We start from the raw sequence: 56,011 nt of genomic DNA, 5'->3' as shown, positions 1-56,011 counted from the left end.
GCTGACTCTAGAGCTTTCCCTAACCCCTGACAGTCTAAAGCAGAATATCTTAAAGACGGTAAGTTCGCTCCATCTTGATAATGATTGACTCCAACTAAAAGAATCCACAGTTTTGCTGCTTTCGATTGGTGAATTGCTTTCGGAGTGCGAATTTTAGCGCGAGGACACATCTATTATTTATCAATCGATCTTGAATCAGTATATCTTTTGTATGTTTCTTCCCCGATGTTTATGCAACAAATTTAAAATACGTTGCTCGATAACTAAAAATTTATCGCATCTTTATTGACATTTATTAGCATCTACCAAGTATAATAAAATTCAAATTTAATAATTGCATTTCTTTCTCAATAAGCTTACAAGAGTTATTAAAGTTAAATTTGCAGAGAAAAACTAAAAACTGTAAAAATCAGGTAGAGTAGAATCAATGAATTATAGCGATCGCTTTCATCAAAATCAAACAAAACTCAACTTAAAGGCAAACGGAGAAAAAGCTTTAGAAGTCATCTGGACGCATAGATGGCAAATATTTCATCGTTTGCAGGCGTTAGAAATAACTTGTCATTGTGCTACCAATGAGCCTTTATGGGTACGATTGAATGATGTAAGAGCAGCTATTCAAATTTGGAGCGTTGTCAAACAGCACAGCGCACCACGTCACGAACTAGTTACCTGGTTAGATCGCTGTTGGCAAATAGAAAATTATCGCAATAATTCCTAAAAATATCGGCAGATATAATACACAGCAGGCAATGGGAAAAACTAAATACCGAGTTTCTGAATTCAACTTGATTGGAGAACTGCAAAAAACCTCGAAGAAAAAAGGAAAAATCAAATATCTCAAACTCGTTAGCGATCGAGGTGAATATTGGATTAAAGTAAGCAAGACAATTCGCAAAAATTTAGATAAAAATATCTCTAAAGGTTGTCGTTTAAAAGTATTAGGGCAACAGAAGCAAAATTTTAAGACAGGTAAAATTAAATTAAAAGCCAACTCGATCGATTTAGTTGCCTGTAATCTCAAGCCAGCAAATGTAAAAGTTAAAGAAAAAAAAGTTTCTCTAGCACCAATCTTCGATCGCCAGAAAAAAGTAAAAGCCAAAGTATTGATCTGTCAAAAAAACAACTGTTGGAAGCGCGGCGGTAAAATAATTCACGATAAACTTACGGAGATGTTTCGCAAAAGCGGCTTAGAAAATGAAATTGAAATTAAAAAAACTGGCTGTCTGAAAAAGTGCAAACAGGCTCCCAATATAGTAATGATGCCAGATAAAAGCCGCTATAGTAAAGTAAATCCCAAACAAGTTCCCGCACTAGTAGAAAAACACCTAATTGTTTGAAGAGTTACTAGTAGACTAGGGCATAAATAAAGCAACCGTTTAAAGCTTTTGACTTTTAACTTCTTGACGCAGTCGCTGCACGAGCAAGGCTCGAAGTCGCGTCTAGCGACGCTTGAAAGCTTTGCTTCCTGCGGGGAAACCCCCAAGACCGCGCTGCCTCGCTTTTAACTTTTGATTTCCGCGTAGCGGTACTAGTTCATCCCTACTTCTTCTTCCTCTATAACTTCTGGCTCTTTTACAGCAGCTTCGTACCACTGCTGGACATCGGAGTCTTGTAACACCGTTTGCATATACTCAGTTTCTAGGCGATCGCACTCGACTCCATAGGTATTAAACCGAAAAACTACTGGAGCAAACATCGCATCTGCCATACTAAAAGAACCAAACAGCCACGAACCTGCTGCGGCGTTGTCGTTTCTGCACTCAGTCCAGATAGCTCGAACGCGATCGATATCACTGGTTAATTCTGGAGTAAGTTCCACTCTGCGATCTGTGGCACGGCAATTCATAGGCATATTTTCTCTTAAGGCAAAAAAACCAGAGTGCATTTCTGCTGAAATAGAACGTGCTCTAGCACGCTGCTTAGTGTCCCTTGGTAATAGTTGGGGATATTTTTCTGCCAGGTATTCTGCGATCGCGATCGTATCCCAAATTACCAGATCGTCTTCTAGATAAACAGGTACTTTGCCTGTAGGAGAATAGCTAAGTAGCCGTTCCTTAGATCCTGCTGTAGATAATGGCACCAGCACTTCTTCAAATATCTCTAACTTGGACAGCATCAGCCAAGCTCTTAAAGACCATGATGAATAGTTCTTATTGCCAATAACTAATTTGGGTATTGCCATTCTGCTTGCTGGAAGAGTTTATTGGTTGATTTTTAATTTAATACAGATCCCATAACTCGCTCATGGAAACGACACGGTAATTTTTCTTTGCTAATTCGTCCAAAATCATCTCTAACGCTGTAGCAGTCTGTCGAGCAACTTTTGCCGAACCTGCATGAAATACTAAAATTGCTCCAGGAAAAACTAACTGTCTGACATACCAAGCAGTCAGTCGAGGATGATTGGCTAAATCGTAAGTATCTACGGGAATCATCGAAGCCAATACCAATTTCATATCATAGTCTTCTTGTTCTGTCAGATGCTCGACCGCTTTTAACATTTGGCGATTGTAGATACCCCTACCAGGACGATACCATCTGATACGACTCTTCCCCGTTAGAGCCAGCAATTTTTCTTGCGCTTCTTTAAGTTGCTTTTCAAACTCTAAAGTAGTCAACCAGGCATGAGTGCTATCAGCGATACCATGATTGCCAACTTCATGACCGCAATCGATAATTTTTTGCAAAATATCAGAGTGGTCTTCAATGTGGTTGCTAATAATAAAAAAAGTAGCTCTAACCTGTTGAGAGGGACTAAGCTGAGAGTTATGTCTGGCGATCGCATCTAATATTAGTTGAGTAGCAAGATCGTCGGGATCGTCATAGCTAGGTGCATCATCTATAGTCAGAGCAACCACTTTTTCGGTAGTTTTTTTATAGAAAATCGCATCGGGAAATAGTCTGGAAACTGTTTCTACTAATCCCTGTGAGAAATTTATCATTAATTAATTCACTGCGTATATTTTCAAACTGGCTACTTGCTACTTTAGTTGCGATCGCCTCACATTTTCAAACAGAAAACAACTCAGAAACTGCTTGTTCTATAGCGTCTTGTTTGACTAAAGATTCGCCAATCAAAACGGCTTTTGCTCCTGCTTTTGTAACCGTGTTTAAGTCTTCTGGCGTATGCAAACCAGATTCGCTGACTATTAATATATCTCTGGCAATTAATTTTTCTCGTCTGGCTTGTAGTAGATCTTGAGTAGTCTGCAAACTAACCGAAAAATCTTCCAGGTTGCGGTTATTAATTCCAATTAACTCTACGTCGTCGATCGCCAGTACCCGATCTAATTCTGCTAGAGTATGAACCTCAATCAAAGGTGTCATACCTAGAGATTTTGTAATTTTGACAAAATAATTTAGGTCGCGATCGTTTAAAATCGCCGCAATCAATAAAACTGCATCAGCACCCTTAGCACGGGCAAAAAAGATCTGGTAGGGATAGATGATAAATTCTTTGCACAATAGAGGTAAGTCTACCGACTTTCTAACCAAGCTAAGGTTATCAAAGCTACCCTGAAAAAACTTTTTGTCGGTCAATACCGAAAGACAACTCGCGCCTCCTCGTTCGTATGCCTGAGCGATCGCTACAGGATTGAAGTCTTCTCTAATTACCCCTTTAGATGGCGAAGCTTTTTTGACTTCTGCTATTAAAGCAGGATTGGTTTTGCCTTGTCGCAAAGCAGCGAGAAAATCTTTTGCTGGAGGTACATCGGCAACCTGTTGGCGTAACTTTTGCAACGGCAGGCGATCGCGCATTCTATCTACTTCGGTTTCTTTGTACCAGACAATTTCTTCTAAAATATGCTGTGGCTCGGTATTGGGAATTTTTGACTTATAGATTACTTCCCCTGTGTTGACTTGAGGATTGGGATTTCTGCGTCTAATTTGCATTTTTAAATTATCTAAAACCAGCAATTTTTATTGTAGGGACTTTTACATCCCTACCTGTGAGAAAAGATCGAATTAAACGCCAACTACTTGAGCGCGTTTGTAAGCCTCATCGAGAACTTCAGAAAGGGTAGGATGGGTGTGAATGTTAAACGATAGGTTTTGTACCGATTCTCTGCGGGCGATCGCATTGGCGGCTTCTTGAATCAAGTCGGAAGCGTGGATACCGATAATATGAACTCCCAATAGTTCTCCAGTATCCTTACGGTACACTACCTTTGCCATACCGTCAGTTTCTCCTTCAGCCAAGGCTTTAGAATTGCCTTTATAGTAAGTTTTGACGGTAGCTGCTTCCCAGCCTTCTTTTTCGCCCAATTCTTTTGCCTGTGCCTCGGTTAAGCCTACATAGCTAATTTCGGGGTGGGTAAACGCAGCAGCGGGAATACTGCGATAGTCGATTTCTTTTTCCTGTCCGCAAATATTTTCTACTGCTACTACTCCCTGCCCAGAAGCAGCATGAGCCAACATTAATTTACCCGTAGCATCTCCCACAGCCCAAAGATGGGGTACTGGTTCGCCATCGCGTAGTACCTGCATTTTATCGTTAACGGGAATAAAGCCTCGCTTGTCGGTACTGACGGCTAATCTTTCCAAACCAAGCTTTTTAGTGGCGGGGATCCGTCCAGTTGCTACCAGACAGGCATCTACTTCTAATACATTTACTACTTCTTTAGTCTTAGCATCAGTTAATTCGATAACCACTGGTGTGCCAGGGGTAACTTTAGTAGCGAACACACCTTGATAGGTTTCAATATCGCGAGGAGCGATCAAAACTCTCTGGGCGATTTTGGCAATGTCGGGATCGAAACCAGGCATTAAGTTATCTAAAGCTTCAATCATGGTTACTTCGCAGCCCAAAGCCGTATAAACATCAGAAAATTCCAAACCGATGTAGCCACTACCAATGATGGCGATCCAGTCGGGAAGTGATTCCAGTCTTACTGCACTATCGCTAGTAAATACGGTTTTGTCGTCTACTTCTATACCAGGAGGAACAAAGGGAATCGAACCAGGACAGAGCATAATATCTTTAGCAGTAAAAGTTTTTTCCCCCTCGGCTGTCTCTACTGTTACTTTTTGCTTGCCCGCCACTTGTCCCCAACCGCGAATGATATCTACCTTGAGACGTTTGAGACTATTAGTTAGATCTCCCTGAATTTTTTCGACCAAATCTGTAGCATGAGCGGCGATCGCGCTACGATCGAATTGTACTCCACCACCAAACCTAATCCCCATATCCTCTAAGTGATGGGTGTTAGTCAACTCTCTGACCCTACCAGAAGCCGCAAGTAATGCTTTAGAAGGAATACAGCCGCGATTGACGCAAGTTCCGCCCATATCTCCCGCTTCGACAATTGCGGTTTTCAAGCCACACTTAACTGCGTGTAGTGCCGCACCGTGTCCGCCTACACCCGCACCAATAATAATTAAATCGTAATCAAATTCGCTCATTACTCTTGCTTTTATATTTCCTGAAATTTTTATTGTAAAGTTTATTGCAGTCTTAAAAAGTTTGGAAACTGAATACCTTATTCAATTAATTTAATTAACGCTGGATTTTGGCTTACGTCCAAAGGTATAAAAAACAGTGGCATCGTTCCAAATACCTCGTTTGGTATTTAGCTGCTCTAATTCGGCATCAAATTCATTTTTAGCCTTTAGCAATTGCTCGGATGAAAGTTTTGACAAAGGATTGGGATACTGTCCTGGTGTGGGCAACGAGCTAAGATTGAGCCACATTTGTTTGGCTTTCTCTAGACTGATGTAGCTACCATCTGTTTCTGTTTTGATGTTAATTTCATCAAAACCCGCTTGCTGCAACAAATTATGACATTTTTCTACCGTTCCCGTTGGCTTATTAAGTAACAGAGAAACACCATATTTTTTTAGTACGTTCTGTGCCACAACTCCTGGTATAAAAGCTGTTTCGGCAAAGGCATGGAAGCCGAGTAATCCTTCTGGCTTTAGCAACTGATGCCAAAGCCGTAAGGCAGCAATTAAATCGGACATCCAAATAAAAGCTGACGAACAAAAAATGCGAGCGCAACTGTTGTCTGGTAAATTTAAAGCTTCGGCATCTGCAAGTAGAAACTCAAGGTTATTCAAACCGAGCGATCGAGCTTTTTGCTTTGCTTTATCTAGCATTCCTGCTGAGATATAAATCCCAATTACCCGTCCCGAAGTGCCGACAATTTGAGCGGCTTCGATAGCAACCATACCCGTTCCAGTAGCAAGATCTAAAACGTGTTGTCCTGAGTTAAGTTCTGCGTATTCGACAAGACGGCGTGCAATTCGTGGATGCCAATCGCCGCGATCGTAATTAGCACTGCGATCGCTATAGAGATTTGCTATTTGCTGTTTGTAATCATTTAACTTTATCGAGGAATTCACTTTAGTCTCAACCTTTGCTACTAATCGGGGTTCTCCGCTTATTTCTCCCTATGCCTCCCCTGCTTCCCCTGCTCCCTCTGCTTCCCCTGCTTTTTCTTACTGTCCGCTCAAGCGCAGCACTGCCATAAATGCCTCTTGGGGAACATCTACAGAACCGATCGCTTTGAGGCGTTTTTTACCTTTAGCTTGCTTTTGCAGTAATTTTTTCTTACGAGATATATCACCGCCATAACACTTGGCGAGTACATCTTTACGCAATGGAGGAATGTGTTCGCTAGCGATTACCTTTGAGCCAATACTCGCCTGGATTGGTACTTTAAACTGATGGCGGGGAATTAATTCTTTGAGTTTTTCGGTTAAAGCCCGACCGACATAGTAAGCCTTATCGCGATGAACGATGGTAGAAAGAGCGTCTACAGGCTCTTTATTAACCAAAATGTCTAATTTAACCAAATTATCGGCGCGATAGCCCAATAACTGATATTCCATGCTGGCATAACCGCGAGAACGAGACTTTAACTGGTCGAAAAAGTCAGTGACAACTTCAGCTAGAGGCAGTTCGTAAATCAAACAGGTACGATTTTGGGCGAAGTACTTCATATCTTTAAAGATACCCCGTCGAGTTTGACACAAGTCCATCAAAGTGCCAACAAAATTTTCAGGAGTAATCATCTCGACTTTAATGTAAGGTTCTTCGATCTTTTCGCGTTTTTGCGGATCGGGCAGCAAAGAAGGGTTATCAATTTCTAACACTTCTCCTTCAACTGTAGTAACGCGATAGATTACCGAAGGTGCGGTGGTAATGAGGTCTAGATCGTATTCTCGTTCCAGTCTTTCCTGCACGATTTCCATGTGCAGCAAGCCCAAAAAGCCGCAGCGAAAGCCAAAACCCATTGCTGTCGAGGTTTCGGGTTCGTAAGATAGTGCTGCATCGTTGAGCTTGAGCCGATCTAAAGCCTCTCGCAAATCTTCATACTGGTCGGCATCGGTAGGAAATAAACCACAGAAAACCATTGGTTTGGCTTCGGTGTACCCTGGTAAAGGTTTGTTAGCGGGAGTTTCCACTAAAGTTATCGTATCGCCAACGCGAGCATCTTCTACTGCTTTAATTGCCGCTGCAAAATAACCCACCTCTCCTGCATGAAGTTCATCTACCTGAATTTGGTTGGGAGAAAGTACGCCAAGTTCATCAATTTCGTATTCTTTACCCGATGCCATCAGCCGAACGTTATCACCTTTTTTGACTTTGCCATCCATAACCCGAAAATAAACGATAACTCCTCGGTAGGGGTCGTAATAGCTGTCAAAAATCAAGGCTCTTAAAGGTTGGTCTATAGTATCTTGTGGCGGTGGAACAAAATTAACAATTGCCTCTAAAATTTCGTCTATCCCCACCCCCATTTTGGCTGAGGCTTTAATAATGTCGCTACAGTCTAAACCCACTACATCTTCAATTTCGCTAGCGACTCGTTCGGGTTCGGCACCAGGAAGATCGATTTTGTTGAGGACGGGAATAATTTCTAAATCGTTGTCTAACGCCAAATACACATTAGCCAAAGTTTGCGCTTCTACTCCCTGAGAAGCGTCTACTACTAATAATGCTCCTTCACAAGCTGCTAAAGAACGGGAGACTTCATAAGAAAAATCGACGTGACCTGGAGTATCGATCAGATTAACTACATATACTTGCCCGTCTTTAGCTTTATAGTTCATTCTGGCTGCTTGCAGCTTGATCGTAATTCCTCGCTCTCGTTCCAAATCCATATTGTCGAGAAATTGTTCTTTCATTTCTCTTTGAGCGACAGTTTCGGTAAACTGTAACATGCGATCGGCTAGAGTTGATTTGCCGTGGTCGATATGAGCGATAATTGAGAAGTTACGAATACGAGAGACGGGAACGTCAGTCATAAATAGTAGTTAGATTAAAAAATTTTAAGTTTAGTCCTGTTTAAACTATTGTAAGGTCGATCTTCATCGATCTCCCACACAGTCAGAAAATTTGTTTTCACTAATGACGAAACAGGTAAAATTAAAAAGGAGCAATAAGAAACTTATATGGATAAAGATGCCTTGCAACAAGAGCGTTCTGCTGAAAAAGTAGAAATATCAATTCAGTTAGATTCAGAAATTTTAGAACAGATTCAACATTTAACTAACGATCCCAGCCGTGCAATTGAAGCTGCGCTCAAGCATTGGTTGAGAGGAGAACGCGACCCCAATACAGATCTTACTCGTACTTGGCAACGCAATCCTCCTCTACCTCCACGGGGTGAATGGAATGATTGAAGTCATAGACAAACTGTATCGGTCTAAAATAAGCTATTAGCCATAGCTCGATCGCCATAAAATAAAAGTCAAAATTCGAGCGAAATCGTGTCATACTCGATGAAAACTGCGCTAATTTTGTGTTTATTTTTGATATTTGCTATTTAAGTCAATATGATTTTTTTAGCTTATTGAAACTTTTAGTCAATTATCGAGTAAATACTATTAGCTTTTTAAGCTGTGCGAGTTGAAATATAGTACTGTTACCCTATCGTTTATGAAGTTATAGTAGTTAATACCGAATGCGCGCTTGTTTTTAGATCTCAATTTAAACCTATTTAAGCTGCTAATGTTGCCTAGATTTAATCCAGAATTATCTAAGAGTGCCGCTGCACCAAATGCTAGTGCTAATTGGCAAAATTTGGGCGCAGAATTGGTATTTACTCAGGATCTTTCTGGAAACTATCTATCTTTTTGGTGGGCAAAAGCTGAAAGGTATGGTTTGAATTGCGATTCCGCACACTCTTCTAAAGCGGCAGTTTTTACTCCTGTAGACCGCGAAGCTTACATGCGAAAAATTCGGCGCATTGTTAGACGGCGGCTTCCCGAACAGTGTTACTGTCTGTTTGAGTTTGGCGTACATTCATTTTCTTTTGAACTGGTCATTAGTCCGATTTTACCGCCCCAGGGTGAAGTCAATGCCGTCATGGTTATGGGACATTTGCTAGAAGAGCAAGAGGTATTTTCATTTTCCCATACCGATTCTAAAGTACCTATTTATAGCTTTCAAAAATTATTAGATCGTATCGTCAGTAAAATTCGTCGCAGCCTCGATTTGGAAAATATCTGGCAACAAACAGTTGATAGTTTGGGTCAAACTTTGGCTTTAAGCCGTTGTGCGATTTTAGTTCCAGACATTTATAAAACTAAGTTGATAGTAAAGGCTGAATACCATCAGGCAGAAATTGCTTCAATTTTAGGTACGGAGATCGATTGGCAAGAACGTCCTGCTCTCAAACAAGCTTTCAGTGCTTCTTATGCCATTGCTTTAGATTACATCGTTTCCAACCCGCTAGCAGAAAAGTCGGTTGTAATAATATCTACTTCCTGTACCAGCGAACACAACGTTTTAATATATTTACAGCAGTGCGATCGCTATCGTGTCTGGACGATGGCAGAAATGGAGTTGATTAAGGAGGTTGCCGAACACGCAGGAGGGGCAATTTATCTGGCAAAACTCTATCAGGAAGTAGAACAAGCCAGCATCCAAGCTGAAGAAGCCAACCGACTCAAAAGTGATTTTTTAGCCAATACTTCTCACGAATTGCGTACGCCTCTCAACGGCATTATTGGCTTTCTCAAGTTGCTTATGGAGGGGATGGCAGACAACCCCGAAGAACAACAAGAATTTATCGAAGAAGCATATAAATCTTCAATCCATCTACTAAATCTGATTAACGATATTCTCGATATTGCCAAAATTGAATCTGGCAAGATGGAACTGGAATTAGGGGAAGTAGAATTAGACGAGTTACTCCACGATGTGGATAAGTTAGTCCGTACCCAAGCCGAACAAAAAAAACTTCAGTTTCAAATCAAATATCCTTCTACTCTTACACCTGTAATGATTTACGGCAATTACCAACGTATTTTACAGGTCATGCTCAACCTAATTGGTAACGCGATTAAGTTTACTCATGAAGGGGGAATTGCGATCGCCGCAGAAGTTAACAACAAAAAAGTTGAGTTTCAGGGTAATGAATTTCCAGGTACGGTGAAAATTAGCGTCGCCGATTCGGGTATCGGAGTTTCCTTAGAAAAGCAGGATAAGCTATTTGAAAACTTTTTTCAGGTAGATAATTCTCGCACCAAATCTTATGGCGGTACGGGTTTGGGTTTGGCAATTTCCCAAAAGCTAGTTGAGGCAATGGGAGGCAACATTTCTTTTTACAGTATGGGTGAAGGTTTGGGTTCCACTGTTACCTTTACCGTTCTGTTGAGTCATTTACCAGTAATTAAAACAGTTCAGTAGCGCGATCGCCTTTGCATCTTTTTTAGCACTTCTCTACGAATATCAACTACAGCTAATACTAAACTATTGCAGTACAGCTTCTGGCATATAAGGCTCGATCACTGTTAATTGCTCTCCTAATTTTCGCTTGGCTTCCATTGTTTCATAGGCATTTTGTAATCTTAAAAAATACCCCTCTGATAAATTAAAGAAGCGACATAATCTTAGATCGGTATCAGCAGTAATACGGTGAGTACCTTTAACGATCGCATGAATACAATTAAAGGGGACACCAATTGCCTTTGCCAAAGCATTTTGACTCATACCGATTTCTTCAAGAAATTCTTCTTTGAGAATTTCTCCTGCCATTGGATTATGCAATAGTTCATCACTCATGAAATGCCTCCTGTAATATTTCATTGCTCAATGTTCGTTAATGATAATCGACAATCTCAACCTCAGAAGCATTACCATTTTCCGTAGAAATTTACAGCAGCGATCGCTTGAAAGAATTTGCCGAGCAGAATGAAGACGAGCTTGAAGAATTCGATTTGTAGTGAAAATTTTTCTCGATGCCAATATTATTTTCAGTGCAGCAGCACCTACAAGTAAAGTTGCGAAACTGATTGTTGTTATTTAGAAATATGGGCAATGCGTTACCAGTCCCTATGCTATAGAAGAAGCGCGAAAGAATTTACAGCTTAAAAACTTTGGTTCTCTAAAAGTATATAAATCGTTACTAACAACTCTTACTATAGTAAATAATACGTATGAGCTTACCAGGAGTTATCTAAGATGAACAAAATTACCATTGAGGTCGATTCGGATATACAAGAAGCTTTTGAACGAGCTAGTGAAGCGGAAAAGCAAAAAATAAGGTCTTTAATCGCAATATTTTTCCGTAATTCTTTTGTAAGCAAAAATTTAGTTGAAGTAATGGCTGAGATTGGCACGAGAGCCGAAGCCAGGGGCTTAACTCCAAAAATATTAGCCAGTATTCTAGCTGATGAAGAAGAGAATAGTAATTGATAATAATGTTTTTGTTAGTGCATTATTAATAAAAACCTCAGTACCGTTTCAAGCTGTAAATCTAGCCTTCGAGCAAGAAATACTTTTGTATTCGGAAGTTACGTTCTCAGAATTACAAAGAGTTTTGGCTCGTCGCAAATTCGACCGCTATCTAACTATAGAAGAACGCAATATATTCTTATTCAAGTTAGCTAATGAGTGCCAACCCATTGATATTAAAGAAGAGATTAAAGCTTGTGGAGATACTAAGGATGATAAATTTTTAGAGTTAGCAGTTAATGGCGATGCTGAGTTTATCGTTACAGGCGATGTCGATTTATTGGTATTAAACCCATTTCGCGAGATCGAAATTGTTACACTAGAAGAGTCTCTTAATCGCTTTCGATAACTTTAATTTCAACTGCATCTTTTGGTAGTCTCCTTCGGATATCTATTAAGCAATCTTCAAAAATGAGTTGAATAGCATTCTTTAAACTTTCTTTGGCTTTCTCGATAGTTTCGCCTTGACCATTAGCACCGGGAATTTCTGGGCAAATAGACCAGTATCCGCCTTCGGTTGCTGCTTCTACGATCGCTGTCAACTCTGCTTTCATAAATTTCTTTCAACGTTTACTTAATTAAATAATAAAGCGATCGCAACTAAGAAAACTAATAAGGTAATTCGCGATCGCGCTACTAAATACAATTTTTCTTTCTATTCAACTTGATAGATTTTTTTGACTTTGTCAACGATCGCGATCGCACTAGATAGAAATTTTTTAAGCCAAACTATCAAATAGTGCCTATTTGTCTCTATCTTTAGTTTTTACATGAAATTGTTATTAAAAACATTATTAATTCGTCGAGCAAGGGATGAAGGTTTTGTCCTGCCTGTCGTTATTGCTATTGGCTTGATAATGATTTTATTGGGTGTAGCTAATATTGTTAGATCTAATGAAGAAAATTTAACGGCTATTTCTCAAAATAGTTCTGCCGATGCTTTTGCGATCGCTGAAATAGGAATTGCTCGCTATAGAGAACTGTTAAACAATAATCGAATCTTGACAGTTTACAATTTAAACCAGTGGAATACTGCTGATGTCTTGGCTGAAACCTGCAATGATATTACTACTACTCCAAATGGTTGGGCAGATGGAGGAACTGCTGCTGCTGTTTATAACATTAATAAATGGTGGGAAATAACCGAGGATTTTAATACTGACGGTACGGTAGATGCTTCTATCGGTCAATATAGAATTATTCAATATGAATACGATATTGATGGTAATGTTGGTGATGCAGATGGCGATGGTGTTCTTGATGACACAAACGATAATGGTGTTTTTGATGTAAGCGACGATGCCGATAACGATACAGATGGAGATAATGAAAGCGATGCTAGAGGGCTTTTAACAGTCCAAGGGAGAAGCTTGGATGGTAGCGAAGCTCAGATAGAGGTTGAAATTCCTCTGCGTGTTAATGACTTAGAAAATCTTGCTCCTGCGTTATGGATAGGAAATGGAGCGCTCGCCAGCAACAACTTTGGAAATGCTGGAGAACTTGAGGTAGATCCAGATGATAATGTGGTGCTTTCTGATTCTGGGGGTGGCTGTCCTTTTATAGCTGGTATAGATGGTGAAAATGCCATATACGATCCTCGCGATTTACCACCAATCATCAATGAAGGTGCTATTTCTGCCAGCAATAAAAATACTCTTGCAAGCTTATCTATTACTACTGATACGCTTTTACCTACTAGTTCGGCAGATAATCAAAATGATGACAGATTTTTTTATGTAGCAGATAACGATCTCAACATTACAGATGCCGATTTTGCAGCTGACGGTACTTCTAAAGTTACAGTTTATGTTAAAGGAAATTTAGACATTACTAATTCAACTGCTGGAAATAGTGTCAACATCGGAAATTACAGCACTACTTCCAATCTTATATCCTCTAACAATCTGGAAATTTTTATTGACGATAGTAGTACAAGAAATATTAATATCGCCACTGGAGGCGGGACTGTCAATATAGAAGCTTTTATCCATGCACCAAGTGCGACAGTAAATATTACTGGTGGTGGCACTGTCAATATTAATGGGGCTATGTGGATAAACACTTTTAATAATAGTGGAGGAACAGTTGTTAACATTCAAACTGATGAAACCAGCACTACAGATGGATTTCAAAGTTCATACAATTTGTATTCTACCAGTGATGAGATATCGCCTAGACCCCTTACAGGTAGTCCGACCAACTGGCAAAGAGAGGAAGTAGAATAAAATGCTGCAATATTTGATAAAGTGTAAGTCCAAAAAATTAGATCGCGATCGCGGTTTTACTACCTTAGAAGTTATTATTTCTCTGTTAATTGCTTTAGCTTTTGTTGCCGTATCCATGCAAAGTTTAGTTTATGCGATGGCAATGAAAGTTCAGGCACAAGAAAAACAAAGAGCAAATCAATTAATTCAAGAAGATATAGAAAGAATCAATCAGCTAGGAAGTAGCAACGGTCTTACTGGTAACTGCACACCTGCTAACTATGCAGGTGGATATGCTGATGGTTTATGGAATATCTTACAAACACTTGATAATAGTACAGAACCAGATGGTTTAGGAAAATTTTTTGCAGATAATGCAACAACCAAAGTAACTAAAACAATAAGATCAGATGGTACGGGAAAAGAATTAGGTTTGAGACGTTTTCATGTCAGTAATAGCGGCAGCGTTTTTCCACATAGAACTTTAAAAATAAGATATCAAGTATGGGAGTGGGATGGAACCAACTTTGTTGATTCTATAGGTTCTACAGATCTTACTGGCGATAATCCAATTGCAGACACATACGTAGAGGTCATACCTGATGTTGCTCTCGCTTGTTCATAAAAAAAACAGCGGTTTTACTCTTATGGAAATGCTGATTACTATCATTGTAGTTGGTGTAATTGCAGCGATCGCTGCTCCCAATTTGCTAGGATTGCTAAATCGTAACCGAATTAATACTGCTATAGGTGATATTGAAGGAGCAATTAGAGAAGCACAACGACAGGCGATGCGTAGTGGCAGATCTTGCAATATTACAATTGACACCACAGACAATGATAATGCTATTTCGGGTGGTTGCTTATTGAGTACTCGTAGTTTAAAAAACTCAATCAATTTTAACTCAAACTTAAATGCAATTACTTTTTCTGGTAAAGGCAATACTAACAATTCTGCAATTTTGGTAGTGTCAATGCCTGACGGTACTGATAGTCAAAAATGTTTGGTTATGAATGCTGGTTTGGGTTTGATCCGAACGGGTGATTACTCTGGCGATCCTACAGGCGCTTTAGCTGAGGCTAACTGCCAATAGATAGCATTTGCTTGGGGTTCAAAAATATTTAAGTATAGTGTCAATATTTTTCTATGTTTTGTTTTCAAAAAGCTCGAAATCGAGGCTTTACTCTTGCCGAATTATTAATCACTCTTATAATCGTTGGTGTTATAGCTGCGATCGCTGCTCCTAATTTGCTTGGGTTATTAAATCGTTATCGCGTTAGTGCAGCTTTAGATAAAGTAGAAGGAGCAATTAAAGAAACACAAAGACAAGCTATGCGACAAGGAAAAATATGTCGCATAAACATTAATCCTACTACCAAAATTTTGTCTGGCAATGCACCTAATTGTCTGTTGGCTAATCGAGTAATTGACGACAATATAGACATTAGAACTAATCTATCTGGTACTCCGCCAAACATAAACTTTTCAGGTAAAGGTAATACTACCAAAATGGGAACTATAGTTTTGTCCTCTGACGGAACCGATAGCCAAAAATGCTTTGTAATTTCTCTTGGTTTAGGTATTAGTAGAACTGGTGATTACACTGGTGGCAAAACTGGTTCGGTATCGGCTAACAATTGTCAGACAGAAAACTAAGAAATTAGAATCGAGCTATTTTCTAGTTTAGAGAGTGTCTGAAAAACTTGATGTTTAGGCATCCAGCCTAGTCGAAAAATATTCACTATAATATGCTCTTATTAGTAAATTATTGAGTACTAGTATCATAGCGACTATTCAGAGTAAAGGTCAGATTCCGAAGCACAATTTCCTGAGAAAGCACAAGAATTGAATTTTTTTTCAAAAACATCAGAAGTAACAACAAAAATATTGTCTTGTAGATCGAATCCTGGATTATCGCTACCGTTAGCCAATTGTGTATCAGTTTGACCTACTTCAAAAGCAATAATACGTTGATCGTCTCCAAGAAATTTGGCATCTGGAGGATAACCACTAGTACTAGGATCGGAAGAGTCGATTATTTTAAACTGTGCTTCAGGATGATCTGGATTGGTAATAGTAGTACCATCACTAGCAGTAGTGGGAACAAATTGTGCATAACCTTTTCCATATAAAAATCGACCTAAAGAAGGTTGGTCGTTAGAAGCATCGCTAACTGTTATTACTCCATCACCATCAGCATCAAATCCACCATAATTTGGTATCAAACTACCCTTTTTCAGAAATTGAACGGTAGGATCGTCAGTCTTTACCTCCGTCTGATCATAACTATCTCCATAAAGATCGCCATTAAACGTTCTAGGATCTTTAAAATCTATAGTATGAGATACTTTAACATCATATTGACTGAGAGTTTGCCAAGAATCATCTGCATTTTTACCAGTAGCACTTGTAGCAGTTTGAGGGTCAGCGTCTACTCCAGTACTAGGATCGATTAAATAATCATTCCCTCTGCTATTACAGTTGGTTTGCCCAATAGGACTAGAGGTAATAGTGAGAGGCTTGGATGAATCTACAGTGATAGGTTGAGGCTGTCGATCGGGATCGCGAATCCAAGGTGTTGTATCGTTTGGATCGTTAGAATTGCTACCAAAGTCAGTTCTCATCACCCATTCACTACCGTCATTCTTACAACTGAAAGCTCCACCCAAATCCTGGAAACTCCAGATGTAATTCGTAAAATTATAAGAGTTGTCATCTGGAGCAGTTCTGGCTCTAGCTACCGTTCTGGTACTTGCCGTGTAGTTACTGTTAGCTACTCCACTTACTGTTTCAATTCCTCCCGTGAAGTAAAGCTGTGCTGTAATAGCAATTCCATCAACATCTGCTCTATCACCATTATCGATTACGCCATCGCTATTAAAATCCGTTACTATCACGCCATCGCCATTAGTATCTGCTGTTTCTCTGTCGTTGTTATCGATTACGCCATCACCATTGGTATCAGTTGCATTTTCTGTAATGCCATCTCCGTCATCATCTAGAACACAAGCATAAAAACCTTGGTAGGTCGTTTCATTTGTTCCATTTCCATCACAGTCTATAGATTGGTCGATGTCATCTACACCGTCAATTAATGCCAGGTTACTCCAACCGCTTGGATTATCTACTCTACCCGCAGATGAGGCATCTGTAACGTAACTACCATCATCATTTAGTTGTGGACCCCAGCGATAAATAACTAGGGGACCGCGCCATTTTTGATATCCTTGTGGTGGAGCTACAGAATAAATTACTCTTTGGGCAACTTCTGGTATCTGAAGTGCTAAAACTGCCTCGCCACCAGTAGGAAGATTATAATCTGGTGCTATAGACTCATCAACATTAGCAGTTGAAGGATTGTCAGCAGTTGTCAGATAAGTAATATCTGTATTTACTTCTATACTTTGGGCACGTCTTAGTTCATCGGAAATAAACTCCATCGCACGAGCGGTTTCATTACGAACGGCAGATTTAGAAGTTTCGCTTTTAGTCATACTCAATACTTGCATTAAACCAAAACCCATAGCACCAATTACTATTGAACCCATGATTAAACCGACCAATAGTTCAGTAAGAGTAAAGCCAGAATTGGCTTTTTGTGGTTTTAAAAGCTTATGAAATTCTTTATTATTCATATTAATATTCATATTAATTTTGTATAGACTTGAAATAAAATTAAATATTGCTTTTATGGTTGTTATGGTTTCAAATAATTTTTTGATTAAACAAGCAAAATAAATAACTATAGCTATTGCCATTCAACAGTAGTCAATAACAATATAATTTAGGCAAAAATGCTCGTAAATTCGTGAGGACACCTAAATTTAGAATGAAGCGATTATAAATTCGGTGTTTATCTGTTTAGTTAAGATAAAGCGATCGTAAGCTAAATAATTAGAAATCAAATAAGTTCCAAAATAAATTATCTAGCCACAAAAAAGCGAGCGCACCTTTAATAAACGCATTTTGTTAAAATACTTAGCAGTCAGGCGATTGCAAGACTTGATATTTTATGACTTCTCAATTACCCAAAACAGCTAACCAATCTTTATACGATCGCGATTTTTGTTTGTGGATCGAACAGACAGCCACAAAAATAAGAGGGCGCGATGTTAATAATATCGATTGGGAAAATTTGCTTGAAGAAATTGAAGGTATGGGGAAAAGTGAAAAGAATGCCTTAGAAAGTAATCTGACTATTTTATTAATGCACCTGCTGAAGTGGAAATATCAGCCAGATAAACGTTTTAATAGTTGGGCTTTCACCATTACCGAACACAAGATCAGAATCAAACGAGCTTTTAAACACAGCCCTAGCCTCAAACGCTACTTTGAAGAAGTGTTTGCAGAGTTTTATGCAGATGCTAGAAAATTGGCTTCTAGAGAAACGGGTTTGGCAATGGACACTTTTCCCGTACAGTGTCCTTTTACTTACGAAGAAGTTATCGATGGCGATCGCTTTTTTAATTAGAGACTACTTGAAAAATAATAGCTTGCCGAATTTTTAAATTTAAAATTTTGAGCGGTCGCACTTCAGTTATTTCTCTCGTCCTATATTATCGCTCGGCGTTCGCCAAATTCCCCTTATGAATTAACAATCTTGACATCCAACTTCGCATATTGCTAAGTTGAAGATTAACTGATACTACCGCTTTAGAAGATGAAGAATCGCGAACGATAACTTAAAAGGAAACTCGATGCACGTCATCTCACAAACTCGTCTTAAGCAATTCTGGCGCAATCATCCTACTGCGGAGGCAAGTTTACGATATTGGTACAAGCTAACCACACAACATCGATGGCGAAGTTTTAGCGATGTTTGTCAAACTTTTCCTAGTGCTGACAAAGTAAAAAACTTCGTCGTGTTTGATATTGGAGGTAACAATTTTCGCTTAATTACCTATATTGATTTTAAGCAAAGTAAAGTGTTTATTCGCAATGTCTTAACTCATGCCGAGTACGATCGGGAAAATTGGAAAAAAGATAATTGGTATCAGTAGCCAACAATCTTTTTTGTTAGCTTAATTCTCTAAAACGTAGCCAAAATCGCGAGTTTTCTAGCTAGTAACTCAATTTAATAAATTTTTTTGTTAATTTATATGACTGATAAATACATTCAACTACTCAAACAATTTCCACCTCGTACTATTAATAATGACGACGAATTAGAAGCAACTCAAGCGACAATAGATCGTTTGCTCGACCGTAATGAGTTAAGTTCAGAAGAATCAGACTATCTTAATGTCTTAGGCGCATTAGTTTTTGAATACGAGCAAGCACAAGCACCAATCCCAGATATTTATGGCGTAGAATTATTAAAAGTTTTGCTCGAAGAGAGGCAGCTACGTCAAAAAGATCTCCTGCCTATTTTTAAAACCGAATCTATTGTCTCGGATATTTTAAACGGAAAACGACAGTTGACCGTACGCCATATTCAAAAATTATCTGAATTTTTTAGCCTCTCCCCTGCTGTATTTTTCTCTTTATCGCCAAACATTAAAGCTATTGCCTAAACGAGATCGCCTTATCGAATTATTAGTGCTAGGAAGGCAACCAAACGTGAGCAAAGACAATATTACCAGAGTATCTATGGATGAATTAAAACAATTTGAGGATTTGACTGATTGGGAAAGAGTTAAAAGAATGACCGCTAAGGAAATAGAAGATTTAGCTAAAGCCGATTCTGATTGTCAGCCTACAGATGATGACTTCTGGGATGATGCTACGGTGACTAAGCCAGACAACCATAAAGTCAGTTAGTAATACTAGTTCTCAAAAGTCACTGAATACTTAATGTCAAATCAAAAATCAAAAGTTAAAAGTCAAAAGCAAGATATAAAAAGGTATTCAGATACTATGCGATCGCCTAAAATTAAAATAACAGCATAAAGTCTAGCTATAGACGTTTTTCCTTAGAGGCTACCCAAAAAGCAATATTTATAATTTTCTCACTAATTTCAAAATTTCTCCTAGCTGTAATTGTTTGAGGCGATCGCTCAAATCCCAAGCAGGCTGTAGCTGTCCTGGTTGAAACGTGCGACTCATTACTACATAAATTGAAGTGCGATCGCAACCAATATCGGCAGCAATAACGTTGTCCCAAGTTTCTGCCGATAATTCGTCTATAATTTGCCAGGTTTCATCTTGCCAGAGCAAACGACGAGAAAAGCGAAAAGGGGCTGATTTTTTACCCGTAATCAAAACTTTTTGCAGAATTTTGCGGATTAAATTGGGGAAGAAACGCCCTAAAGACAACATGACTAACCGTAAAATAATCAGATTAAACGGATTCATTTGTTTTTGTTTTGCCCAACCCAAAGAACCCGCGATCGCGATTTCAGCTTCGGTTATTGTAGTTTGATAGTTGCCTACTAAATGCCCGACAGCGTTTTTAATTTTGTTACCGTCTTTTACCTGTAGGGAAAACTGAGTATCAGAAGCGACTAACTTATCGTTGCGGAATAGCTTAAACGTGCCGCCTTTATTAAGGGCTAGATATAGTTCGGTATCAAAACGGCGATCGATTAACAAACCTGCCTCTGGTAGATAGAAACGTCCTTGGGGACGCGGTTTTAGATCGGGACGAACGGTTATAAAATCGCGCCAAGCAAGCAAATAGTTCCAGGTGTGATGACCGATAATGCGATCGTCACTGTAGCAAGCACCGAGTCCTTTAGCCAGTCCCTGTAAAAAGCGATCGTTGATGTTTAAAGCTTCGGGGAACCATTTACCGACTAGTTCAAAACCATGAGGAAAAAAGTTATAGGTATTGCGACTGGTGTATTCTCCCCCATAAGAACCATCGGGATGGACAAACTGAGCGGTGAGAATTACCGCTTTGGCGATCGCATCTTTTAAGCGGTTGCCAGGGTTCAGTTCGTATACCCTTGCCAAACAGGAAATAGTCAGAGTATGGTAGCCAGGATCGCAACCTTCATACTCTTGGAACCAGCCTTCGGGATTTTGCCAGGATAGCACCTGTGCCAATCTTTGTTGTTTGCTCTCGTTCCAGCGATCGCTTTTTAGCAACTGAGATAATAATTCCAGACATAAAACGATTAGTGCCTGATGATTACTTAACCTTCCGCTTTCTTGATGGTGCGCCAGCCAGTCGGCACGCTTACTAAAGAAACGCAAAATTTCTGGATTATTTAAACCCATCAGTTTATAGCTTTCAATACAGGCAAGTAAAGAAAAAGCTGCCGCACCTGCGGCACGTTCAAAGGGAAAATAATCGTCACAGGAACCATCGGCATGACTACTTTTAGCGGCGTAAACTATTCCTGCTTCTACCCACTCTCTTATTATGGGCTGTTGGTAAAAAATATTGCCCTCAAGCTCGGTATGATAAGCCAAAGCTAGAGGATAGACAAACTCTTGAGACATTCCCGCAGGAAAATCTATTACCTTATACTGCCAAAAGGTGCGATCGAAACAACCATAAGTAGGACTGTGAACATTACGATCTAAAAGGGTTAAGATTTTGGGAATTTGGTCTAAAGCAGCACGGGCAAATAAATCTTTACTCATTAGAATTTTGCTTATCTATTGAGTAGTTAGTATATAGCAGTCTTGTTCTATCTCAGATAGTTATCAATCCCAGCACAGTTAGCGATCGCTACTAAAAATTTTCAACTAATGCAATTTTTAAATATACCAGTAACGCGATCGCTTAATTGCAACCATTTAGATCTAGTTGATTTTTATCACTTCATTTGTTTCAAGCGATCGCGAAATTTTTTCCCAAATAACAATTTGATTCAGCCAACCTGCTCTCTGCCTTTAAAAATTTTACCTGAACATAAGGATAGGGATATGCGAATGGCGTAACATTTGAGCCGTTGTGCTACCAATAATTAAATGACGGATGCGATTGTGACCATATGCGCCCATAATTAAGAAATCGATTTGGTTGGCGGCAATGTATTTCTCTATTTCTGGTTCGGGATCGCCGTGCAATAATTCGCATAAGGGCTGAAAATTATTTTGAACTGCTGTTGCTGCTGAAGTTAAATATTGTTGGGCTTTTTCATCGTCATGAGTTGCTACGGTAACGATGTGTAATTCCAAATTATTAAATGGGGTTAGTTCGGCTAAATATCGAACAGCTTTTTGACAACTTTTACCGCCATCGTAAGCCAGCAAAACTCGATTTATAGGTTGAAATTCTCTAGGAGTAACCAAACATGGTCGATGACTCGATCGCACGATTCTTTCCATATTCGCACCTAAATGTTCGCTAGCAAAATCGGCAGTTTCGCCGCGTTTGCCCAGTACGACCAAATCGGCATCGGCTTCAAACTTGTGAAACAGATCGACTAAAAACCCCGTTTCGTGAGTTAACTTGACGGGAGCTATGTTGCGATCGCCAAAAAATTGTTCTGCTGCTTCTAAAATAATTTTGGCGCGTTTGTGGTTGATTTTGGCTCTTTCTGCTTCTACTTCAACCAATTGTGAGAGAAGATGCTGATAAGAATCGATACCGATGCTACCGCTAAAATCGGGATTTTGCATGGCTTGCTGTTTACGCGAATCGGTAACGTAGAGTACCTCAATTTCTATTTGCATATGTGTAGCTAGCCAAGCTACATATTCATAGCTGACCTGAGCAAATTGAGAACCATCGGTACATAAAAGAACTTTTTTCATTAATAACTTCCTACTTGTTTCGCTGCTTAATGACTAGCTAAATCTTCTAGTGCTTCGGGTTTATCGTGTACCGCCAACTTATCGACTAGAGTAGCACTAGCCTCATTTAAACCGACTAGCTCTACATCTATCCCATGACGACGAAAGTTGATTACTATTTTATCGAGAGCGGCGATCGCCGATTGATCCCATAGATGAGCGTGAGTTAGATCGATTTTGACTAGTTCCACATCTTCTTTACAGTCAAAGGCAGACAAAAACTCATTGACAGAGACAAAGAAAATCTGACCTCCAACATTGTAAATACGCTTGTCGCCATCTGGGCTGAGAGTGCTATCGACAAATACCAACTGAGCGATCTTGCGAGAGAAAAGCAGCGCATTTAAAGCTACACCACTCAATACGCCAATTGCTAAATTATGAGTAATAACCGTAATTACTACGGTGGTTACCATAACGGCAGTTTCGCTACGAGGTATCTTACGAATATTTCTTAGAGAAGACCAGTTAAAGGTGCCGATAGAAACCATAATCATTACTGCTACCAATGCCGCCATAGGTATTCTTTCTACCCAGGTACCAAGCACCAACATAAAAAATATTAAAAAGACTCCCGCGCTAAAAGTAGAAAGCCTCGTACGACCTCCAGATTTAATATTAATTACCGACTGTCCGATCATGGCACAACCAGCCATACCGCCAAAGAAACCCGTGACAAAATTAGCAATACCCTGACCCATTGCTTCGCGATTTTTATTGCTAGGAGTATCGGTGAGTTCATCTACAACATTAGCCGTAAGGAAAGACTCTAATAGACCGACCAAAGAAATAGCGATCGCATAAGGAAAAATAATATTTAGTGTTTCCCAATTAAAAGGAACCTGGGGAATGCCAAAATTAGGAAAAGTAGCAGGTAACTCGCCTTTGTCACCTACAGTAGGAACATTGGTTCCGAATGCTAGAGAAATAATGGTAATAACTACAATCGCTACTAAAGGAGAAGGAACGGCAGTAGTCAAACGGGGCAAGAGATAGATAATTGCTAAAGCACCTACTACCATTGCATATACGATCCATGTAGCTTCTTCACCAGTTAATTCTGGTAGCTGTGCGGTAAAAATTAAAATAGCCAAGGCATTGACAAACCCAATCATCACGGCACGGGATACGTATCTAAGCTGATTGGCAATTTTAATGATTCCGAATAGTATCTGTAAAATTCCCGCTAAAATTGTCGCTGCAAATAAATACTGCAAACCGTTGTCGTAGTTAGCAATTAGACTGGTCATTAACAGAGCAGTAGCGGCGGTCGCTGCCGAAATCATCCCAGGACGACCGCCAAAAATTGCCGTAATCATAGCAATAATAAAAGATGCGTATAGACCTACTTTAGGATCTACACCTGCAATCAAAGAAAAAGCGATCGCTTCTGGAATTAATGCCAAAGCAACTACTACACCTGCTAATAAATCTGGCTTGATATTACTAAACCACTCCTTTTGTTTAAATAGTTGCTGCAATATTTCCCTCCTTACGAACAAACTAAAATTTTAATATTGCTTCCAGTTTATAGTGATTCTCAAACCAATGAAAAATATCAATTTTCTATAAGGTCTTATCAAGAGTACGAAGCATTGAGATAATAACGTTTTAGTGGCAATAAAATTAAGTGATTAGTATCCAAAACAATTTACAGGTTTTAGTCGATCGCAAACTGCTATAGATGACTAATTATGAAATATCGAGGATTATTTGTCGGTTTGACTACTCTAGATTTTGTTTATGCGATCGAGCATTATCCCCAGGCAAATCAAAAAGTAGTAGCGCAAAAATATCTAACAACCGCAGGAGGTCCTGCTACTAATGCCGCAGTTGCCTTTAGTTATTTTGGCAACCAGGGAAGGTTGTTAACTGTTTTGGGACAACATCCCATAACTCAATTGATTAGAGCCGATCTCAAAGAATATTCAGTTGAAATAGTGGATATGTTGCCCGAAAAAACTGACAGTCCTCCAGTTTCGTCAATTATCGCGACAACAGCTACGGGTGAACGTGCGGTTATTTCTATTAATGCTATTAAATCTCAAAGCAATAAATCTCAAATACCAGAAGCAATATTATCTGACATAGATATCATTTTAATCGATGGACATCAAATGGAAGTAAGCTGGGTTCTTGCCGAAGTAGCAAAAAGCAGGCAGATTCCTGTAGTAATCGATGGTGGTAGCTGGAAATCCAATTTCGATCGCGTGCTTCCCTTTGTCGATTATGCTATCTGTTCGGCTAATTTTTATCCTCCTCAATGCCAAAACTCTCAGGATGTGTTTGAATTTTTGCAAGAAATGGGAATTTCTCGCATTGCTATTACCCAAGGTGAGGGAGAAATTTTGTATTGCGATCGCGGCAAAATTGCTAATATACCCGTACCTGCGATCGAGGCGGTAGATACTATGGGTGCGGGAGATATTTTTCACGGTGCTTTTTGCCACTATATCTTGCAAGAAGATTTTGCCACTGCTCTAGATCGTGCGGCACAAATAGCTAGTAAATCTTGTCAATTCTTGGGTACCAGAGCTTGGTATTATAGTTCTTAACAGGCAATTGCTTAAAAAAGTTTTTGGCTATTAGCTTTTAGTACTGTCTATTCGTATGTAAGATTGCAAAAACTCAGCTTGAAGAGGAAACAATTGCAATTGAAATCAAAATAAGGTTATTTGAAGCCGAAGATGTCGAACAGATAGCGTGGTTGTTTCATGACACAGTACGGGAAGTCAACCTTGGCGATTATTCTAGCAGTCAAGTCAGAGCTTGGGCACCTGACGATCTTTACTTTAGAAACTGGGTAGAAGTTTGTTCGAGCCGATTTACTTATGTTGCCGAGATTGGCGGTGTAGTTTCAGGTTTTGGCGAATTAGAACCCAACGGTCATGTTGACTGTTTTTACATTCACAAAAACTATCAGCGTCGTGGAGTAGGCAGTAAAATTTATCGAGAGATAGAAACCAAGGCACTTGAATTATCTATAAACCGTTTGTTTGTCGAAGCCAGTATTACTGCCAAACCGTTTTTTCAACGCATGGGGTTTTCAGTTGTCAAAGAGCAAAAGGTGGCTCGTCGAGGTGAAATATTTACCAACTATGTGATGGAAAAAATTTTACAAAGTTTAGCGACAAAGTAAAAAATGTTCTGCTGTGATTTTTAAAATAATCTTATAGTTAAAGAGTAACTAGTTTGGCGCAGCATGGATTTTAGCAAACTGAGTCGATTATTAGCAGATTATACCTATCGCGAACTGAGGTTGCGTGCTAAGGAATATCTACTATATCAAAACATCGGTGGCGAAGAACAATATTTAGCCGAAGTTACTATGTATAACTGCATGACTGACTTTTTGCAAGATTTAGGAATGAAACAACGGCAAGCCGAAGAATATTGCGAAGATAGCGGTCGCCTGACCGAATTAGCCCAATATATTAGCTCGATATTAAAATAAAAAAAAATCTAAAATTTAACGACGATAAAAACAAAAGCTGGTATTTTGGTAGCAAAAGTTTCTTAGGGATAGTTGACTAAAGAAGTAAAATAATTTTGATTTATTATTAATAAGTTCTAAGTTTTTGGTATGCTGAAAATTGCTCGTAAAACTGCTAAAGCTATATTACCAGAATCGTCAGTTTATCGTCTCAAACGCCAAATCGAACAATCGCGTTTCGAGCAGTATACACGAACTCAACTAGACGGAGTTTTTAGAGCGATCGCTCCTGGCGTAGTTCCTCCTAAAGCTTTAATTGCTAAAACTGCGGCTTTGAACGAGCGAGAATTAGAAAAACAAAGTAATGCTGATGTCTATTGGCAAACAGGATATTATGAGGTTTTGCGAGTATTCAAAATACTCGATCATTTAGGAATTAATCCTAGAACTATTGGTTCTATTTACGAACTTGGTTGCGGTACTGCCAGACTGCTAAGACATTTCCGCTGTATTGAAGGAGTAAGGCTGGTAGGTTCGGATGTTAATCCAGAAATGATTCAATGGTGTTTAAAAAATATTCCCGATGCTGAATTCTACGACAATGAATTAACTCCGCCGCTATCATTTGCTAATGATAATGATTTTGATGTAATTTTAGCTTCTTCTGTATTTACTCATATTCCTTTAGATCTTCAAGAATCATGGCTACATGAAATGAAACGTGTTTTACGTCCTGGTGGTATCTTTATTTGTTCGGTACTGGGTAAAAATCATATTTCGCTATTGTTAGATGAGTCGGAAATTAACCAACTAGAAAAAACGGGTAACTTTACTCTTACTTCGGAAGATTCTCAAGCTACCTATTCAACACGGGTTGGCGGTTCTGGTTGGGATGTCTTCCAAACTCGCGCCGAAGTAATTCGAGTTTTTGGTTCGATTTTTCAAATTGTCGATTATATTCCAGGAGGACAAGATTTTTTGGTGTTGCAAAAACCCGACCCCTCTATTTTCATTAGCGTTCCTTCGGTTCCTTTTCCTGCGGAAAGAGTTTAAAACTGAAAATACAAATGCCTCATCTAAAACTAGCTACTATCTAAACTCAAGAATTTGAGGAGCGATTTTCATTGGGAAAATAATCGTTGTATTTTTCCTGGTCGTAATAATAAAGAGTTCGTATTGGATAGGGAATATTAATATCAGCATCATCAAAGGCTTTTTTAATTGCCACGATCGCTCTAGTCTGTACGTGACGTACCTCTTTTTGTTGTGGTTTTGTCCAATAGCGCACGATAAAATCGATCGAACTATCGTTAAAGTTGACCAGATCGATTTCTGGTGCGGGATTGTCTAATACTCCTTCAACTCTAGCGATTAAGCTTTCTAAAATATTACTAGCTTCGGTAAGAGGTGTGTTGTAATCTACTCCTACAGCTAGATCGGTTCTTCTAGAAGGATAAGCCGTTACCACTTCTAAAGCTTCGGTAAATACAGTTGAATTAGGTAATAAAACTTTTTGACCTTGATAAGTACGAATTTGCGTGGTGCGAATACTGATATTCTCTACTTTTCCTTCAAAGTCTCCCGTGTGTATTTCGTCACCAATACTAAAAGGTTCTTCAATTAGTAAAATGATTCCTGCCAGGAAGTTTTTGAAAATATCTTGAAAGGCAAAACCGATCGCCACCGAACCCAAACCTAAAGTTGCAATCACGTCTCCTAGCTCAAAATCGGGAAAAGCAACTACGCAAGCTAATACGATACCAATTACCCAAATTGCTACTCTGGTAGTTTTTTTCAGCAACAGACGTAAAGATAAGCTGCGTATAGCTCGACTACCTGCATTGTCAACTATGTTTTGGACTAGTTGAACTGCATATCTAGTTAAAAACAGAATTATAATAGCACCAAGCAAGCCTGGTATAGCTTTAACTGCCAAACCTAAAAGGTCTTTTAAACTATTAACTATAGTTTCGATAATACCGTTCACGGTCTAACTCCTATACTTAATTACAAGTATCTGTTTTAGCACTATCAGGGGAAATAGCGAAATTATTTTTTTGTATCGAGATTATTTTAATTACAGTAGCCGTTAAAATCCTAAATCAGCTTTGGCAATTTCGGCTGCTGCATAGACTTCATCATTGGGTATCTCTTCCCAGTCTGGTTCGCCAATTTCACTGTAGAACTGACTGTCGTAAGCGCGGGTACGTACTACTACGGGCATGGGTACGGCATGACCGAGGACTAAAGCTTGCTGTTTGGAATCTAGTTTTGCTAATACCGATCGCAGTCCGTTAGCACCAGAAACTCCTGTAAAGATCGCATCGATATCTTTTTCGTCGTTGAGCAAGCAAGTAATGCGCGTACCGACTTGGGACATAACTTCGTTGTCAATTCCCGAAGGACGCTGATCGACTACTAACAGAGTCACAAAATATTTCCGCATTTCTCTGGCGATGGTGCCGAAGATAGTTTGATGGACGATCGCCGAATCTAAAAAGCGGTGTGCTTCTTCAATGGTGATAACTAACTGACGGGGTTTGTCTAAAGGATTTTTAGTTTGCAAAAAGCGATCGGCTTTTTTTACGTAGCTGGCATGAATGCGGCGAGTAATCATATTAGTTGCCAACATATAAGAGAGTAAATTCGATTGCGAACCAAATTCAATAATGACGTTTTTACCTGCATCTAAATCTTGAATTAGCCGCTCTATATAGTTATGAGGGCAAGCCGAGCGAATATATTTGAGACTATCAAACCGCATTAGCTTGCGCTGCAAAGACATCAAAGAACCAGGATGCCCCTGTTTGGATTCGCAGAAGACCTTAATATCTTCATTGGTCATGTTGAGCAACTGCACGATCCAGTGTTTACCGTATTCATTGTGCAGAATTACTGCATTGTCTAACGCTGCCTCGGACAGACCCAATTCTCTAGCGACTAATTTTAGATCTTCGATTTCAATCTGGTCGTAGCTGAGATATAGTTCCTGTGCGTCGCGTACTCCTCGGCGTTTGGTAGATTCGGGATCGAGGGTATACATTTCTACCTGACCTGGAAATAGCTGGCGCAATCCTTTGACGGTACTCACCTGTTTGCCTTCTTTCATCGCTTCCCAACCGTATTCGGAGTGCATATCAAACATTAGGTTGACAGCAGCATTTTTGCGAATAATGCCCGAAATTAATAGGCGAGTTAAGAAGGATTTACCAGTACCAGACTTACCAAAAATTCCGTTACTGCGTTCGACAAAACGATCTAGATCGATACAGACAGGAACGTCCATATCTAATGGTCTTCCGATGGAAAAGTTACGGCGATATGGGTCGTCTTCCCAGCCAAAAACGCTACGAAAATCGCTTTCTGAGGCTTCATAAACTTGGCTGAAGTGGGCGGGAATAGTTTTAACGGGAAGTAATTCTAGTTCGGTGCTGGTCTGTGCTTCAAAGGAAGCAAGATTGGTGTTTTTGGGTGCATCTATCGGTAAACTCGCTCGATCGCTTGCTGTTGCAGTTGGAGTAAACATCAGCATTGGTGCGAGTTCGACCGTACCATAGGTGCCGCTTCCTGCTAGGACATCGCGCATAAATGTATCTTCGATTGGTGGGGGATTGGCGATGATGCGATCGCTTGCCGCCCCTAAAGCTACATCAGTTAACAAACAAAAAAAACGCGATCGCGTCCCCTGCACTACCAAAAATTTACCGACGCGCATATCTTCTACGGAAATATCTGGATGCAATCTGACTTCTAAACCTTTGGTTAGAGAACCTTGAATGACCGAACCTAGCGGTATCTCCGAATTCATACCTTATTTTTTCCTCGTTGGCGATGTCTGAATTGTAAATAATTTGTAACCGATCTGTACAAAGATACTAACAATTTTCAATTCGGCAATATCCCTAAATTAAGCGAATATTTGCAAAATATCAAACTAAATTAGCTGTTTGGATCTATATCACAGGTAAACTTAGCAAGCTGCTTTACACTCTCTTTATAGAAACCCATGAGGTAAAGGTAAGTAGCGTAAATAGCTATATCCATAGATTGTCTTGTTTATTAGTAAGTCTAATCATAAATCACTAACAATCATGAGAGTACGATTGGCACACGCAGTATTTATAACTATTGGAATCGTTAATTTTAGTTTGATGCCCCCTCAAACTCTTAACAGCACATCAATAAGACTTCAGACAAATGTTACCAATAATTATTGCTACTGGTTTGCCTGGGTAAGTATTTTATGTTGGGATTTTTAGCGGTCGGTGAAACCATAATTTCCGATAGAATAGACTATTGAATTTGCTTAACATAGCTCTATTCCGAAAATTCCTTGAAAAATCCAATAGCACAACCCAAATTTACCGCTAGCCTGTTGTTTGACGGTTGGACAATTGCCGTAATAGTAATTGCGCTAATCATTGCTACGCCGATAATTTTTGTCTTTAGCAGTATTTTTACCAGATCTCAGACTATTTGGCAGCATTTAGCCAGTACGGTTTTGTGGAATTATGTCACTAACTCTTTCTGGCTAATGCTTTTAGTTGGTCTGGGAGTATTAATTATTGGTGTGGGTACGGCATGGCTAGTAACAATGTGTCGTTTCTGGGGAAGTCGCTGGTTGGAGTGGGGACTATTATTGCCTCTGGCAGCACCAGCATATCTGCTAGCTTATGCCTACACTAATATGCTGGATTATTTTGGTCCCGTACAGACCCAGTTGCGGTCTATTTTTGGTTGGTCGAGCGTTAAAGACTATTGGTTCCCCGATATTCGTTCCCTTTGGGGAGCGGCTATAATGCTGCTGTTGGTACTTTATCCCTATGTTTATTTACTTACAAGGGTAGCATTTTTAGAACAGTCAGTCTGTACTTTAGAAGCAACTCGATCGCTTGGTTGCAATCCCTGGCGCGGCTTTATCAAAGTGGCTTTACCTCTAGCCAGACCTGCAATTGTGGCGGGTTTGGCTTTGGCTTTGATGGAAACTCTCAACGATTTGGGTACGGTAGAGTATTTTGGCGTAACTACGTTTACTACGGGAATCTATCGTACCTGGTTGGGTATGGGAGAACGAGCCGCAGCCGCTCAGTTGGCGGCTTTGTTAATGTTATTTATTTTGGTGCTAATCGTTATCGAACGTCAATCGCGATCGCAGGCAAAATACTATAGTTTTAATTCTCAACAACAATTACCCAAATACGAGCTAAATTTCTGGCGTGGGGCGATCGCGGCTTTAGCTTGTTTTCTGCCTATAGCTTTGGGATTTCTGATTCCCGCACTGTATTTACTACAGCTAACCTTAAATAATCTGTCTACCGCTTTCGATGATGATTTTTGGCAGCTAGCCAAACATAGCCTCATTTTGGCAGTTGTTACTGCCGCGATCGCGGTAATTGTTTCTCTGGTTATGGCTTACGGACAGAGATTACAACCTACTTGGATGATGCGATCGGCAATTAGAATTGCGGCGATGGGTTATGCTATCCCTGGTGCGGTAATTGCTGTAGGTGTGTTAATTCCCGTAGCTCACTTAGACAATGTTCTCGATCTCTGGATGCGGGCAAATTTTGGTATTACGACGGGTTTATTGTTGTCAGGAACCGCCGTTGCCTTGATTTTTGCTTACTTAGTTCGCTTTTTAGCGGTAGCTTTTGGTTCGGTAGAATCAAGCCTAAATAAAATTTCACCAAATTTAGACGATGCTTCGCGTAGTTTGGGCTACGGCGCGACTAAAACTTTACAGAAAATTCATGCACCTTTAATGACGGGTGGTTTGTTAACTTCAGTGATGTTAGTTTTTGTTGACGTAATGAAAGAACTCCCCGCTACTTTAGTCATTCGTCCGTTTAATTTTGATACTTTGGCAATTAGAGTCTATCAATATGCTTCGGATGAACGATTGGCAGAAGCAGCAGCACCAGCTTTGGCAATTGTAGTAGTAGGAATCATTCCCGTAATCTTTTTGAGCTGGAGAATTGCTCGTTCGCGCCAATAAAGTTTTCGACTTAAATTTCTTCAATACTGGCTCTTACCTCGGCGATCGCTTTCATTAACAAAAGCTTCTATTTTTTGTCGATGTATCATCGTAATTAACAAGAATTAATACATATCTTTTTACATAAACATACAAAAATTTAAAAAATCATTTTTAGTTTTGCGCTTTTTAAAAAATACGTTTGGATAAAACTTAAGAATAAATTGATAAATTTTAGGTAATATGACAGTAGAAAACCTGTAATAATACGGAAACAAATAGACGTGATTTTCTTTCACTATATAGATACGAGTTTGAAAGAACGATTATGTCTAATAATGCTTTAAAAACACTAAACAGACTATTTACGGCATCTATGTTGGTGGTTTCACTGATTGCCTGTCAAGAAATGCCCGAAGCCAAAAATCCTAATTCTCAACCTCAAAATAAAATCGATATTATTAATACTCCCTAGCGATCCGTGGGCTACGCGCAGCGTAATCGCTATTTGCTAAAATAGCTTCGCCAAACCAATACTCTTGCATATCTTTAAAAGTTTTAATCTGTAAGCCATACAAAGGATTGCCGATAGCTAATAGTTGTCTCTGGCGATCGACAGCTAAAAATGCGACGGCATGAGAAAATCTTACGCCTTTTTTATTTTTATTTTTTTCTTTGACATGAAGTAGAGCGAATTTATTAAGTTTGACTAAATCTTGTAAGCTCAAGTTGTGTCGATACTGAGGATTTAAGCCCAACTTTTGCATAGCTTTAATTTCTAATAATGTAGTAGTACCAAAGCGATTGGTTTTGGTTAGTTTGACTACATCTTTTTCGGTTATTTCAGGGTGCTTTTGGGTGTAGCGAGCTATGGTTGCAATACTAGAAGGAGTGCAAGTGTAAGGTGTAGTTTGCATAACTATATTGTTAACAATTATCGAACTGTTAACAAAAACTGCTACGGGACGTAGAAAAAATATTAAAATACTTAAAGCTAGAGAAATTGTGCCGATCGCCACGATTAATTGGTGTATTTTACGACGCGACCGCGCTCCTGCTAATTCCAAACAAACTAACAATCCCAAACAAAAACAGCCCATTCCCACGATAGTTTCATTAAAATAACCCGCTAGATAAATTAAAAATATTGGGGGGAAAATTTTGGGCAACCACGAAATAAGATTGAACTTATCGATCGCAATTAAAATAGTCAACAACAAAGCGATCGCTGCCAATCCCCAAACCAAAGGTTTTTGATGATTTTTTAGCGCATTATCAGAATTTATGCCAGTAGCAGCTAAAAATTTACCAAAAACCGCACCGCTAATAAAAGCCAGACTGCAAACTATACCCAAACTAAGCATTAAGGATAACTAAGAATTAACTCAAACTAAACTGCCAACCAAGAAGCAGAACAATTTATCGAGTCAGTTACAAATGAGTGTCACTATTTTAGTTTGTTGCTGGTTAGATTGGTGTGACTTACCGACAAATATCAAATCGAGTAACTTAGGTAAAAAGTTATATTGGTTTATCGAGCTAACTTTTAATTGCATCAAGGTATCAAATGCGCGATCGCTCCAGTCTGACCAACGGTCAGTCGCAGGGCTTGAAGCCATCTTCAAGCCACCGACTGACTTCCGAACAACAAGCTGCTGCCTACGCACCTAATAGCGTTGTCGTTACTGCTGGTGCGGGGACGGGCAAAACTTACATGTTGGCAGAAAGATATGTGTATTATTTAAGAGAAAAACAGTTATCGCCTTTAGAAATAGTTGCCGTTACCTTTACTGAAAAAGCAGCTACAGAATTGCGATCGCGTATTCGCGCCTTAGTGAGGCAACAGCTACCAGAACGCCTGGATATACTGGCAGAACTAGAAGCAGCACCAATTAGTACGATTCACACTCTTTGCAGCCGTATTTGTCAGGAACATTTTCAAACTATTGGCATATCAGCAGATTTTAAAGTTCTTGAAGATTTAGAAGGAACCATTTGGTTAGATGAATGCCTGACGGCAGCTTTAGTACAATTGCCACAACAGTTTTATCGACTAATTCCTTACTCTTTGATGTCAGAGATTATGAGTAATTTATTAGCCGATCCCTATACGGCAACTAAAGCTTTAGCAAGGGGTATTGGAGACTGGAAAAGTATAATTATTAAAGCTCGCCAGGTAACATTAGCAAGTTTGACACAAAATCCTGTCTGGCAAGAAAGTTATAGGATTTTGCAACAGCATCAGGGTAAGGAAGGAGATAAATTAGAAACAACTCGTCAAAATGTTATTGAGGCGATCGCAGATCTTGAAGCAGAGAAAAACATTGTAGATGCGCTGTCGGTTATTGACAATATAGATCTGAGAAAAGGTAGTAAAAAAAATTGGCAAAGTGAAAGTTTTACAGTAGTAAAAAACGCTCTTACAGCCTTGCGGGATTTAATTAGAGAAATTAACCAACAAGGGTTAGTTAGTTTGACAATAACTGAGACAGACGAACGGTTAAAAACTATTTTTCCCGCTCTTAATGAAGCATATTTAGAAGTTACCAATTATTTGAATACTCGCAAGCAACAGGCAAGAGTTTTAACCTTCAACGATTTAGAAATTTACGCCTTACAGGGATTACAACAGCTTCGGGTAAGAGAATACTATCAGCAAAGATGGCAGGTATTTTTAGTCGATGAATTTCAAGATACTAATCCCGCTCAAGCCGAACTATTAACTTTACTTACCGAACGAACCGAACTAACCATCGTTGGTGATATCAAACAGTCTATTTACGGTTTTAGACGAGCCGATATACGAGTCTTCAAGCAGTTTCGCGATCGCCTGCTAGAAAACCAAGGCAGTGAAGTTATACTCAGCCAAAGCTTTCGTATCCATCAACAGTTGTGCGATCGCCTCAATCGAATTTTTACCCCCCTGTTAGCAGAATATCAATCGTTAAACTCCAAGCGTCAACCGCCAGCACTAGAAACAGCCGACTATCTCAGAGTCATGGCTGTAGATGCCGATAGTCCAAAAATTAGTAAAGCACAACGCCAGCGAATAGAAGCTAATTATTTAGCAGAAACTATCGCGCAAATGTTAGCCGAAGAGACTCCAGTATACGACAAGCAAACTAAAAAATCACGTCCTCTCGAACCCAAAGATATTGCCATTCTTACTCGTACCTGGCAGCCTCTAGAAGTATATGCCGACGCTTTAGCTGCCGCAGGCATTCCCGTCGCTCCTGCTGGAGGTGGAAACTTACTAGCTACTAGAGAAGCCAAAGATGCTGGTGCGCTGTTGCGATTTCTTGCCAATCCTAGAGACGATATTGCTCTGGTAGCGGTGTTACGGAGTCCTTTCTTTGCTCTTAGCGATCGCATTTTATTTCAGATAGAGACAGCAACATCTAATTCCAAACAAAAGCCAATTACTTGGTGGGAAAAAATCAAAACTTCCCAGACAAGCGATGTCGAGCGTGCAGTTAAAACTCTGCAACAGCTATTAGCAGTACGTTATGAAGAAGTTCCCTCGCGCCTGTTACAACTAGCAGATCGTCTGACTGGCTATACGGCGATAATTGCCAACTTACCTGGTGCCGAACGCCGACAAGCAGACTGGCAAGACTTTTATCAGTTAGTCAAAGAATTAGAGCAGGGAACTAACGATATTTTTAGTGTAGTGCGCCGTCTAAAAAGTTTGTTCGATAACGAAGTGGCGATGCCTCGCTCGGCTGTGGCTACAGATAACGCCGTTTCGCTAATGACTATTTTTGCCGCTAAAGGTTTGGAGTGGTCTTTAGTAGTAGTTGCCGATCTCAGTAGAGAATATTATCCTATTTCCCCTGCTGTATATTTCGACTCTCAATGGGGTGTAGGAGCAAAAATTAAAGACGAGACGGGAGAAATTCAAAAACCTGTTGTTTACTCCTGGTTAGAATACTGTCAGCAGCAGCGAGAACGAGAAGAAGCACTGCGAGTTTTGTATGTAGCTCTAACTAGAGCCAGAGATTACCTCATTTTAAGTGCAGCTGAACCAGATAAAGGCGATTTAAAAAGATTGAGTGCTGGTTTAGCGGCTGCTAATCTTAGCATTGAAACTATTCCATATAATGCTGAACGTGCTTTACCGCCAATTCCCCTAACACCTCCTATTGCCAAAGACTCACCAACCCTACTACTAAATTCTACTGGTGCTAATTTGTCTGCGCTGCCCGTTACGTCTTTAACCGAATACGCGCGCTGTCCCCAACGTTTTTATCAAAGATTTATCAACGGACATCCTGGTATGGGTGAAGGTATGGCTAGCCGAATGCAGGTTGGATCTTTGGTACATAAAGCCTTGGAACACAATATAATTCGAGAAGAAAAGCTACAGACTTTTGCCGAACCAGCTAGCGATCGCGCCTCGGTAACAGAAGCTCTAGCAATTGCCAAACAGTTTTTTCAGCTACCAATGTACGCCTATTTTCGCCAGACAGCAGTAGCTAAAGAGCGACATATTAGCTGGCAAATTGGCTCGATTACCTTTGAAGGCGTTGTCGATCTTGTCGGACACGACTGGGTATTAGACTATAAAAGCGATCGCGAGATTAATCCTCTAGAGCATCGCTTTCAACTTGGGGTATATGCCAGAGCGCTAGAGCGACCGCAGGCGCACATTGCCTATTTGCGACACCAACATTTACATACTTTTACTATAGACGCACTAGATGCGGTCGCTCAACAAACTGAAGCAATTGTCGAACAGATAAATTCGGCTAACTACACTGCTACTCCCTCGCTCGAACAGTGCGCTATTTGTCCCTATCTGAGTTTGTGCAACTATGCTGCCTTTTAAACCGCATTTAATTTGTAACCAAGATCGAGATATCTGTTCGAGAAAATAGGGAATGGGGAATAGAAAATAATAAAAAAAGCAGACTATTTAAAGTCTGCTAATAATCGCATAAATCGATTGAAGTAATTAGTTACTTAACGCTAGCTTTGGCACCAGCTTCTTCTAACTGTTTTTGTGTGCTTTCAGCATCATCTTTGGGAACGCCTTCTTTAATGGCTTTGGGTGTAGACTCTACCATTTCTTTGGCTTCTTTTAGACCCAAACCGGTGATGGAGCGTACCACTTTGAGAATGGCAATTTTCTTATCTTTGGGTACGTCTTCGAGAACTACATCAAATTCAGTTTTCTCTTCTTCTGGTTCGGCTTCGGCACCGCCAGGCACGCCAGGCATCATGCCAGGCATCATCATGGGAGCGGCAGAAGCAGCAGCACTAACGCCAAAGGCATCTTCAATTTGTTTGACTAACTCAGATGCTTCGAGTAGAGTCAAAGATTTTAGCTTTTCGAGAATTTCATCAGTTGCAGCAGACATAAGTATTACTCCTGGTTATATTTGATTTAAGATAGTGTACGAAAAGGTTTAATTGGGCAGCAGCTATGATTCGCTGCCTTCTTCTTTTGCCGCGATCGCCGCAACGACACGTCCCACAGAATTTGGCACTTCGTTGATACCACGACCTACGGATGTTGGTACTTCGTTGATGCCTATTGCCAGTTTACTAGCAACAGCATTAATCGCACCTGCGACTTGAGCGATCAGTTCCTCTTTAGATGGCAGGTCGGCGATCGCCTTAACCTGATCTTCGTTGAGTGCCTGACCCTGCATTACGCCGCCGCGAAACTCGGTTTTCTTGGTGTCTTTTCTAAAGCCCTGGTAGGCTCTAACTACGCCACCAATATCGTCTTTGACCAGCAAAAAAGCAGAAGTTCCTGTTAAAAACTGGGACATGGGCTGCCAGTTTTCATCTTCTTCTACTGCTAGCTGCATCAGAGTGTTTTTGGTTACCTTACATATTCCATCTGCTTGTCGCAAGCGCGAGCGCAGTTCGGTAATCTCGGCAACCGATAACCCCTGATAGTCAATAACTAAAGCTAACTGAGCTTCACTTAAAGCGTCTTTTAGCTCGGTCACAATTGCTGCTTTATTTTCACGGGTTCTTCCCACTTGGTTTTCACCTCCTTTAGCTAGAATTAACGACCATAACAAAACCCCTGACTGAATTGCCAAGGGTCATATCTACAGTTTTACTGTTGCTGCTCTAATAACAGAGCAAGCTTAAGCTAACTTGATAGACATTTACCTCGGCAGGATATTAAGCTGTTAGTGCGCCTGCTGTCTTTGGTATCGGTCGTCTTATAATTTAAATTTTTTCTTTGTAGTCGGTTGCTCTCGCCTCAATAATTTACAAATCGAGCTTTTTTGTCGTCAATCAGGCTGCTTCTTCTATAAAACTATAGTCTCGCAGCGCATTGATGTCTAGCTGAATCGAAGGTCCCATCGAAGCAGAAACATAAACGCTCCGCCAGTAGCGACCTTTTGCCCCCGAAGGACGATTGCGATCGATAGTTTCTTGCAGAGCTTTTAGATTGACTAGCAAATCTTTGGCGGGAAAAGATGCCTTTCCAAACATAACATGAACGATGCCCGAACGATCGGCTCTAAATTCCTGTTTACCACTTTTAAACTCTGAAACTGCACTAGTCAAATCGGTAGCAACCGTACCGCCTTTGGGTGATGGCATCAAACCTTTGGGTCCTAAAATCCGTCCCAATCTAGCGACTTTGGGCATCATGTCGGGAGTAGCAATCAAAATATCGAAATCCATCATACCTTTTTGAATTTCTTCGATTAACTCTTCCGAACCAAAAATTTCCGCTCCTGCTTCTTCGGCTTCTTTGACTTGTTCGCCGCGAGCTACTACTGCCACACGTACGGTTTGCCCCGTACCTTTGGGCAGGCTGACGGTAGTTCTAAGCTGTTGATCGGTATATTTAGGATCGATACCCAATCTAATATGTACTTCAGCCGTTTCGTCAAATTTAGCCGTTGCTGTTTCTTTAAGCAAGTTTAAAGCTTCTATAGGCTGATAGGCTCTGTCGGCTTCTACTTTTGCCGTTGCTTCTCGCATGCGGCGAGATAGTTTTTTTACCATGATGTTTTTCTCCCTGGGTAAATAACGAGTTTTCTCACTCTCCCCAATAAACAATAAATAATATAGACTATTTAATCGGCGATCGCTACTCCCATATTTTTCGCCGTACCCGCGACAATTTTCATTGCCGCTTCAATGTCGTTAGCATTTAAGTCGGGTAGTTTGGTTTCGGCAATCTCTTTAAGCTGGTCTTTAGTTATGGTAGCCATTTTTTGTTTGTTAGGTTCGCTGGCACCTTTTTCAATTCCTGCCGCTTTTTTAATTAATACCGATGCGGGCGGAGTCTTGAGGATAAAAGTAAAACTACGGTCTTCAAATACCGAAATTTCTACAGGAATTACCAAACCCGCTTTTTCGGCAGTTTTAGCATTATATTCCTTACAAAACGCCATAATATTTACCCCATGTTGACCTAACGCAGGTCCTACTGGCGGTGCGGGGTTGGCTTTACCAGCTGGTAAAGCTAGTTTAATTAACGCTACTACTTTTTTGGGCATGTTCGTTTAATTTTGTTTTTCGATTTGATTGAACTCCAATTCTACAGGAGTGTCTCGTCCAAAAATCGAGAGCAAGGCTTTAAGTTTACTTCTCTCTGGACTTACTTCGATTACTTCCCCTTCAAAATCTTTAAATGGTCCTGAAAGTACGGCAATTTTATCGCCAATTGCCATATCTACCTTAACCACTTCTTCTCTTTCTTCGGCTTGTTTGAAGATTCGCTCTACTTCAGCACGCGATAGGGGTAAAGGTTTAACATGACCTCTACCTCTGCCATAACGGCGTTTTTGTTCTGCACCTACGAAGTTAATGACATTAGGAGTATTTTTTACCACCTGCCATGCTTCATCATCCAAGATCATGCGAATCAAAACGTATCCAGGGAAGACTTTTTCTTCGCTACTATAGCGACTGCCATCTTTGCGAATTTTAACTGTAGGGGTTTGAGGTATCTGAACCTGAATTATCCTGTCGGCTACTTCTAAAGTGTCGATACGCTGTTCCAAGTCGGTTTTAACTTTCTTTTCACAGCCAGAGGCTACCTGAACCGCATACCATCTGGCAGCTTTTGTATTTACTTGCTGTTCGTTGTCTTCCGGTCTGTCTGTAGCCATGCTCATTAGAATATTTTTCCCGCTCCCCAAGCAAATAAACTATTGATTAAATAGATCAATGTAGATACTAAAATCACCATCAAAATTACAGCAGCAGATTCACCAATTAGCTGTTGGCGAGAGGGCCAAACTACTTTACTAAGCTCTTGCCTGGTTTCAACTGCAAATTGAGCGAGGTTACTACCACCGCCTGCTTCTTTCGATTCGTTTTTAGTTGGAGGTGCCGTGTTTTTTTTTGCCAAGGTTGTTACCTCAAAATTTAAAGTATAAGGATTGGCTTAGAAAAGCAAATATATGTTTTCTATTAACTATTAACTAGAATCTTAAATTAAAGATAGATATTATATTTAAAAATTCAAGATACTATCGATCTTAGTTTATATTTATTTGAGTTTTCAATGCAGATTTAAGCCAACCAAACATCCGATAGGTTGCAAGATGGTAGGTTGCTCGCGCTACTCGCGTTCTTGGTATAGTGATAGTTAGAACGCGCCCTGAAGGACTTGAACCCTCGACATCCGGTTTTGGAGACCGACGTTCTACCAACTGAACTAAGGACGCATTTGTTTATGTTCTACCGACCACAAAGTCAGCTAGACCTAATTATACTGTACCAAAGTATTTTTTCGTAAATTAGCTAGTTTTTTCTTTGTTTTTGCGAGATTTTTTGCTTTTGGTTTTAGTTTTGGCTGTAGTATCTTTCTCTATTGGACGGTCGAAACGCTGTTTGATTCGAGTAGCCTTACCGACGCGATCGCGTAAATAATAAAGTTTTGCACGACGCACTTTACCGCGACGCTCTACTTTAATATGGGCTACTATTGGCGAGTGGACTAGAAATACTCTTTCTACCCCTACACCCTGAAAAATACGGCGTACGGTAATCGTTTCGTTGATACCGCCATTGCGCATGGCAATTATGGTACCCCGATAAGGTTGCACCCGCTGTTTGTTACCTTCGGTAATTCTCACGCCTACTTCTACACTATCGCCAACGTGAAGTACAGGCAGTTTTGGTTTTAGATGTTCCGCTTCAATTGAGCGAATTATCGCTTCGGCATTCATGGCTATCTTAAAAACTCACGATTTATCATGATAACTTTTTTTACAGTCTTTGCAAAGAAAAAATAGCAATTCAGTTTTTACCTACTAAGCCTACTCAATCACAATGCACCATTCGTGCAGTTCGTAATCGACACAGGCATTTTTAATTAAAGGATCGCGCTCTACTATAGCTTTAGCTTCTGACATACAAGCTGCCTCAAAAATCAGCATTCCGCCACCAAACTCTTTCCAGTAACCAGTTTTAGCTTTGTGACCTTTAGCAATTAGTTGTCGAACGTAATCTTTATGAGCGGGAACGTGTAGATCGAAAGTATGTTTATCAACGATCCCCTTTTCAATCTTGACGAATATGGGCATTTTTTAAATAACACGGTGAAAAAATTTTGTCGAACCCAATCGTCTTACTACTATTAATTAACAACTACTTTACTAGCTGCGGAGGTCGCTTTTTGTCTAGCTGCTTCAATTGTTTTAGCTTTTGCTAGGGCTACTCCCATACGACGGTTGGGACGAGAATCAGGCTTGCCAAATAGTCTAATTTCTGTATCGGGAATGGTCAATGCTTCGGCAACGTTAGCATAAACTACTCTATCTAAATGCTCTGTTGCCAAAATTACCGCACTGGCAGCAGGAGAAAATACTTCTATTTGGGGAATGGGCAAACCGAGAATAGCCCGCAGGTGCAGTTCAAATTCATTTAAATTTTGCGAGATTAATGTCACCATTCCCGTGTCGTGAGGACGTGGAGAAAGTTCCGAAAAAATAACTTCATCTTTGGTTACAAAAAACTCTACTCCAAAGATGCCCGCACCTCCCAAAGCATCGGTAACTTTTACCGCAATTTGTTCTGCCTGCTGTAGTTGTCCTAAAGACAAACTGGCTGGCTGCCAAGATTCTTGATAGTCGCCTCGCTCTTGTCGGTGTCCGATAGGAGGGCAAAAGGTAGTCGGTTGATGCCACTGTTTGATAGTTAATAAAGTAATTTCAACTTCAAAGTCGATAAATTCTTCAATAATTATTTTGGGCGTATCGCCTCTGGCACCTGCGATCGCATAATTCCAGGCAGTTTCTAATTCCTCAACACTATTGACAATTGACTGTCCTTTTCCCGAAGAAGACATTACGGGCTTAATTACATTGGGAAAGCCAATTTTATTACTTACCGCTTGTAATTCTTCTAGGTTTGTGGCATAAGCGTATTTAGCGGTACGAATCCCCAATTTTTTTGCTGCCAATTCTCTAATACGATCGCGATTCATCGTATAGTTGGTTGCTGCTGCCGTAGGAATAACGCTTATACCCCGTTGCTCGAACTCAATTAATTTCTCAGTTCTAATTGCTTCTATTTCGGGAACGATAAAATCGGGCTGATACTTGCTAACGATTCTATCTAAATCGTTGCCGTCCAGCATGGAAATTACTTCTGCTACATCGGCTACCTGCATTGCTGGAGCGTTGGCATAGCTATCTACAGCTATCGTATAGTTTCCCAAACGTTGGGCAGCAATAACAAATTCTTTACCAAGCTCGCCAGAACCCAGCAACATAATTTTTTGCGGTAGTTGAAGATTTTTATTCATAAATTTGCATTCGACATACTTTGCCACAGCTTATACCAATCTGTATGCCAAAAGAGCGTCATTTATAGATGTTGTAGAAACTCAAGTAAATCTGACATTTCTTGAGTCGTCGGTTGAAACTTAGGCATCGGAGGCGTGCGCCCGCTAATTACCTGTTCAATAGTGCCAATTTTAGATCTACGCTTGGAAACATTTATCAAACAAGGTCCCACACTATTATTGGCTCTGATGTCGTGACATCCCGCACAGTTGATTTGAAATATTTTGTAACCTCGTTCGACATTTCCTTTTAAAGCCAAGACTTCTTGGATGTAAGGATCGGAAATTTTATGCCAATAGACTCCTAAAATACTTATACCGGCAATTAGCACTGCGATCGCCAGAACAACAATCGAGCGGTTGAGCCAACTAGGAGCTTGGACTAACTGGTTATCCACAGAGCGGTAATGTTAAAAGAGGTTTGCTTATATTTACTTTATTTTACAAAATAGCTTAAGTTTTACAGATTTAGTTAATAAAATTGTAATAGTCGCGCTCTTTATACCCAACTAGGTTATAACCGCACACTTCAGATAAGTCTACTAAGTATGGCGATCGCACTCATTGCTTAAAATAAGACTGCCAACATAAGATATATTAAAATAAACAATTTATTGAGGAGAGCCAAACAGTGATAGAACCTTTACTATTAGGTATTGTTCTAGGTTTAATTTTTATTACTCTAGCAGGGTTATTTTTTGCTGCATATATGCAGTTTAAGCGCGGTAATAAGCTAGGTATAGACTAAGAAAAAACCAATCTTGCTTCGCTCAAAGTCAAAAATATTAAGTCAAAAGTCAAAAGTTTTGTGCTTGAACTTTTTGACCTGAGCTTTGGATTTTATACAAAATTTTGTTTACATAAAGTACTCAAAGCTTGTGTGAAAGCAAAAGTCAGAAGGCGATCGGCTCGAGCGCGCGCAGAAGAGTTAAAGCCTAATTCAAACTTTCAATTTAATAGTATACTGTCGCTAGTACGCAACTTGTTAGTAGCCTAATTTTAGGCGCGTGGTTTGAATCGCACTCCTAAAAACTTACTTTGATTTTTACCTTTTAACTTTTAACTTTTAACTTTTAACTTTTCCAATCTTGTCTCAAGTTAAGCTCGATCATCTCTGGCAAAGTTGTTCTCAAAATCGAAATCTAATTTTTTTCCAATTGTTTGCCAAGTTATTTTTCGAGTAGACGTAGAATTAGCAACAAAACTCAATTTTAAATCTAAATAGTTAGGCGGCTCATAAGATAAACGCTGCCGCCATTCAATAGCGGTAATTCCAGGAGCGACTTCTATACCTTCCCAGTACATTTCAGGATGAAGAGCCGTAGTTTGATTCGGTGATAAACGGTATAAATCGAGATGATAGAGTGGCAAACGTCCATCTAAATATTCGTTAATTAAAGTAAAAGTCGGACTGACAACTGCCTCTTTTATATTTAATCCTTTAGCTATTCCTTGAATTAATGTAGTTTTACCAGCACCTAGCTCTCCTGACAATAAAATCGTACTGTCAGGAGGTAACGTTTTACCCAATAAGCAACCGAATTTTTGAGTTTCTGTAATGTCTTTAAGAATTATGGTTGGCATTGAAAATACTCGATTTTTTACTCTGGTGGCGAATTACTTTCAGTAGCAGGAGAATTAGAAGGTAAGGATAAACCTTGACTCAAGCCGCGGTCGTAAATTTGAATATCCCACTGTCCCGAATGCTCGCCCTCAAAAGCTACGAAACGACCATTACCGCTAATGGTAGGGTTGCGAACTTCACCGACAAAATTTTTGGTAATGTTTTTAGTATTGAGAGCGAGACGATCGTAAACAAAGATATCTGGTTTGCCTAACTGTTCCGATACGTAGACAATATAGCGACCATCAGCACTAATATCGGCTTGGGACTGCATACTACCCGATTGATTCAATCCTGCTAATGAGAGTAAACGATTGCGCTGGCGATCGTAAAGCAAGACTCGGCGTTGACTGCTGCGATCGCTAGTAAATACTAGGTAACGACCATCATAGGAAAAACGAGGGTGTCCTTCAGCGGCAGTAGTATTTAAAGTGGCATTCAAAATTTGAGTGGGAGGAGTAACATAACCAGATTCGCTACAGCTAGCAAGGGCAAAAGTAACTGCGATCGCCAGATATTTTCCCAATCTGCTTTTGAATTTACAATACCATTTCATTGTAATCCTGGGGTTTGCTGTCTTCGGGTAAATTACAGCAGTTAACATCATCGATACATACTTTACCCCATTGCAAAGCCCACCTTACTAACTCTACGCGGTTATCGGTATTGGTTTTTTTTAAAATATTGCTGATGTGGTTGTCAACGGTTCTTTTACTAATATCTAAGCGAACGGCAATTTTCTGATTACTCAAGCCAGCAACCACTAGTTCTACGATTTCTAGCTCTCGCGTCGATAATAACGCTGCCTGACTAAACTTGCTAGTTTCCATGAGTATATTTTCCCCTAGTACATTTACTTATTACTCCATTTATTCTAAAAGATAAAAATTTTATCTTTTAACTTACTAAGGATAAACTCAACTAATCTTTAACATAAGCCAGACAAGAGCGAAATTACTATACGCCTCTTTTGATAAGTGAATTAAACGTTTTCAGTTAACAACAGTATTTCGATCTAGTAACTAGCAGGCAAAAATTTTTAACTTTTAGCGGCTTTTTCGTTCCCCAAAAAAAAAAGCCGCTCGGTAATTTTGTTGAGACAGTTAATTCGTCTTACTTCGAGCGAAGCGAACGCGCAGTTTACACAATCGCTATATATATCGGTCGGATTTAAAAGAGCACGCGGTTTTAGGCATTTTTGATCAAATGCTTGACTAAATTATCTTTAACCATCATTTGACGAAACATCTCCATTAGATATTCTTGAGCTTGTTCTTTGGATAAATCTTGTACTTGTTCGTGCAAAACTTTTAGTTTGAACTGTTGCTCCAGGCTTAGTTGTCCAGATCCATTCATGTTGTTCACTCCTTTCAAGTTTCAAAATAAAGCAACCAAAACATCAATGTTTGAGTTACCCCGTTTCTATTTTTAAACAATCTAGCACTGAGATAATAATCTGTCTATGTTGTCAAGTAATAATTAATCTAAGTAATAAAACTTTACAAAGCGTTTATAAAAAAGCTTTAGTTTTGGTGTAATTTGATGCGGAAAATTCAGAAAAATAGAGTAAAAAATAGGCTCTATCGGGAGATATAGCAAAAATAATCGATATATTAATAATAGAACCGATAACACTAACTTATAGCTAAATGAAACCTATAAAAGACGCTAAAGAATTTTTTCAGCATAGTGCTGGAAACTGGCATTCCCAAAGAACGACTCATCACTTACCTTTTAGAAGAGCAGAAAGCGGAGATTCGGACATTCAGGTAGAATTTTTGGCTGCCGATAATCCTAAGATTGCAGAAATTTGTCAAATTCACGATTTCGATCCTCAAAGCGCGATTGGCGGTGCATTTGTAAGCTGGGATGGCTCAATGGCGTGGGATCGCGAGAACGAAAACCATCAGGGAACGACAGTATTTGCTCTAATTCCAGATAAAGACAATCCTAGAAAAGGCAAGCTTTTACGAGAAAGAGGCTATGCCGAAATTGTCCCCGTAGCTGGAGAGTATGAAATGGACGCAGAAGATGCGCTGGTTTTAGTTACCGAATACGAAACCATGAGTATTATCGAGCGGTTTTGGTTCGTCAATCCCAATTTGCGTCTGCGTAGCAGTACGGTTAAAAGATTTGGGGGATTTAACACTGCTACTTTTTGCGCTGAATTTCGTGTAAATGATGAAGCTGAGGACAATCTCAATGACACTAACGCAACTCAGTTTGCTGTTTCTGGTTGGTAGTCTTCGGTCTATCGAGCGATAAGAAGCTTATAAATTAGGAATATGGGAAATTAGGGAATTTAGAGTATCTTTTTTCTATTTCCCCTACCCAGAATATTTTTTATTTTTATAATTCCTAAAGCCTATAAATCAACAAAAAAAGTCTTCTCAAGAAGACCTGCAATGTTAAAACGTTCTAGTTTTGTTCGATCTAAGCGATCGCTTAAATTACAATTAATAAAAATAAGCGTAATTTTAATTGCTAGATACCGTTCCAGTTTCCACTGCTTCTACATCAACGGTTTTTCTAGCTGTAGTTGCAGATTCACTAGAGTTTTGGTCTTGTTGAGGTTTGTAGCGATTTAATATAACTTCCGATAGTTCTTTTACCAGTAAGCTAACCAGCATAAAGTCATCTATTTGTCCTGCAATAGGTAGAAAATCTGGAGAAATGTCTAGAGGACTAATTAAGTAGACTATTGTACCAATAATTACCCACCAGCGATACTTTGGGTGACGTATAGCGTTACGATACCATTTGTAAAGAGAAGTCAGAGAAAAGTTCATGGTTGAATAGTTTGCTCGATTTATGACTAACTGCTTTAATCTTGGCAAATTAAAGACTAAATCTAGTATGCGGATAACCTCATCTATGTACTTCGGTAACTACTCTGTTGTTGAGCTTGCTAGATCAAAAGTTAGTTACAGTTTTTATTAATGAGCGCACGGTCGTTTAACATCAAACAGGTCTTAAATTAATAATGAATAATTTTTACCAATCGCTGATATTTGCTCACTGCTCATTGCTCATTGTTGTTAATTATGTTTAATAGCTCGATGCCAATTTTTTTAGTTAGTAAACCTTGGGCAAAAAAACCTTCCGCTAACTGATATAGAATCCAAGCAGATAGTTTGTGTTTGTAGATAAAGTTGGCGATCGCCAGTAATAAAACCGCACCAAAGACAGTTAAGATTATGTCAAAAGAGTTAGTTATAGGCAAGAACAAAATTAGCAGCAACACAAAAACTATAACCAAAAAAAATATAGCTGGTAATAGATATTTAGAATAACTTGTTGATTTTAATTTAAGACTAACTAGTATCTGTGAAATCAGCCAATGATGAGTACTAATTATATAAGAAAATAATTGAGAATCTACAATTATTATTTTTTCTATTTCTTGATATATTTTGCCATCTCTTAAAATAGAAGTTTTGATTGTATAATCAGCTTTTGTATTTTGATATTTAGTAATAAAAATTAAAGGCGATCGCTTATATTTATATTCGACTAAAGCATAATAACGTAGTTTGGTTATAGTTTTATCAGAAAAACAAATATTACAATTGTTTTCTTTAGCGTTAATAATTGCTTTTAGCTTATCGCCATTGAGATCGAAACGAACTCGATAGATAATAGTTTTTTCGTAATTGAGTTTGCGTTCGTCAATATGAATCAAAGAGTCAGAATGTATTCGAGCCACAGAATATGTTTACATTCAGAAAATATTTATATCGGTCAGAGCTTTTTGCATTACATCAACAAATTATACTCCAACCGTTAATTAAAGTATAAACAAACAGCAATAATATTTTAATAATCAAAGATCGAAGAAAATATTATTGGTTTAATTTTACCTTTAGCTCAATAATTATACTTTGCTATCGAGCAATTCTTTAATATGGCGATCGATAAACTGAGTGTCCACAGGATTAATGCCACCTCCTGCAAAATGACCCCAAACTGAAGGAATAACTATAAATTCAGCATTGGGCATATATTCTACTTCATACTCATTATCTTCTGGAGGAAAATAAAGATCTGTCTCTCCTGGCATGACAATTGCTTTAGCTTTAATAGCAGTTAATGCCTTTTCAAAATTACCGTCAAACCCTGGCGTATTGCCTATGTTTCCATTTTGCCAAGTCCATAGCATTGCCAGTAAGTTGTTAGCATCTTTACGCAGAAAAAAACCTTCCCAGAAAGCGACTAAGAAATCTTCTAGTGAAGAATAGCCTTGCTGAAGATATAGTCGTTCGCGGTAGAAAGCCTGAGATAGTCCCCAACCCGCATATACTCGACCAACAGCTCTGAGTCCTTTATTTGGCTGTTCTTTATACCATCCTCCTTGCCAGGCTTCATCTGTTTGAATGGCAACTTTTACTCCTTCTAAAAACACGATATTGTGCAGGCTGGTTTTAGCAGAGCCACAAAAAGGAAAAATTCGCTCGACCATTTCTGGATAGCTGACTCCCCATTGATAAGTTTGACCCGCTCCCATCGACCAGCCAATAACCAAAGCAATTTTTTCGATGCCGAACTTTTCCGTAATCAATCGATGTTGTACGGCAACGTTATCGTAAAAAGTTACGTGAGGAAATCTAGCCTGGTTGTATGGAGGAGGAGTATTACTTGGCGAAGAAGACAAACCATTACCAAACATATTAGGAATGATAATAAAATATTTTTGCGGATCGAGTGCCATTCCCTCACCAATGAGCCATTCGTTGTCGTAGTGCTGTCCTGAATACCAGGTTGGATAAACAATAACATTACTTTTATCGGCGTTGAGCGTACCATAGGTTTTGTAAGCGAGTTTGGCATCTCTTAAAGTTGCACCCGACTGGAGCGTAACATCTCCCAAATCGAAAATTTTACAATCAATCATTTGCTTTCTGCTCCTATAAATATCTGTTTGTGGTTTTTCGTTATTAATATTTAGGAGAGATTGCTAAATTTATTTCTGTAAATTTTGTTTTATTTACACTATTCAATTATTCGAGCAACTATCTGTAGAGTTTTCTAACGGCAAAGACTAGCAATAAAGATTAATAATTCGCGCCATTGTTGTTGTCCTGCCATAACTGACTGCTGGTGTAGTTCGAGTAGATTTTCACGATCGCTCGCTGCAAAAATTGCTTTATCGTAACGGTTGACGATTTCACCATTTAATTGAATTAAGGTTCGTGCATAAACGGTGTTGACGATTTCGCCTGATGAAGAATTGTCTTTTAAAAAGCGATCGCGACGCTCTAAATTGAGTTTTGCCTGGTATAGTTGACCCAAGGTCTGGAGAAAACTGCGATCTTTTAACAAACGATTGGTTTTAGTAATCAACAGGGGATTTGGTAGTTTGCTGGGGATATTTTCCCAGTCTCTAACATTTTTACTGGTTAGTTGAGTTAGGTATTGTTTAACTTCTCTGACTGCGGCACGATTGTATAGTCGCGAAGCAGGATCGACTAGTAACAGTGCATAAGCTAATTCTAACTCTCTGCGAAGTTCTAAAAAGCGATCGTATAATGACAAATGAGTTGCCGTACTTGCTAAAGTGAAACGAGAAATTTCATAAATGTCTCGATATGCCTGCCAGGGAACAAACACCTCGTCGCCACTAATTTCATCTACTATCGCCGTACTTATTTCTACTGAAGACAAATTAGCCAGCAAAGAAGCAATCGCCGATGGCTGTAGAGATTTATTATTGCCAATTTTCAGGATTTTCTTTAGTTTCTTGGCGATCGCTGTTTGCTTCATCTTCTAGCCAATCTCCCCAATCTTCATCCTCTAATTTAGCTGGTCTGGTTTCATCTATAACCGCCTCTTCGGGATCTATGTCAGCTAAAGATAACATATCGTCTACCACCGACTCCACTTCGTCATATTCAGAGATGATGCTATTGGTTTGAGCTTCAGTAATTTCTGAAACTGCTGTTTCTGGTTGTTCGATATTACTATCTTCGTTGGCAGGAGATGCTGCTAAATTTCGCTCGTTTGTTGGCAGTGATTGTTGTTGAAAAGCTGCTAGAGAATGCAACATTTTTTGCACTGTTGCCAAATTTTCTTGAATAGTATTACCAGCGCGTTTTACCTCATCAAAATGAACTCGCTCGATTTCTGGATGTCGTTCGCTTATCTGCCGTTCTCCAATAACGTTGTTAATTTCTCCCGTTACTAAATTTATCTGAGTGTACAAACTGCGATCGATTTCAATTTTTTCTTCACCCGTAGGCGTTTCGGGAGAAGCAATCCAGGTAGTTATACGTAGTTCTGGTGCTTGACTTATAGCTAGTAACAAGGCTTCAGAAAGTTTACCTGCTTTTATGGCTCGTTTAAAATCTTCCCGTGTCATTAGATATTTTTGGTAAACAGCGATCGATAAATAAATTGCAACTGGTTTATTCAGCAGACGATAGCGAGTTTATAGTATCTTGTGGCGATCGCGCTGAAGATGCAGTCAAAGTATTACTACAAATAGCCAACATTGCCTGCAAAGTTTCAAGATTGGCGATTAAAAATTCTCTTCCCTGCTGTACCTGTTCCAAATGAAGCTTTTGTAGTACGCTATAAGCAGGATTTTTGATAAACTCGCTGCCAATTTCGTTTTCTACTTCGCCATTGACAATATCGATCCGCGTTTGCCAACGATAACCAGACCGAGATTCATGCAGTGAATTTGGGTTAGTACTACTAGCTACCCAGGTAGTAACTTTTAACTCCATCGCTTCACTCATTGCTAAAGTTAGAGCTTCGTTAATTTCTCCAGCAGCAAGCTTGGCTCGAAACTGTTCGATTGCCGTCATAAAGTTGCCTCATTTGTCGGTTGTACCCAAAAGCTGGTGATATTGTAGCCCAACTCTTCGAGCATCTGTTGTAGTAATGGCAAACTTAAACCAATTACATTGCTATGACAACCCTCAATTTTGCTAACAAATAAACCCCCTTTCCCTTCAAGGGCAAAACTACCAGCGCATTTTAAAGGTTCGCCAGTCGCTACATAATTGGCAATAGTGCGATCGCTAATATTGGCAAAATAAACTTTAGTCACGCCACAGCGCATTAACTGTTGCTGCTGTTGGAGGTCTATTAGTACGTGACCTGTATATAAAATTCCGATGTTGCCTCGCATTTGCTGCCAACGGGTAATAGCAACCTGGGATGATTCTGGTTTGCCATAGATTTGACCATCGACCGTTAAAACCGAATCGCAACCCAAAATTAACCCGTCTGTAAATCGCTCTTTGACTGACTCTGCTTTTGATTTTGCTAGAGTTTGCACTAGTTCGGCAGCATCGGACAATTCTATTTTCGATTCGTCAAAGTTACTAGGACAAACAACGGGATCGATTCCTACCATTTGTAGTAGCTTGCGCCGAGCGGGAGAAGCTGAAGCTAAAATAAAATCTGGTAAGCTCATTACGATAGACTTAATTTAAGTTTTAAATTTTTTTGTTGCTATCGGACGCTAAAAGATTTGGCAGCTATTTCAAAAGAATCTTTAACCTTATCCCAACGCTCTTCGGGAGTAGAAAGATTAAAAGTAAACAGTTTGCCACGGCTGACTGCTACGCTAGCTATGTTATGTCTTGAAGACTGGTCGGGTAAATCTACTTCGTATTCTAATAAGTAATAAGTTTTATCCGTACCCTCTCGCGATTCTGCCCTGATAAATTCCGCTTCTCGCTCTGAGTTGGGGTTGTCATTGATTAGTTTGAGAAAACGATAGCCTACATCTGTAGGACTACCTAAATCTTTTAGACTTTTATCTTCGGGAACGCTACTAACAATTACGCTAAGGTTTTCAGTTCTCTCTACCAAGTCGCGAAATACCACATCTACTCCTTCACCTTCTGAATTTTTCGGTATATTAACGGCAATCCAACCATTTGGATAGAGAAATTCATATCCTTTTGCCGTGTTAACATAACTCTGAAGTCCGCTCACTCCCGTTGCACAGCTTGTCAGAAGGAGAGCGATCGCCATTACCAAACTAGCAACTATTGATTTAAACATCTCGAACACTGTTTTTAAAGTTGATTTTTGCTGTTTTATTGTCTCACGAGACAACGAAGAGATAACAGAGTTTTGGTTTTTCTGCTTCAACCACATAAAATTACCCCGTGCTAACATACAGTTCAACACGGGGGGAAAGTTATAAATAACTGTTATCGTTTTGCGATTTAGCCTGCACTGGAGGCATAAAAAGCAACTGCTAAAATACCGCTAACAAATAAAAACGCTATTACGCCAAAAATAAGGTAGTTGCGCTTTTCATTTTTAGTTGGTTCTTCAGCCTGATACATTTTGGGTTCTCTGGCGTAGTTATTTAGTCTTCCCCCGTCTTCCCTAGTATACGGCATAATTTTAAATCCTCTTTTTTGATAAACCTTAATAAATATTAGTATTATTTAGTTTATTTGCACAAGAAACTTTACAAACAAGATTATTTAGCAATAGTTAGCGATTAACAAAGCCAGCACGCTCTGCACGATAAGTCCGAAGGAGAGGGCGCGTCTGGCGTGCACAGGTCGCCCGTCATCCGCTTCGCGCTCGCCAAAGCAGAAAATACCAAAACCAGTTTTAAAATCAATTCAACAACGTTCGTAATTGAAACGAGCTAATCTACTCGTTTACCAAAACAGCAGCTACTTTCTCTAAAGTATCGAATTTTTTTTAATCCTAATTTGCAAGATACAAGAGGTAAAAAGACTAAACTTCAGCCTTTTCTTTTTTTTTCATTTCCTTGTTGCCCAACCTCAATTAAATCTTAATTTTTGCATCGAACTTACGTATTTTATAATTTCGATTGCCACAATTTGATAATGTCTGACCGTCGGTCAATATAACCAGACCTAAGATAGATAAATTACTTAAAAAAATATTTAAGTATTAAACATAGCTTGCAAAAAAAAATAAAGTTTACTTTAAAAAGCTACGTACTCCTTAAAAGCTAACAAGCTGTAAATTTTAATATAAATATATTTACAGCAGTTTTCACATCAATTTGGTACAAATTAACTTAAATTATAATCATTGAAACACACAGAGCCTAATGCCAAATTTGCCGAGGTGCGTCATACGCAATTGAATAGTGCTGTATATTGCTTAAAATACACAAACCAAATTAAAATAACTAAAAAAATAAAAGTTTTGTAGTGTCAAAGATTTATTAATAAACAATAAATTTAAATAAATTATGTTTTCTCCGTTTAATCCGTTTCTCAACACAATTATTTTAGGAACTATTGCCTATATTGCCATAATTTTTATTCTGCGCTTATCTGGCAAACGCACCCTATCAAAATGGAACTCTTTTGACTTCGTAGTTACTATTGCTTTTGGTTCGATACTGGCAAGTATTTTGTTAACGACTAAGAATACCTTTGGTAAGGGAATACTTGGTTTTGCAATGTTAGTACTGTTTCAATATATTATTACCTGGATTTCGGTGCGTTCTTCCTGGGTGCAGAAATTAATTAAATCCGAACCATCATTGTTACTCTATCGAGGAAAACTAAAACATGATGTACTCAAAAAACAACGTGTAGCCGAAGGTGAAGTCTTAGCTGCATTGCGTGCTAACGGCATTGGTGCGATCGAAGATGCGGACGCGGTTGTATTAGAAACTGACGGTAGCTTCAGCGTAATTAAAGATTTAAACAACAGCACTGCTTCAGCACTTAAAGATGTTAGACAATTCGATCGCAATAMAATGAGCAATGAGCAATGAGCAGTTACCAATTAACACTCATTATTGTTTTTATTGTCAATTGTAGTGATTAGTTGTTAGTAGGATTAAAGCTAATTCAATTTAAATACGAAAGCAGCATAGCTGACTGCCTGACATAAGTGCCTCAAAGCTTTGCCCTATATAGATTTTACTTTTTCTGGAAAAATTGTATTTTCGGATAATGCGATCGCTTGAAAGCATTGATTTATAGTACTAGTAAAATTGTATTTCTACGAAAAATATAAGTTTGACAAAGATGTGTCAGGCAGTCAGGCAGCATAGTTACTGTTGCCTGACGGTTTCTGCTCTACCCAAAGGAGAAAAACGTATTTCGATTCGCCTACGGCTGGGATTGGGTTCGCGACTTGAGTCGGCAAAATCTCCTGATGGGAAGAGTAGCTGTGCGGCAGAATAGGCGCGAAATTCTACTCCTTCTAATCGTCCCGTTTCTCTTTGAACTGCCTTTAGTTGTTTGACTACTTCTAACGCTCTCATTAATCCTAAATCGGCATTAGAACCAGGATTGAGACTGCTTACTTGCTTTTGACCGTTAGCAACTGCTTCTAATTCTCGATCTAAATTACTAGAGCCTACGGCATTAACTTGTCCATCAGTATGCCCGATTATTTCTACCACGTAAAGGTTCCTTTGCTTGCTGATTTGTTCGATGCGATCGACCAAATCGGAAATAATATAGTCTTGTAACTCTGATGGCAATTCCGCACTTCCAGAATTGAACTGATATTCTCCAGAGTCTTGGATCACAACCACAGGCGGTGCAGATGTCAATCGTGAGATTTTAGATTCCAAACTCTCTATTTCGGCTTCGCGGTTTTCGATGCGACTGTTACTTTTGTTCAACAAAGTTTTCAGTCGTGCAGAGCCTCTTTGTAATTGTCTTATTTCGTCGGTACTTTCTCCCAATTCGTTTTCTAAAGCAGCAATTTCTCTTTGCAAGAGTCTAACTCGCCGTTCGGTTTCGCTAAGACTGACTGCGGTTTCATCAGCAGTATATTTGAGAAACAAAGATTTAAACAGGGCTAATAATAAAAATAGGCTAATAATTAAGAAAGCATTAGCCATTAAGTCGGTAAAAGACTGCCAAACATTGAGAGTTTCTGTAGAGTCGTAGTCGCGTAGCGATCGCTTTCTCATAGTTGATTATATTGTCAAAAAAATTATCGATCTAAATATTATTAGGAATGCCAGGGTTAAAATTATTGTCATTTTGATGCGGGTTTTAAGCGAGTTAACTTGAGGGTAAACTTGCCCCCACTAGTATCTCCAAAAGCTCGTACGCGAACGATATACTTTCCCGTTTCGGTAATTCTGGAAAAAAGTAGCGAATTAGTAGTACCGTCTGGTCCATCATCGTTTTCAGCCACTTTCGAGCCGTCAGCACCAATTAAGACCACCATCGTATCAAAATTGTCTGAAGTAAGATCGATGGCTATTTGATCGCCGTTTTGTAGTCTAACAAAATAGTCGCGAGCAAACCCCCCTTCTCCTGTGGGAATATCTTCCTCGGTCAAATTGTCAGATATAGTTTGTTCCGAACTAATGCCAACAGGACTATATAGTTTTGGTTCGGCTTTAGCTGGTGCTGTAAATAGGGCGATCGCACCTAATAGAGTTCCGACTAAAAAAGTGGGAGAACCACAAGCTAACCAGTTAGTCATACTAAAAAAAATACTAAAATATTAATTGCGGTTGCGACTGTTTGATGACCTCTATTATATATAGATCTCAAAGCTTAAAGCTGGTTAATAAGTAGGTATACAGAATTAAATACAAAATAATTAAGAGTTAGCAAATCACTCAAAATCTTTGTTACTCCTATCTCCTGTTTCCTATCCTTCACATTTAACTTTAATTTAGTCCCTCTACT

66 protein-coding genes, 1 tRNA gene and 1 other annotated feature (2 of these 68 cut by a window edge) are annotated in these 56,011 nt (G+C 39.3%); of the genes, 24 read left to right on the top strand and 43 right to left on the bottom strand.

The annotated features are described in order from the left end of the window. A protein-coding gene (locus KV40_RS21350) for a caspase family protein (protein WP_036485796.1) crosses the window boundary here: on the bottom strand, positions 1-170 show its 5' end (the start). 4,999 nt of this gene lie to the left of the window's left edge; only the first 170 of its 5,169 coding nucleotides appear in the window; it begins with the start codon at positions 168-170; its stop codon lies off the left edge, out of view. 257 nt (positions 171-427) lie between these two features. Between KV40_RS21350 and KV40_RS21345 the strand changes: the two genes are divergently transcribed. Both KV40_RS21345 and KV40_RS21340 read left to right on the top strand, forming a co-directional pair. Beyond that, entirely contained in the window at positions 428-721 is a 294-nt protein-coding gene (locus KV40_RS21345) for an Asr1405/Asl0597 family protein (RefSeq protein WP_052055812.1), read from the top strand. 31 nt (positions 722-752) lie between these two features. Then, positions 753-1,340: a ferredoxin gene (locus tag KV40_RS21340; protein WP_036485794.1), complete on the top strand. Its 588-nt coding sequence runs from the start codon at positions 753-755 to the stop codon at positions 1,338-1,340. Positions 1,341-1,531: 191 nt separating this feature from the next. On the opposite strand, the gene KV40_RS21335 is transcribed toward KV40_RS21340, so the two are convergent. From KV40_RS21335 to lepA, 6 genes are all read right to left on the bottom strand, one after another. Then, positions 1,532-2,185: a glutathione S-transferase family protein gene (locus KV40_RS21335; RefSeq protein ID WP_036485793.1), complete on the bottom strand. Its 654-nt coding sequence runs from the start codon at positions 2,183-2,185 to the stop codon at positions 1,532-1,534. A gap of 37 nt (positions 2,186-2,222) precedes the next feature. Beyond that, positions 2,223-2,945, bottom strand: a complete 723-nt coding sequence (locus KV40_RS21330) for a polysaccharide deacetylase family protein (protein ID WP_052055811.1) — start codon at positions 2,943-2,945, stop codon at positions 2,223-2,225. A 67-nt stretch (positions 2,946-3,012) separates the two neighbouring features. After that, complete coding sequence (trpC, locus tag KV40_RS21325) at positions 3,013-3,897, bottom strand: indole-3-glycerol phosphate synthase TrpC (RefSeq protein ID WP_036486035.1); 885 nt, start codon at positions 3,895-3,897, stop codon at positions 3,013-3,015. Between the two features lie 72 nt (positions 3,898-3,969). Then, on the bottom strand, positions 3,970-5,406 hold the full coding sequence (gene lpdA, locus KV40_RS21320) for a dihydrolipoyl dehydrogenase (RefSeq protein WP_036485792.1): 1,437 nt from the start codon (positions 5,404-5,406) through the stop codon (positions 3,970-3,972). A 90-nt stretch (positions 5,407-5,496) separates the two neighbouring features. Next, positions 5,497-6,345 (bottom strand): class I SAM-dependent methyltransferase, encoded by an 849-nt coding sequence (locus KV40_RS21315; protein WP_036485791.1) that lies wholly within the window; start codon positions 6,343-6,345, stop codon positions 5,497-5,499. Positions 6,346-6,441: 96 nt separating this feature from the next. Beyond that, complete coding sequence (gene lepA, locus KV40_RS21310) at positions 6,442-8,253, bottom strand: translation elongation factor 4 (protein ID WP_036485790.1); 1,812 nt, start codon at positions 8,251-8,253, stop codon at positions 6,442-6,444. A gap of 147 nt (positions 8,254-8,400) precedes the next feature. Here lepA and KV40_RS21305 point away from each other — a divergent pair, with 147 nt between their 5' ends. Then, complete coding sequence (locus tag KV40_RS21305; RefSeq protein WP_036485789.1) at positions 8,401-8,631, top strand: hypothetical protein; 231 nt, start codon at positions 8,401-8,403, stop codon at positions 8,629-8,631. A gap of 328 nt (positions 8,632-8,959) precedes the next feature. Continuing rightward, complete coding sequence (locus KV40_RS21300) at positions 8,960-10,642, top strand: cell wall metabolism sensor histidine kinase WalK (RefSeq protein WP_036486034.1); 1,683 nt, start codon at positions 8,960-8,962, stop codon at positions 10,640-10,642. Positions 10,643-10,705: 63 nt separating this feature from the next. Here KV40_RS21300 and KV40_RS21295 read toward each other — a convergent pair whose 3' ends face one another. Beyond that, entirely contained in the window at positions 10,706-11,017 is a 312-nt protein-coding gene (locus tag KV40_RS21295; protein ID WP_036485788.1) for a HigA family addiction module antitoxin, read from the bottom strand. A gap of 399 nt (positions 11,018-11,416) precedes the next feature. On the opposite strand from KV40_RS21295, the gene KV40_RS21290 reads away from it, so the two are divergent. After that, positions 11,417-11,650, top strand: coding sequence for a hypothetical protein (locus KV40_RS21290; protein ID WP_036485786.1), 234 nt, complete (start codon positions 11,417-11,419; stop codon positions 11,648-11,650). Further along, positions 11,628-12,038 carry a putative toxin-antitoxin system toxin component, PIN family gene (locus KV40_RS21285; protein ID WP_036485784.1) on the top strand — a complete coding sequence of 137 codons (411 nt, stop codon included), beginning with the start codon at positions 11,628-11,630 and terminating at the stop codon, positions 12,036-12,038. The genes KV40_RS21290 and KV40_RS21285 overlap by 23 nt, the downstream gene beginning before the upstream one ends. Here the strand turns inward: KV40_RS21285 and KV40_RS21280 are convergent. Then, positions 12,022-12,243, bottom strand: a complete 222-nt coding sequence (locus KV40_RS21280; RefSeq protein WP_036485782.1) for a type II toxin-antitoxin system HicB family antitoxin — start codon at positions 12,241-12,243, stop codon at positions 12,022-12,024. The two genes, KV40_RS21285 and KV40_RS21280, sit on opposite strands and share 17 nt — an antisense overlap. Before the next feature lie 216 nt (positions 12,244-12,459). On the opposite strand from KV40_RS21280, the gene KV40_RS21275 reads away from it, so the two are divergent. The 4 genes from KV40_RS21275 to KV40_RS21260 are packed head-to-tail and all read left to right on the top strand — an operon-like array spanning position 12,460 to position 15,550. After that, positions 12,460-13,914: a hypothetical protein gene (locus tag KV40_RS21275; RefSeq protein WP_036485781.1), complete on the top strand. Its 1,455-nt coding sequence runs from the start codon at positions 12,460-12,462 to the stop codon at positions 13,912-13,914. A gap of 1 nt (position 13,915) precedes the next feature. Next, positions 13,916-14,518: a hypothetical protein gene (locus KV40_RS21270; protein ID WP_036485780.1), complete on the top strand. Its 603-nt coding sequence runs from the start codon at positions 13,916-13,918 to the stop codon at positions 14,516-14,518. Beyond that, on the top strand, positions 14,496-14,987 hold the full coding sequence (locus KV40_RS21265; protein WP_072013865.1) for a prepilin-type N-terminal cleavage/methylation domain-containing protein: 492 nt from the start codon (positions 14,496-14,498) through the stop codon (positions 14,985-14,987). The genes KV40_RS21270 and KV40_RS21265 overlap by 23 nt, the downstream gene beginning before the upstream one ends. A gap of 53 nt (positions 14,988-15,040) precedes the next feature. Continuing rightward, the gene (locus KV40_RS21260; protein WP_052055809.1) at positions 15,041-15,550 is read left to right on the top strand and encodes a Tfp pilus assembly protein FimT/FimU; all 510 of its coding nucleotides are present in this window, start codon (positions 15,041-15,043) and stop codon (positions 15,548-15,550) included. A gap of 134 nt (positions 15,551-15,684) precedes the next feature. On the opposite strand, the gene KV40_RS21255 is transcribed toward KV40_RS21260, so the two are convergent. Then, a complete protein-coding gene (locus KV40_RS21255) occupies positions 15,685-17,529 on the bottom strand; it encodes a PilW family protein (RefSeq protein WP_172657316.1) in 1,845 nt (614 codons plus the stop codon). A gap of 377 nt (positions 17,530-17,906) precedes the next feature. Here KV40_RS21255 and KV40_RS21250 point away from each other — a divergent pair, with 377 nt between their 5' ends. The 4 genes from KV40_RS21250 to KV40_RS21235 all read left to right on the top strand — a co-directional run bounded on the left by KV40_RS21250 (position 17,907) and on the right by KV40_RS21235 (position 19,654). Then, positions 17,907-18,365, top strand: a complete 459-nt coding sequence (locus KV40_RS21250; protein ID WP_036485778.1) for a DUF29 domain-containing protein — start codon at positions 17,907-17,909, stop codon at positions 18,363-18,365. Between the two features lie 226 nt (positions 18,366-18,591). Next, positions 18,592-18,894 (top strand): type II toxin-antitoxin system HigB family toxin, encoded by a 303-nt coding sequence (locus KV40_RS21245; RefSeq protein ID WP_036485777.1) that lies wholly within the window; start codon positions 18,592-18,594, stop codon positions 18,892-18,894. Positions 18,895-18,993: 99 nt separating this feature from the next. Further along, positions 18,994-19,407 (top strand): type II toxin-antitoxin system HigA family antitoxin, encoded by a 414-nt coding sequence (locus tag KV40_RS21240; RefSeq protein ID WP_036485776.1) that lies wholly within the window; start codon positions 18,994-18,996, stop codon positions 19,405-19,407. A gap of 46 nt (positions 19,408-19,453) precedes the next feature. Next, a complete protein-coding gene (locus KV40_RS21235; RefSeq protein WP_072013868.1) occupies positions 19,454-19,654 on the top strand; it encodes a hypothetical protein in 201 nt (66 codons plus the stop codon). A gap of 177 nt (positions 19,655-19,831) precedes the next feature. On the opposite strand, the gene KV40_RS21230 is transcribed toward KV40_RS21235, so the two are convergent. The 3 genes from KV40_RS21230 to KV40_RS21220 form a co-directional block, all read right to left on the bottom strand. Continuing rightward, positions 19,832-21,424: a hypothetical protein gene (locus KV40_RS21230; protein ID WP_036485774.1), complete on the bottom strand. Its 1,593-nt coding sequence runs from the start codon at positions 21,422-21,424 to the stop codon at positions 19,832-19,834. 261 nt (positions 21,425-21,685) lie between these two features. Then, positions 21,686-22,543 (bottom strand): universal stress protein, encoded by an 858-nt coding sequence (locus KV40_RS21225; protein ID WP_036485772.1) that lies wholly within the window; start codon positions 22,541-22,543, stop codon positions 21,686-21,688. A gap of 26 nt (positions 22,544-22,569) precedes the next feature. Then, entirely contained in the window at positions 22,570-24,063 is a 1,494-nt protein-coding gene (locus tag KV40_RS21220; protein ID WP_036485770.1) for a SulP family inorganic anion transporter, read from the bottom strand. 213 nt (positions 24,064-24,276) lie between these two features. Here KV40_RS21220 and KV40_RS21215 point away from each other — a divergent pair, with 213 nt between their 5' ends. From KV40_RS21215 to KV40_RS32380, 4 genes are all read left to right on the top strand, one after another. Then, entirely contained in the window at positions 24,277-25,137 is an 861-nt protein-coding gene (locus KV40_RS21215) for a sugar kinase (protein ID WP_036485768.1), read from the top strand. 104 nt (positions 25,138-25,241) lie between these two features. Continuing rightward, positions 25,242-25,721: a GNAT family N-acetyltransferase gene (locus tag KV40_RS21210; protein WP_036485766.1), complete on the top strand. Its 480-nt coding sequence runs from the start codon at positions 25,242-25,244 to the stop codon at positions 25,719-25,721. Between the two features lie 63 nt (positions 25,722-25,784). Beyond that, positions 25,785-26,036 (top strand): hypothetical protein, encoded by a 252-nt coding sequence (locus KV40_RS21205; protein WP_036485764.1) that lies wholly within the window; start codon positions 25,785-25,787, stop codon positions 26,034-26,036. A 129-nt stretch (positions 26,037-26,165) separates the two neighbouring features. Continuing rightward, positions 26,166-27,068 carry a class I SAM-dependent methyltransferase gene (locus KV40_RS32380; protein WP_052055808.1) on the top strand — a complete coding sequence of 301 codons (903 nt, stop codon included), beginning with the start codon at positions 26,166-26,168 and terminating at the stop codon, positions 27,066-27,068. A gap of 46 nt (positions 27,069-27,114) precedes the next feature. On the opposite strand, the gene KV40_RS21195 is transcribed toward KV40_RS32380, so the two are convergent. Together KV40_RS21195 and KV40_RS21190 are read right to left on the bottom strand one after the other, a co-directional pair. After that, positions 27,115-28,002, bottom strand: a complete 888-nt coding sequence (locus KV40_RS21195; RefSeq protein ID WP_036485762.1) for a mechanosensitive ion channel family protein — start codon at positions 28,000-28,002, stop codon at positions 27,115-27,117. Between the two features lie 102 nt (positions 28,003-28,104). Continuing rightward, the gene (locus KV40_RS21190; protein WP_036485760.1) at positions 28,105-29,823 is read right to left on the bottom strand and encodes an ATP-binding protein; all 1,719 of its coding nucleotides are present in this window, start codon (positions 29,821-29,823) and stop codon (positions 28,105-28,107) included. Between the two features lie 525 nt (positions 29,824-30,348). Between KV40_RS21190 and KV40_RS21185 the strand changes: the two genes are divergently transcribed. Next, positions 30,349-32,010, top strand: coding sequence for an iron ABC transporter permease (locus tag KV40_RS21185; RefSeq protein ID WP_052055807.1), 1,662 nt, complete (start codon positions 30,349-30,351; stop codon positions 32,008-32,010). 307 nt (positions 32,011-32,317) lie between these two features. Next, positions 32,318-32,464, top strand: a complete 147-nt coding sequence (locus tag KV40_RS35105) for a hypothetical protein (protein WP_156114109.1) — start codon at positions 32,318-32,320, stop codon at positions 32,462-32,464. Here KV40_RS35105 and KV40_RS21180 read toward each other — a convergent pair. Continuing rightward, complete coding sequence (locus KV40_RS21180; RefSeq protein ID WP_052055806.1) at positions 32,451-33,353, bottom strand: peptidase C39 bacteriocin processing; 903 nt, start codon at positions 33,351-33,353, stop codon at positions 32,451-32,453. The genes KV40_RS35105 and KV40_RS21180 overlap by 14 nt on opposite strands. Before the next feature lie 203 nt (positions 33,354-33,556). On the opposite strand from KV40_RS21180, the gene KV40_RS21175 reads away from it, so the two are divergent. Beyond that, entirely contained in the window at positions 33,557-36,817 is a 3,261-nt protein-coding gene (locus KV40_RS21175; RefSeq protein ID WP_052055805.1) for a UvrD-helicase domain-containing protein, read from the top strand. Between the two features lie 130 nt (positions 36,818-36,947). Here the strand turns inward: KV40_RS21175 and rplL are convergent, their stop codons facing one another. The 11 genes from rplL to KV40_RS21120 form a co-directional block, all read right to left on the bottom strand. Next, complete coding sequence (gene rplL / locus KV40_RS21170; protein WP_036485758.1) at positions 36,948-37,349, bottom strand: 50S ribosomal protein L7/L12; 402 nt, start codon at positions 37,347-37,349, stop codon at positions 36,948-36,950. A 63-nt stretch (positions 37,350-37,412) separates the two neighbouring features. Next, complete coding sequence (gene rplJ, locus KV40_RS21165; protein ID WP_036486027.1) at positions 37,413-37,982, bottom strand: 50S ribosomal protein L10; 570 nt, start codon at positions 37,980-37,982, stop codon at positions 37,413-37,415. A gap of 29 nt (positions 37,983-38,011) precedes the next feature. Continuing rightward, positions 38,012-38,178 (bottom strand) — a sequence feature (ribosomal protein L10 leader region). Between the two features lie 69 nt (positions 38,179-38,247). Continuing rightward, complete coding sequence (rplA, locus tag KV40_RS21160) at positions 38,248-38,970, bottom strand: 50S ribosomal protein L1 (RefSeq protein ID WP_036485756.1); 723 nt, start codon at positions 38,968-38,970, stop codon at positions 38,248-38,250. Between the two features lie 71 nt (positions 38,971-39,041). Further along, on the bottom strand, positions 39,042-39,467 hold the full coding sequence (gene rplK / locus KV40_RS21155; protein WP_036485755.1) for a 50S ribosomal protein L11: 426 nt from the start codon (positions 39,465-39,467) through the stop codon (positions 39,042-39,044). Between the two features lie 6 nt (positions 39,468-39,473). Next, entirely contained in the window at positions 39,474-40,088 is a 615-nt protein-coding gene (nusG, locus tag KV40_RS21150; RefSeq protein WP_036485753.1) for a transcription termination/antitermination protein NusG, read from the bottom strand. Then, on the bottom strand, positions 40,088-40,324 hold the full coding sequence (secE, locus tag KV40_RS21145) for a preprotein translocase subunit SecE (RefSeq protein WP_036485751.1): 237 nt from the start codon (positions 40,322-40,324) through the stop codon (positions 40,088-40,090). The genes nusG and secE overlap by 1 nt, the downstream gene beginning before the upstream one ends. Positions 40,325-40,570: 246 nt before the next feature. Further along, positions 40,571-40,643 (bottom strand) — tRNA-Trp (locus tag KV40_RS21140). Positions 40,644-40,715: 72 nt separating this feature from the next. Continuing rightward, complete coding sequence (gene rplS, locus KV40_RS21135; protein ID WP_036485749.1) at positions 40,716-41,147, bottom strand: 50S ribosomal protein L19; 432 nt, start codon at positions 41,145-41,147, stop codon at positions 40,716-40,718. Between the two features lie 90 nt (positions 41,148-41,237). Next, complete coding sequence (locus KV40_RS21130; RefSeq protein WP_036485746.1) at positions 41,238-41,504, bottom strand: YciI family protein; 267 nt, start codon at positions 41,502-41,504, stop codon at positions 41,238-41,240. A gap of 53 nt (positions 41,505-41,557) precedes the next feature. Continuing rightward, entirely contained in the window at positions 41,558-42,727 is a 1,170-nt protein-coding gene (purT, locus tag KV40_RS21125) for a formate-dependent phosphoribosylglycinamide formyltransferase (RefSeq protein WP_036485744.1), read from the bottom strand. 62 nt (positions 42,728-42,789) lie between these two features. After that, positions 42,790-43,164, bottom strand: coding sequence for a cytochrome c (locus KV40_RS21120; protein ID WP_036485742.1), 375 nt, complete (start codon positions 43,162-43,164; stop codon positions 42,790-42,792). Between the two features lie 233 nt (positions 43,165-43,397). Between KV40_RS21120 and petG the strand changes: the two genes are divergently transcribed. Further along, positions 43,398-43,514 carry a cytochrome b6-f complex subunit V gene (gene petG, locus KV40_RS21115; protein WP_036485740.1) on the top strand — a complete coding sequence of 39 codons (117 nt, stop codon included), beginning with the start codon at positions 43,398-43,400 and terminating at the stop codon, positions 43,512-43,514. A gap of 350 nt (positions 43,515-43,864) precedes the next feature. Here petG and tsaE read toward each other — a convergent pair whose 3' ends face one another. The 4 genes from tsaE to KV40_RS21095 form a co-directional block, all read right to left on the bottom strand. Then, complete coding sequence (gene tsaE / locus KV40_RS21110; RefSeq protein WP_036485739.1) at positions 43,865-44,350, bottom strand: tRNA (adenosine(37)-N6)-threonylcarbamoyltransferase complex ATPase subunit type 1 TsaE; 486 nt, start codon at positions 44,348-44,350, stop codon at positions 43,865-43,867. A gap of 17 nt (positions 44,351-44,367) precedes the next feature. Beyond that, positions 44,368-44,946 carry a PD40 domain-containing protein gene (locus tag KV40_RS21105; protein WP_036485737.1) on the bottom strand — a complete coding sequence of 193 codons (579 nt, stop codon included), beginning with the start codon at positions 44,944-44,946 and terminating at the stop codon, positions 44,368-44,370. Then, entirely contained in the window at positions 44,930-45,220 is a 291-nt protein-coding gene (locus tag KV40_RS21100; RefSeq protein WP_036485735.1) for a response regulator transcription factor, read from the bottom strand. Before KV40_RS21100 ends, KV40_RS21105 begins: the two co-directional genes overlap by 17 nt. 358 nt (positions 45,221-45,578) lie before the next feature. Further along, positions 45,579-45,746 carry an NblA/ycf18 family protein gene (locus KV40_RS21095; protein WP_036485733.1) on the bottom strand — a complete coding sequence of 56 codons (168 nt, stop codon included), beginning with the start codon at positions 45,744-45,746 and terminating at the stop codon, positions 45,579-45,581. 293 nt (positions 45,747-46,039) lie between these two features. On the opposite strand from KV40_RS21095, the gene KV40_RS21090 reads away from it, so the two are divergent. After that, complete coding sequence (locus tag KV40_RS21090) at positions 46,040-46,633, top strand: phycobiliprotein lyase (RefSeq protein ID WP_036485731.1); 594 nt, start codon at positions 46,040-46,042, stop codon at positions 46,631-46,633. Between the two features lie 234 nt (positions 46,634-46,867). On the opposite strand, the gene KV40_RS21085 is transcribed toward KV40_RS21090, so the two are convergent. The 9 genes from KV40_RS21085 to psb34 all read right to left on the bottom strand — a co-directional run bounded on the left by KV40_RS21085 (position 46,868) and on the right by psb34 (position 52,753). Then, complete coding sequence (locus KV40_RS21085; RefSeq protein ID WP_036485729.1) at positions 46,868-47,179, bottom strand: YkvA family protein; 312 nt, start codon at positions 47,177-47,179, stop codon at positions 46,868-46,870. Between the two features lie 233 nt (positions 47,180-47,412). Continuing rightward, positions 47,413-48,096 carry a hypothetical protein gene (locus tag KV40_RS21080; RefSeq protein WP_036485727.1) on the bottom strand — a complete coding sequence of 228 codons (684 nt, stop codon included), beginning with the start codon at positions 48,094-48,096 and terminating at the stop codon, positions 47,413-47,415. A 168-nt stretch (positions 48,097-48,264) separates the two neighbouring features. Next, positions 48,265-49,281: an alpha/beta fold hydrolase gene (locus tag KV40_RS21075; RefSeq protein WP_036485725.1), complete on the bottom strand. Its 1,017-nt coding sequence runs from the start codon at positions 49,279-49,281 to the stop codon at positions 48,265-48,267. 134 nt (positions 49,282-49,415) lie between these two features. After that, complete coding sequence (locus tag KV40_RS21070) at positions 49,416-50,150, bottom strand: hypothetical protein (RefSeq protein WP_036485723.1); 735 nt, start codon at positions 50,148-50,150, stop codon at positions 49,416-49,418. Further along, positions 50,095-50,745: a hypothetical protein gene (locus KV40_RS32375; RefSeq protein WP_052055804.1), complete on the bottom strand. Its 651-nt coding sequence runs from the start codon at positions 50,743-50,745 to the stop codon at positions 50,095-50,097. The genes KV40_RS21070 and KV40_RS32375 overlap by 56 nt, the downstream gene beginning before the upstream one ends. Positions 50,746-50,791: 46 nt before the next feature. After that, positions 50,792-51,196 carry a hypothetical protein gene (locus KV40_RS21060; RefSeq protein WP_036485721.1) on the bottom strand — a complete coding sequence of 135 codons (405 nt, stop codon included), beginning with the start codon at positions 51,194-51,196 and terminating at the stop codon, positions 50,792-50,794. Then, on the bottom strand, positions 51,193-51,810 hold the full coding sequence (locus KV40_RS21055; protein WP_036485719.1) for a nucleoside triphosphate pyrophosphatase: 618 nt from the start codon (positions 51,808-51,810) through the stop codon (positions 51,193-51,195). Before KV40_RS21055 ends, KV40_RS21060 begins: the two co-directional genes overlap by 4 nt. A 38-nt stretch (positions 51,811-51,848) precedes the next feature. Beyond that, a complete protein-coding gene (gene psbP / locus KV40_RS21050) occupies positions 51,849-52,406 on the bottom strand; it encodes a photosystem II reaction center PsbP (protein WP_036486023.1) in 558 nt (185 codons plus the stop codon). 167 nt (positions 52,407-52,573) lie between these two features. Next, on the bottom strand, positions 52,574-52,753 hold the full coding sequence (gene psb34 / locus KV40_RS21045) for a photosystem II assembly protein Psb34 (RefSeq protein ID WP_036485717.1): 180 nt from the start codon (positions 52,751-52,753) through the stop codon (positions 52,574-52,576). 836 nt (positions 52,754-53,589) lie between these two features. Between psb34 and KV40_RS21040 the strand changes: the two genes are divergently transcribed. Beyond that, the gene (locus KV40_RS21040; protein ID WP_036485715.1) at positions 53,590-54,123 is read left to right on the top strand and encodes a DUF421 domain-containing protein; all 534 of its coding nucleotides are present in this window, start codon (positions 53,590-53,592) and stop codon (positions 54,121-54,123) included. A gap of 282 nt (positions 54,124-54,405) precedes the next feature. Here KV40_RS21040 and KV40_RS21035 read toward each other — a convergent pair whose 3' ends face one another. From KV40_RS21035 to KV40_RS21025, 3 genes are all read right to left on the bottom strand, one after another. Next, the gene (locus KV40_RS21035) at positions 54,406-55,278 is read right to left on the bottom strand and encodes a flagellar motor protein (RefSeq protein ID WP_036485713.1); all 873 of its coding nucleotides are present in this window, start codon (positions 55,276-55,278) and stop codon (positions 54,406-54,408) included. 68 nt (positions 55,279-55,346) lie between these two features. Then, complete coding sequence (locus KV40_RS21030; protein ID WP_036485711.1) at positions 55,347-55,802, bottom strand: PPC domain-containing protein; 456 nt, start codon at positions 55,800-55,802, stop codon at positions 55,347-55,349. 204 nt (positions 55,803-56,006) lie between these two features. Further along, positions 56,007-56,011 carry the final stretch of a folylpolyglutamate synthase/dihydrofolate synthase family protein gene (locus tag KV40_RS21025; RefSeq protein WP_036485709.1) on the bottom strand. It continues 1,258 nt past the right edge of the window, so only the last 5 of its 1,263 coding nucleotides appear in the window; its start codon lies off the right edge, out of view — the gene reads right to left on this strand; it ends in the stop codon at positions 56,007-56,009.

The organism is Myxosarcina sp. GI1, from assembly GCF_000756305.1.
Classification (GTDB): domain Bacteria; phylum Cyanobacteriota; class Cyanobacteriia; order Cyanobacteriales; family Xenococcaceae; genus Myxosarcina.
Note: the sequence above shows the minus strand (reverse complement) of the source record. Positions and strands in the feature narration are given on the sequence as shown.

Excerpts from the sequence above, each read along its gene's own strand:
- rplA (WP_036485756.1), bottom strand. The coding sequence starts at position 38,970 with ATGGTAAAAAAACTATCTCGCCGCATGCGAGAAGCAACGGCAAAAGTA.
- psb34 (WP_036485717.1), bottom strand. The coding sequence starts at position 52,753 with ATGCCGTATACTAGGGAAGACGGGGGAAGACTAAATAACTACGCCAGA.
- tsaE (WP_036485739.1), bottom strand. The coding sequence starts at position 44,350 with ATGCCAACCATAATTCTTAAAGACATTACAGAAACTCAAAAATTCGGT.
- KV40_RS21090 (WP_036485731.1), top strand. The coding sequence starts at position 46,040 with ATGAAACCTATAAAAGACGCTAAAGAATTTTTTCAGCATAGTGCTGGA.
- KV40_RS21130 (WP_036485746.1), bottom strand. The coding sequence starts at position 41,504 with ATGCCCATATTCGTCAAGATTGAAAAGGGGATCGTTGATAAACATACT.
- KV40_RS21250 (WP_036485778.1), top strand. The coding sequence starts at position 17,907 with ATGACTTCTCAATTACCCAAAACAGCTAACCAATCTTTATACGATCGC.
- KV40_RS21230 (WP_036485774.1), bottom strand. The coding sequence starts at position 21,424 with ATGAGTAAAGATTTATTTGCCCGTGCTGCTTTAGACCAAATTCCCAAA.
- KV40_RS21055 (WP_036485719.1), bottom strand. The coding sequence starts at position 51,810 with ATGAGCTTACCAGATTTTATTTTAGCTTCAGCTTCTCCCGCTCGGCGC.
- KV40_RS21295 (WP_036485788.1), bottom strand. The coding sequence starts at position 11,017 with ATGAGTGATGAACTATTGCATAATCCAATGGCAGGAGAAATTCTCAAA.
- KV40_RS21335 (WP_036485793.1), bottom strand. The coding sequence starts at position 2,185 with ATGGCAATACCCAAATTAGTTATTGGCAATAAGAACTATTCATCATGG.
- lepA (WP_036485790.1), bottom strand. The coding sequence starts at position 8,253 with ATGACTGACGTTCCCGTCTCTCGTATTCGTAACTTCTCAATTATCGCT.
- KV40_RS21215 (WP_036485768.1), top strand. The coding sequence starts at position 24,277 with ATGAAATATCGAGGATTATTTGTCGGTTTGACTACTCTAGATTTTGTT.
- KV40_RS21305 (WP_036485789.1), top strand. The coding sequence starts at position 8,401 with ATGGATAAAGATGCCTTGCAACAAGAGCGTTCTGCTGAAAAAGTAGAA.
- KV40_RS21340 (WP_036485794.1), top strand. The coding sequence starts at position 753 with ATGGGAAAAACTAAATACCGAGTTTCTGAATTCAACTTGATTGGAGAA.
- KV40_RS21255 (WP_172657316.1), bottom strand. The coding sequence starts at position 17,529 with ATGAATAATAAAGAATTTCATAAGCTTTTAAAACCACAAAAAGCCAAT.
- KV40_RS21285 (WP_036485784.1), top strand. The coding sequence starts at position 11,628 with ATGAAGAAGAGAATAGTAATTGATAATAATGTTTTTGTTAGTGCATTA.
- KV40_RS21265 (WP_072013865.1), top strand. The coding sequence starts at position 14,496 with ATGTTGCTCTCGCTTGTTCATAAAAAAAACAGCGGTTTTACTCTTATG.
- psbP (WP_036486023.1), bottom strand. The coding sequence starts at position 52,406 with ATGTTTAAATCAATAGTTGCTAGTTTGGTAATGGCGATCGCTCTCCTT.
- KV40_RS21225 (WP_036485772.1), bottom strand. The coding sequence starts at position 22,543 with ATGAAAAAAGTTCTTTTATGTACCGATGGTTCTCAATTTGCTCAGGTC.
- rplS (WP_036485749.1), bottom strand. The coding sequence starts at position 41,147 with ATGAATGCCGAAGCGATAATTCGCTCAATTGAAGCGGAACATCTAAAA.
- nusG (WP_036485753.1), bottom strand. The coding sequence starts at position 40,088 with ATGAGCATGGCTACAGACAGACCGGAAGACAACGAACAGCAAGTAAAT.
- lpdA (WP_036485792.1), bottom strand. The coding sequence starts at position 5,406 with ATGAGCGAATTTGATTACGATTTAATTATTATTGGTGCGGGTGTAGGC.
- KV40_RS21180 (WP_052055806.1), bottom strand. The coding sequence starts at position 33,353 with ATGCTTAGTTTGGGTATAGTTTGCAGTCTGGCTTTTATTAGCGGTGCG.
- KV40_RS35105 (WP_156114109.1), top strand. The coding sequence starts at position 32,318 with ATGTCTAATAATGCTTTAAAAACACTAAACAGACTATTTACGGCATCT.
- KV40_RS21345 (WP_052055812.1), top strand. The coding sequence starts at position 428 with ATGAATTATAGCGATCGCTTTCATCAAAATCAAACAAAACTCAACTTA.
- KV40_RS21245 (WP_036485777.1), top strand. The coding sequence starts at position 18,592 with ATGCACGTCATCTCACAAACTCGTCTTAAGCAATTCTGGCGCAATCAT.
- rplK (WP_036485755.1), bottom strand. The coding sequence starts at position 39,467 with ATGCCCAAAAAAGTAGTAGCGTTAATTAAACTAGCTTTACCAGCTGGT.
- KV40_RS21175 (WP_052055805.1), top strand. The coding sequence starts at position 33,557 with ATGCGCGATCGCTCCAGTCTGACCAACGGTCAGTCGCAGGGCTTGAAG.
- purT (WP_036485744.1), bottom strand. The coding sequence starts at position 42,727 with ATGAATAAAAATCTTCAACTACCGCAAAAAATTATGTTGCTGGGTTCT.
- KV40_RS21060 (WP_036485721.1), bottom strand. The coding sequence starts at position 51,196 with ATGACGGCAATCGAACAGTTTCGAGCCAAGCTTGCTGCTGGAGAAATT.
- KV40_RS21260 (WP_052055809.1), top strand. The coding sequence starts at position 15,041 with ATGTTTTGTTTTCAAAAAGCTCGAAATCGAGGCTTTACTCTTGCCGAA.
- KV40_RS32375 (WP_052055804.1), bottom strand. The coding sequence starts at position 50,745 with ATGACACGGGAAGATTTTAAACGAGCCATAAAAGCAGGTAAACTTTCT.
- KV40_RS21330 (WP_052055811.1), bottom strand. The coding sequence starts at position 2,945 with ATGATAAATTTCTCACAGGGATTAGTAGAAACAGTTTCCAGACTATTT.
- KV40_RS21085 (WP_036485729.1), bottom strand. The coding sequence starts at position 47,179 with ATGAACTTTTCTCTGACTTCTCTTTACAAATGGTATCGTAACGCTATA.
- KV40_RS21035 (WP_036485713.1), bottom strand. The coding sequence starts at position 55,278 with ATGAGAAAGCGATCGCTACGCGACTACGACTCTACAGAAACTCTCAAT.
- KV40_RS21030 (WP_036485711.1), bottom strand. The coding sequence starts at position 55,802 with ATGACTAACTGGTTAGCTTGTGGTTCTCCCACTTTTTTAGTCGGAACT.
- KV40_RS21290 (WP_036485786.1), top strand. The coding sequence starts at position 11,417 with ATGAACAAAATTACCATTGAGGTCGATTCGGATATACAAGAAGCTTTT.
- KV40_RS21105 (WP_036485737.1), bottom strand. The coding sequence starts at position 44,946 with ATGAAATGGTATTGTAAATTCAAAAGCAGATTGGGAAAATATCTGGCG.
- KV40_RS21075 (WP_036485725.1), bottom strand. The coding sequence starts at position 49,281 with ATGATTGATTGTAAAATTTTCGATTTGGGAGATGTTACGCTCCAGTCG.
- KV40_RS21300 (WP_036486034.1), top strand. The coding sequence starts at position 8,960 with ATGTTGCCTAGATTTAATCCAGAATTATCTAAGAGTGCCGCTGCACCA.
- KV40_RS21070 (WP_036485723.1), bottom strand. The coding sequence starts at position 50,150 with ATGAAGCAAACAGCGATCGCCAAGAAACTAAAGAAAATCCTGAAAATT.
- KV40_RS21240 (WP_036485776.1), top strand. The coding sequence starts at position 18,994 with ATGACTGATAAATACATTCAACTACTCAAACAATTTCCACCTCGTACT.
- KV40_RS21095 (WP_036485733.1), bottom strand. The coding sequence starts at position 45,746 with ATGAATGGATCTGGACAACTAAGCCTGGAGCAACAGTTCAAACTAAAA.
- KV40_RS21205 (WP_036485764.1), top strand. The coding sequence starts at position 25,785 with ATGGATTTTAGCAAACTGAGTCGATTATTAGCAGATTATACCTATCGC.
- KV40_RS21280 (WP_036485782.1), bottom strand. The coding sequence starts at position 12,243 with ATGAAAGCAGAGTTGACAGCGATCGTAGAAGCAGCAACCGAAGGCGGA.
- KV40_RS21270 (WP_036485780.1), top strand. The coding sequence starts at position 13,916 with ATGCTGCAATATTTGATAAAGTGTAAGTCCAAAAAATTAGATCGCGAT.
- KV40_RS32380 (WP_052055808.1), top strand. The coding sequence starts at position 26,166 with ATGCTGAAAATTGCTCGTAAAACTGCTAAAGCTATATTACCAGAATCG.
- KV40_RS21275 (WP_036485781.1), top strand. The coding sequence starts at position 12,460 with ATGAAATTGTTATTAAAAACATTATTAATTCGTCGAGCAAGGGATGAA.
- KV40_RS21100 (WP_036485735.1), bottom strand. The coding sequence starts at position 45,220 with ATGGAAACTAGCAAGTTTAGTCAGGCAGCGTTATTATCGACGCGAGAG.
- rplL (WP_036485758.1), bottom strand. The coding sequence starts at position 37,349 with ATGTCTGCTGCAACTGATGAAATTCTCGAAAAGCTAAAATCTTTGACT.
- KV40_RS21190 (WP_036485760.1), bottom strand. The coding sequence starts at position 29,823 with ATGAATTCGGAGATACCGCTAGGTTCGGTCATTCAAGGTTCTCTAACC.
- trpC (WP_036486035.1), bottom strand. The coding sequence starts at position 3,897 with ATGCAAATTAGACGCAGAAATCCCAATCCTCAAGTCAACACAGGGGAA.